Source organism: Paracoccus sanguinis, from assembly GCF_900106665.1.
Classification (GTDB): domain Bacteria; phylum Pseudomonadota; class Alphaproteobacteria; order Rhodobacterales; family Rhodobacteraceae; genus Paracoccus; species Paracoccus panacisoli.
Genome location: NZ_FNNA01000003.1, coordinates 1 through 56,346 on the forward strand (window position 1 = coordinate 1; position 56,346 = coordinate 56,346).

Below are 56,346 nucleotides of genomic sequence, written 5' to 3' on the forward strand. Positions count from 1 at the left end.
CGTCTACGGGAAGGCCCAAGACTGATGCGGCTGGTCCTCGTCACCCCACCGGCCGCACCGCCGATCACGCTGGCCGAGGTCAAGGCGCAGGCCCGGGTCACGCATGATGACGAGGACCTGCTGATCCAGCATTACATCGACGCGGCAACCGCCTGGCTCGACGGCCCGTCCGGGATCCTCGGCCGCTGCCTTGTGACCCAGACCTGGCGCGCGGAACTGGCGGCGGTCACCGGGCCGATCCGGCTGCCGTTTCCTGATACCGTGATCAGCAGCGCCGTGTTCACCGACGCAGAAGGAGGGGAGCTGATCCATGCATTCGAGCTGCAGGACAAGCGTCCGCTGCTGCGGCTGAGATCAGGCCTCGGCCGGCCTGCGGCGATTACCTTCACCGCGGGCTATGGCGCTCCCGCCGACGTGCCGGCCGCCATCCGCCAGGCCACGCTGCTGCTGGTTACGCAGTGGTACGAGCATCGGCAGGTGACGGGCACAGGCACCGCCTTGCCCTTCGCCGTCGAGGCGCTGCTGGCACCTTATCGCAGGATCCGGCTGTGAGCAGGGACCCGGGGCAGCTCGATCGGCGCGTCACATTCCAGTCCTTCGTGATGATCGAAGACGACATGGGTGGGGTCATCCAGGGATGGGAGGATCGCTTCACCATCTGGGCACATATCCACTACCTGCGCGGCTCCGAGGCAGTCATGCAGGCGAGACTCGTATCGAAGGCACCGGTCATCATCACCGTGCGGCGGTCCGCGCAGAGCGTAGGGATCACCTCGGAATGGCGCGCGGTGGTCGGCAGCGTGATCTTCGATCTCAAGGAGGATCCGCGGCCCAGCGAGGATGGCGGGTTTTTCGAGATGCTGGGCGAAGGTTAATCTCACCGAAGGTGTGTCAGGTGCGACCCCGCAACAGCCCATGCCGCTAATCGTCCGCTCAGCCTGCCGTAGCCCCAAGCATAACCGCCCTGTCGGCGGCGCGACCCGGTCGAAGCACATGGAAGGCGCCGACTTCGACATCTCCATGGCGACACGCCCCGGTGACGTTCGAGGCGGCAGCGCGGGAGGTTGGGTTCCTCGGCTTCGGCTTCTATCCGCGCTCGGGGTTTATGCACATTGATCTTGGGCCCGCACGCGAGTGGGGCGACCGGTTCCCGGTGCGACCGGTAGCATTTGCAGTGTAAATGCCGCCCGCAAGGGAAGTGCTGGCCGAAAACCGGACAATGACGGCCAGCGGTGCCGCCGGTGTGGCGACGCTGGGTGCGGCTGGCGTCGATGTGGCGCAGAACGTCCTGGCGGAAACCCAGAGCGCGATCCTGCCGCTCGCCCCTATCTCGACACCCTGGCTGGTTGTTCATCGCTGCGGCGCTCGCGGGCATTGAGGTCACGATCTACGCTCTGCTCGACGATTGGAAGCGGGGGGCGAGGATCGCCGCCGCCCCGTGGATGCGGGTGGCCCTGCGCTACGGCGGCATCGCCCCCGCGGTGCTCCTGTTCCTGCTCACGCTCCGGCGCTCCGGCGAGCGCGCTGGCCGGCTCGCCGAGCGCCTTGAAACCATGGATAAGGTCAATGACATCCAACGCCAGATGCTCGACGCGGCAGCTCGCCGTCCTCGTGATCGCAGCGATTTCGCTGACCGCCTGCGCGACGGCCACTTCTGAACCTCGCATGGCTACGCATGGCTACCGTCTGTCCGCCGCTTGTTGAGTACAGCCGAGAGGTCCAGGCGCGCGCAGCCCACGAGCTCGATGTCCTGCCGGATGGGTCGGCAGTCGCCGAAATGCTCTCCGACTACAGCGTCATGCGCGATCAGGCTCCGGCGTGCTCTCCGTTATCTGAGAAAAATAGTTATTTTGATGTCGACCCCACTAAACCTTTAGGGCCGCCCATCTGATCATAACACTCCCGGCCAGCATGCTCATGCCAATCGCGAGGAGTAATGGACCAGCGAATTCCTCCGCAACAATGCCCGATGACGAGGAAACCGACAGCAGCATCAGGCTGAATTCTCCTCCGTGGGCCAGGATTATCCCAGTTCGCCATGAGGTCTGAAGCGACTCGCCGAATATTCGGGCGACAACCAAAACGATCACCGCCTTGCCCGCAAAAATGATCGCGATCCAGCTCAGCACGACTGGCCACGCATACGGGATGATCCAAAGTGGCAATTGCGTTCCGATGCCGACAAAGAAAATCCCCACAAACAAATCGCGGAAAGGCCGGATCTCGTTCTCGACAGCATGGCGCGCGTCACCCTCACCGATGATCATCCCGGCCGCGAATGCAGCGAGTGCCGGAGAAAGGCCGGCGGTGGCCGCGACAGTCGCAGCCCCTAGTACAATGGTGAGCGCGAGAAGCTGGGCAAGTTCCGGATCGCCACGCGACGCTACCCAACGGGCCAGCAGCTGCAACGGGCCACGGGCAATGAACAGAGCTGCAACCAATGCCGTTGCACTGGCGACGACCGTTATCACGCCATACCCTTCGGCGGCTCCACTCATCGAATCGTGCAGAAGCAGGAATGCGACAGCTGCCAAGTCTTGAAACAGAAGCACCGCAATGGCCAGGCGTCCTTGGGCCGATCCCAGAGCGTTCGCGCTTGCGAGCACCTTGAGGCACATGGCCGTGGATGACATGGCAACGGCCCCGCCGATGAGGATTGCGGGGACGGGCGCGAGATCGAAGATCAGACTCGCTATCAACGACACCGTTATCGTCGTGACTGCAACCTGCACGGCTCCAAGACCGAAGACATGCTTCCTGAGCCTTACGAGCTTGTCGAACGAGAATTCCAGGCCGAGCGAGAACAGCAGCAGCACCACTCCGATCTCACCAATGCTGCTAAGGGCAGCGTTTTCGGCAATCAGGTCGAGGCCGGCGGGTCCAATGACTATACCGGCAAGAATGTAACCGACAATGCTGGGCACGCCGATCCTTGAACATATCGTCACGAGCACGAACGCGGCAAAGACCAACAAGGCCGCGCTTTCGACAAATCCGGTCACTCCATGCATGTTCTTCTCCTGATGGCATGGCGCAGGGAAGGCCAATAGCGGCTCGCGACGCTGTCAAGGTAAGGACACAAGCGGCAGATCCTCGCTCGAGCTGACCATTGCGTTCGTTATTTTTTCCCGGCGATCGTCACGCCCGTCCAGGCTGGGGGATCGGAGGCCGGGAAGGATTCAAGACTGGCTTCGAAAACTGGATCGAATTCCGCCTGTTCTTGCGACGGCAGGTCCACCGAGCCTTCCTGATCGACTGCGCGCCGGAGTCGGTGGTCCGTGCGACCCCGATCCAGGCGGGACGGTATGCGAAAGGCGTTCGGGGCGTCGGCTCCCTTGTAGAGGCGATGCCGCTCCTCTCCCCGCCAGCGGTCAGGCGCATGCCGATGAGCCACGTCCTCACGCACGAAATAGCGCCAGTCCTGCTGCTCCGCGAATTCCACGGCGCTGTCGCGATCCGGAAACTTCAGCCGAATCGGACGATAGGGATCGCCGCTTGCCGTCCATCCCATCAGCGGCTCGATCTGCGGCGGCCGGGACGGCTCGAACTCGAGGACCCAGTAGCTGGGCCGAGGCGCCGATGTCATCGCGGAACGGGCAGGACGGTAGATGATTGCCGTCGGCACGTCCCAGGATGGCAGATCGGTTCCGGGAATTTTCGGCGGGAATGGTGGACGATTATGGCCGCGCATATCAGTTCTCCCGGGTGTCGGTGGATACGAGAAGGTGACGTTCGAGATCGTCGAGTTTTTCCATTCGCCTCGAATTCAGGCGAACGGCGCGTTCGGTGTTCTGCGAAGGAAAGGCAGCAGCGTGCAGGACGTCCGACCGCATCGCTATCGTGAGATCGGCGACGGCATTCATCACGCGCTCTCCGTCCCCGTCCGAGAGCGTGCCGTCAGCAAAACCGGACTGCAAGCTCTCCAGTACCTGCTCGAAGCTGGACACGACCCCTGCACTCGCGACCACAGCCAGCTTGTGGCTGAGAACACGCAGTTCATCGATCAGCTTCGCATCGTGCCTTGCGGTTTCCACGATCTCTGCGACCTTCTCGATGCAGGCCATGTAAATGTCGCATTGCTGCTGGAGGATGATGACCCTTCCTTCCTTGCGAAGCTCGAGATCGGTCTGGCGATTGAGAAGCGCCGCGGTCAGAATGATCGTCACGACAGCGCCGAGGAAGATGAGCGTCATCTCCTGCGCGAAAGGCAGTATGTCTTCGGCAAGATACATCGAACGAAAAAAGAAAACGATGCCGATGCCCAAGGCAGCGGCCGCAGCAGCAAATGCCAAGTCAGGCAGGCGGTTCGACATCAGCACCTCGCATTTTCGGTGTCAGGTGGCATGCACGGCCTTGCATCGGCGTCCGGCGCCTCTGCGTCCCGGTGCCGCAGGAAGATTGGCGTGGGACCGCTGCCGAACGGATTGAAGCCGGTGCTCAGGCAACGGTCGAAGATCGTTTCGTCCCATCGGGTGAAATCGTGCTCCTCGCCGGCAAGTCGCCCGTCATCCACCACAGGGCACCTCACGCCTTTGCCGATGGGGGAGCGTCATCGAAGGCCGCACCGTCCGAACGATCCGCCTTGCGAAGCCGTAGCCCGAGGAGGATCATCATCACCCCGAAGACCGCGGCGTAGAAGCCGATCACCCAGCCGAGCGCGAGGAAGCTTTCGACCGGGCGCGTCAGCAGCATCCAGGTCACGACGACACCGAGAACGACCGAGAGAAGGCCGCTCAGGATCAGCCAGATTTCGCCGTTGATTTCCTTTCGCAGGCGGATCGCTGCCGCGATCTCGAGGGCACCCGAGAACACGGACCAGAATGCGATGCTGGCCCAGAGGAATGTCGCAAGCACAAGCGTCGCGACAAAAGGCGAGACAACCACGACGACGCCCGTGGCGATGCCCAGAATGCCGCTGAACATCAGCCAGCCCCAGCGTTCGCCCTTGCGGATGTTACGTATCGCGGCGACGAGGCCGAACACGCCGTCGGCAAAGGCGAACGCGCCGAAGACCAGCGTGAGCGCCAGAAGCGCTTCCGCAGGCATGACGAAGGCTAGCACTGCGATGATCAATGCGAGCACGCCGCGTAACACGAATGCCCACCAATTCCGGGACAGGCTGCACAGCATGTCCTGCATCTTGTCGGTCGGGTTTTCAGAGGCTGTGGTCATTGGTCGATCTCCTATTCAGTTCCATGTCAGGTGTCGGAGCCGGCCTCCTCGCCGGTTAGGGCGGCGGCCACGCGGCGGCGATCCTCTATCGGCTGAGGTAGACGCTGCGTGTGAGCGATTTCACGTTCGATGGGCGCGCGGGCTGATGGATCTCTGACCAACCCGGTTTCGGCAAGCCTCGCGCGTAGTGTCGCGCCCGCATTTTCTGCGATCTCGGCGACCTCTGTCTCGGTCAGGCCGAAAAGGTCTGCCGTCTCCGCGATCGTGGCGTCTTCCAGGTACATCCGATACAGGACGCGGCGCTCGACCGGAGCAAGATCTGCGATAGCCCGGTGCAGTGCCATGGCGATATCATGACGATCCACTTCGGTCTCGGGGTCTGTGCCGCCGTCGTCGGCGATGAGGTCCTCCAGCATCAGCACGTCGTCGGGCTGGTAGAACTCGAACATCGCCTGGTCCGCCTCGGTCGGATCCTCCGCCGGGGCCTCGGGTTCCGCCTCGATGGAGGCGGCATCCTCAGGCACGGCGCGGCGGGCGGCGCGGGATTCTTCCTCGATGGTCTCAAAAGCCAGCCGTTTCAGCCAGTCGCCGACGGAAAACTCCGAAGGCCGATCCTCGAAGCGGGCCAGCCCCTTGAGGATCGTCGCATCGACGATATCGCCAACGCTCAGGTAGCCAGCCGGCACGGACCCGCTACACTCGAGATAGGTCAACTCGCGCCTGACGGTGTCATAGATCGTATCGAGATGATCCTCGATCAGGTCAAAGAAGAGCTGGCGCCGGTCCGCTTCCGCCGCATCCCGCGCGGGCGGCAGCGGGGCGCCGATCCGGCGCCGGCGGGCGGGACGCTTGTATTCAGGCTCGTGCTTGAGGCGCGCCACATGCCGATCGACCTGGTGGCGCAGGTCGGCAAAGGCCTTGCGCAGGACAGGCTCGATCTCGAATCCCTCTTCCCGCGCCGCGATCACGCCCGACGGCAGTTGCAGGCGTAGGCTGACTTTGATGCGTTTCTTGCCCCTCGTCTGCGAGGCAACGACTTCGAGCCGGACCAGATCCTCGCGAAAGCGCGCAAGGTGCGGTTCAAGTTGCCGCACCTCCTCCTCGATGACCTCAGGCGCGCGCTGTTGGCCGTGCCGGTCGAGATTGCGGAATGATCTAATGACGTTCATGCCGTGGACCTTCCTGTAACTCTCCGAAGAGATGGTCCGGCGCGACCGATATCGCGCCGGGCCAGTCTTTTGCGCTGTCACTCGGCGGACTTGTCGTCCTTGGACTGCACCTCATCCCCAACGCTGGGCTTCGGAGCGTCCGCCTTGTTTTCGGGAACTGCGCTGGACTCGTCGATACCGGCCTGGGCCGGATCGTCCGGGCTGTCGTCACCGGTGTCCCTTGCGATCTTTTCGAACACGACCTTCTGTTCGTCCGCTGACCAGGCGACGCGGACCTTGTCGCCATCCTCGATCCGCCCCGAGAGCAGTTCGCGAGCCAACTCGGTCTCCAGCTCCGACCGGATCAGCCGGCGCAGCTCGCGGGCACCGAATTCGGGGCGGAAGCCGACTGCGCCGAAGTGATCCACGACGCTCACGTCGAATTCGAGTTCGACGCCCTGGGTAAGGGCGGTCCGCTTCACCCGGTCGAGCTGCAACTCGACGATCTGGCGGATCTCCGACTGATTCAGCGAATGAAAGACGATGATCTCGTCGATCCGGTTGATGAACTCTGGCCGGAAATGACCGCGCAACACCTCCATCAGTTCGGATTTCTGCTTGGCCTCGTCGAACTCACTGCTGCCGCGTTTCGTGAGGTTGCGCTGGATGATGTCCGAACCGAGGTTCGAGGTGGCGATGATGATGGTGTTGGTGAAGTCCACCACGCGGCCCTTGCCATCTGTCAGGCGGCCATCGTCGAACACCTGAAGCAGGATGTTGTAGACATCGGGATGCGCCTTTTCGATCTCGTCGAGCAGCACGACCGAGTAGGGCCGACGACGCACCTTCTCCGTCAGCTGCCCGCCTTCGTCGTATCCGACGTAGCCCGGAGGTGCGCCAACCAACCGGGCAACCGAGTGGCGCTCGCCATACTCCGACATGTCGATACGGATCAGCGCATCCTGGTCGCCGAAGATCACCTCCGCGAGCGTCTTGGCCAGTTCCGTCTTGCCAACCCCGGTCGGCCCGAGGAACAGGAAGGTCGCGGTCGGACCGGAACCTTCGCGCAGACCCGCTCGCGCCAGGCGCACCGCATCGGCCACGGCGCGGATCGCTTCTTCCTGGCCGATGACGCGCTCGTGCAGCTTCTCCTCGAGCTTGAGGAGCTTGTCCTTCTCCTCGGTGGTCAGGTCCGTGACCGGAACGCCGGTGATCTTGGAGACGATCTGCGCGACGTGATCGGCGCGCACCTCGGCGGTCGCCGAAGCCTGGTCGCGCTTCCAGATCTCCAGAAGCTCGTCCAGCTCCTTCTGCTTCTGCTCCAGCTCCTTCTTCAGTTCTGCTGCCCGGTCGAATTGCTTGCGGGCTGCGGCATAGTCCTGTTCGCGCTTGATCTGCGCGACCTCGGCTTCCAGCTCCTGGACTTCCACGGGGCGCGCCGTGGCGCTAATCTTCACCCGCGCGGCTGCCTGATCGATCAGGTCGATCGCCTTGTCGGGCATGAAGCGACCGGTGATATAGCGATCCGAAAGCTCGGCTGCCGCGATGATGGCCTCGTCGGTGATCGTCACCTTATGGTGCGCCTCCAGCGTGTCGCGCAGGCCGCGCAGGATCATGATGACCTGAGCTATTGTGGGTTCCTCGACATAAACCGGCTGGAACCGTCGCTCGAGCGCCGCGTCCTTCTCGATGTATTTCTGGTACTCGTTGAGCGTCGTCGCGCCAATCAGGTTCAGCTCGCCCCGCGCCAGCGCCGGCTTGAAGGTGTTGGCGATGTCGAGACCACCTTCGCCACCGCCCTGGCCGGCGCCGACGATGGTGTGGATCTCGTCGATGAACAGGATCAGGCTGTCCTTCTCCTCGGTGATCTCCTTGAGGATCTTCTGGACTCGCTCCTCGAACTCGCCGCGATACTTCGACCCGGCCACCATCGAGTTGATGTTGAGCTCGACCAGCCGCTTGTCGCGCAGCGCCTCGGGCACTTCGCCCGCGACGATCCGTTGGGCAAGTCCCTCGACGATGGCGGTCTTGCCCACGCCGGGCTCGCCGATCAGCACCGGGTTGTTCTTTTTCCGGCGGGCCAGCACCTCGATCGTCGTCTCGATCTCGCGGGCGCGGCCGATGACGGGATCGAGCTTGCCCTCGCGGGCGAGCTTCGTCAGGTCACGGCTGAACTGGTCGAGATCGGGGGTGTTCGACGGAGTCTCGACGCGGCCTTCCTCGGCACCCTTGCCGACCACCTTCGTCACCTGCTGACGCAGCGCCTGCGGCGTCAACCCCAGCTTGCGCAGCATCGCCGCCGCGAGGCCTTCGCCCTCTTCGGCAAGGCCGATCAGCAGGTGCTCGGGACCGACATAGGAATGGCCGAGTTCGTTCGAGGCGATGAAGGCCCGGTTCAGCGCGTCCTTCAGGCGAGGACTGACGCCGATTTCGCCTTCCGTCTTGGCGTCTCCACGCTTCGCTTCCTTCTCGATCTGGCGCCGCAGATCGTCCACATCGACCTTGAACTGTTCCAGGATCGTCTTGACGACGTCAGACGCGGTCAATGCCAGAAGCAGATGTTCGGTATCGACCTCGCTGCGCCCGAATTCCCCGGCCTTCTGTGCGGCATCCTGCAGCAGCTTGTTGCCCTGTTCGCTCAGCCGGTCGGCGATGGTGCGTCCGCCGCCGCGCCGCGATCCACGCCGCGGCGCGCCCTCGCCGAAAGTGGCGTCGACGACAGCGTCATCGCCATCACCCATGGAGCCGGGCGTGCCGCCTCGCAGCGGACTGTCACCAAAGAGGCTGCCGAAACCGCTTTCGCCGAAGAATTCGTCAAGAAGGGAACGCCGTCCGAACAGCGACTCCAGGGGCGAGGCGCTGCGCCCCGACCGGCGCGCCATTTCGCTATAATGCTGGTCGCAAAGCTCCATGTTCTGAACCCTGCCGTTCACCGAGGCGCGCACGCGCGCCGTCGCCGGGCGACCGCAAATATCGCAAGCTCCGTTTGCCATTCGTCTTCTCCGTTTTCATTATCCAGTCAGGCTTGGTCGCCGATCATCTGCGCCAGTGACAATGTCACGCAGCGACCGCTTCCGTTCGTTTCACCTTGGACCCAATAGCCACAAGATCGGGCTCGTCCACGGTCTCTCGTTGCAGGAGACCCTGCGCCGATTGCTCGGTAAGATCCAGTCTTCCTTTCCATGCCGATTTTGCTCCCTCTAGCGTGAGAGCTGCGCACGTATGCATTCGAGAAGTGCGAGAAGAACACGCCTCTCGTCGACTGATAGGTCCGGTCAAATGTCTTCCTTCAACGCGCTCGTCAGGGTTCTGGTTCTCGCAAGATTTTTTGCGTCTTTCTCGTCGGCACAACGGTCTGCGACCGCCGACTATTCGGTGGCGGCGACCGCTCGACCCAGCCCCCGCGCCATGCGGTCCACGAGTTGCCCGGCTGTCGCACTGCCGACTTCCAGCCGCGCCGTGAGGTCGCTGGTCGCGAGGCCGGGGAATCGTCCACATGGACGGCTGGCATCCACGACAGTCGCGTCTGACCGGGCTCACGGCTTTCATCGTCGATCCGCGGCTGGATGTGCTGGGCGACCGGATGGATCGTCGCGCCGATCAACGCATCGTCGGATGCAATCATCATTTGACCTCCAAGGGTCTGTTGGTCGTCGCGACGCTCCATCACACGCTGCTGGAGATTGAAATGCTGGCATGAATTATGCCTGCTTGGTATCATTGTGGCAGTAGAGCTGAACCGGGTTCATGATCGATATCTCTTGCCATGGCGCTCGATCCGTGAACGGCGTACTGTGGATCGTCATCTTCCGGCCTGAGGGGCAGAAGCCGAAGAGAATTCAGATCAGGGCAGCCTGGGAGGAGCTGGAACGATGAGCACCGACATCACGCCAGCCACCGAAAAGACGCCGACCCACGCGCCTGAAGCCGCCGCCGGCGGCCGCATCTACCGCCCGCTGACCGATATCGTCGAGACCGATCAGTGTGTCTCCATGATGGTCGAAATGCCTGGCGTGGCCGCCGATGTGGTCGAAATCACGTTTGAAAACCGCGTGCTGACGATCCGCGGCAAGGATGAGCCGATGCGGCCAGAAGATCTGGAACTTGCCTATGCTGAATATGCCGAGGGCGATTTCGAGCGTGACTTCACGCTTTCCAAGAACTTCGACCGCGACAGGATCGAAGCCGAGATGCGTGGAGGCCTCGTCACTCTGACGCTCGCCCGAGCCCCTGAAGGGCAGCCAAAAAGGATCGCCGTCAAGGGCGCCTGAAAACCGACGGAGACACCATCATGCAGATCAAGGACCTGATCCCCTGGGCGCGCAAGGACGGCGCGCCAGACGCCAAGAGCAGCGAAGACAACCCGATGGCGACGCTCCAGCGCGAAATGAACCATGTGTTCGAGAACTTCTGGAACCGGGTCGGTCAGTTCGAATGGCCCTGGGGCAGCGGCGAAGCCAAATCCGACGTGGTCGAGACCGACAACGCGATCGAAGTGTCGATCGAGCTGCCGGGCATGGAGATGAAGGACATCGAGGTGACGGTCAACGATGACATGTTGACTGTGAAGGGGGAGAAGAAGATCGAGCGCCAGGAGGAGAAGAAGGGATACTACCTCTCCGAGCGCAGCTACGGCGCGATCTACCGGACAATTCCGCTCCCCCCCGGTGTGGATGGCGAAAAGGCGCAAGCCTCCTTCAAGAACGGGGTTCTGACGATCAAGCTGCCCCAGACTCCCGAGGCGCAGGCCAAGGTCAGGAAAATCGCGGTCAAGGAGGCCTGAGCCGGGCATTGATCGTGCCAACTCTGCGGCGAAACCGCCGTAGAACCAATCACAGCCGAAAGGAACAGACTGATGAAACTCAGGAATCTTTACGCGGGAACAGCTTTGGCCCTGCTGATTGTCAGCGCCGGCCCTTCCTGGTCTCAGGATACGGCTCAGGCGGAAGCTGAAGCACAGGCGGTCAACCGGGAGCAGGTCGAAGAGAGCGTGACCGCCAAAACCGATTCACAGCTCGCCGATAAACGCACCGCCCTGATCCAGGAGGCGGTCGACGCGCTCGATGAAACGAACGCTGCGATCGCCGCGATCGAGAAGGGCGATAAAGATGCAGCGATTGCTGCGCTCGCGTTGGCCTCGGGGAAGCTCGAGACCGTCGTCGCGCGTGAACCGGATCTCGCTTTGGCGCCCGTACGGATCGATCATTTCACCTATGACGTTCTGGGCAGCGTCGAAGCCGTCCGAAAACTCGGCAAACAGATCGAGAACTTGGTCGACGATGGGAAGTTCCAGGAAGCGAGACCGCTGCTGAGCGGGTTCGCGTCCGAGGTTGTCATCCGGACAACCAGCCTTCCGCTTGCGACCTATCCCGACGCGATCCTTGCAGCGACGGCACTGCTTGATGACGGAAAGACCGACGAAGCGATGACGGTACTCAACGCCGCACTGAGCACCCAGGTGGTGACCGACACAGTGGTCGCCCTGCCTCCGCTCAGAGCCGTAGCGATGATCGAGAAGGCCAAAGCTCTGCTCAATGACGACGGTGAGGCGGCAAACGACAAGGCCGCTACTGAAGATAAAGCCGCTACTGAAGATAAAGCCGCTACTGAAGATAAAGCCGCTACTGAAGATGCCGATCTGACGGCCGCCGACTATGTTGAGGCGGCACGCCAGGAACTCAAAATCGCCGAAGCGCTCGGCTACGGCCGCGAAAGCGATTTCGAGGATCTGCATAAGGCGCTGGATGAGTTGGACCGTCAGATTGAGGCGCAGGAGGATACCGGAGGGATCTTCGAAACGATTGCGACCCGGTTCGAGGAACTTCGAGCGCGCATCTTCAACTAAAAGAGAACCTCTAATGGAGCCCCGCCGCAAACGAGACCAGCGGCGGGGCTCTTTCGCAGGAAGACTGAGGAACGATCGATAGTCTGGGCCCGGAGTCCCGGTTCTCGACACATAACAATTGGTTCCTGGCTCCATCGCAGGTAAAGAATTTCCGAATGATCCCGGTCTGCGGCGAAGCCAGGGAGAGCTTGTCTATTCGGGGGGAACTTCGAGGGGTACTGATGAAAGACCTGAAACCATCCGGGCTGACCCGTGAACAATGGTCGGCGATGACGCTCTACGAGAAGTTCGAGCAAGTTGTCATCTTCGTCCTCAGCGTCATCATTGCGGCGATCGTCGTGGCGTCGGTCTGGGCGCTGATGCGCGAAGTCGTGAACCGCTTGCTTCTGGGGGCATTCGACACGCTCGACTACGCCACTTTCCAGGTGGTGTTCGGCATGATCTTCACCGTGGTGATCGCGCTCGAGTTCAAGCGCTCCCTTCTTGTTGCGACCGAGCGCAGCTTCGGGATCCTCCAGGTCCGCACGATCGTGCTGATCGCGCTCCTCGCCATCGCGCGCAAATTCATCATCCTGGACCTCGGCGAGACGGAAGCATCCAAGATTGCCGCACTCGCGGGCGCGGCGCTTGCGCTCGGCGCTGTCCACTGGCTGGTGCGCGATCAGGACCGGCGCGAACTCGAAGGCCACGAGACGCGATGACCGCGGCCTCCGCCAGCCACCGCCTGCTCAATTTCGTGCAATCGGCGCTGCTGCTCGGGCTCATGGCCGCGATCGCCTGGGATCGCGGTGACAGCGATCGCCGGACCCGAAAATGGTCTCCTCATGGCGCTCGCGATGGGCGGGGGTCTCCCATTTGCGTCCGCGTTGCCACGCCGGCTGCTCCTCTCGGCCTATCAGGCGCAGCGGCTCACCGGTCGTGATGCCCCCAGTCTCGTCGCGGCCGTGGCCGAACTCAACCGCAGGTCCGGGCTGCAGCCGCGCGGGCGCTTTATCGCGTGCCAAGCCGGCTGCCGAACGCCTTCGGCCTGGGCAGGCCCGAGGACAGCGCCATCTGCGTCACCGACGGGCTGCTCGACCTGCTCGACGGCCGAGAACTCGCCGGGGTTCTGGCGCATGAGATCGGGCATATCGCCAACCGCGACCTGTGGATCATGAGCCTCGCAGACATGATGTCGCGCCTCGTCTCGCTGGCAAGCTGGCTCGGACAGCAGAACGGCGACCTGTCAGAAGGCAGGTCTTCCAGAGAAGGTTGTCTTTCAGGCCCATCCCCTCCGCCAGTTTCCGACGTTGACGCACCCTATGCGTCGCCTTTTTGGCGACGTGGCGGACTGGCCTCGCCTCACGTATCTCTCACCGGAGTTGACAGGAGACGACCATGACAGCTTTTCACGAGACGGGGCACGGGCGCCGCCTGGCGTATCAAGCGTTGCCTGCTGTGGCCGAGGGGCCCGGCGTGGTGTTCCTGCACGGGTTCCGGTCCGATATGGAGGGGACGAAGGCGCTCGACCTCGCCGACTGGTGCGGGGCGACGCGGCGGGGGATGCTGCGGTTCGATCTGTCGGGGCATGGGCTTTCGGCCGAGCAGGGCGCGGTCGAGGACTTCGGGATCACCGACTGGCTCGAGGATGCACGTGACATCATCGCCGCGCGGGCGCCGGGGCCGCAGGTGCTCGTGGGGTCGTCGCTCGGTGGCTGGCTGGCGCTGCGGCTCGCGCGCGAGGCGCCCGAGCTGGTGGCGGGGCTGGTGACGATCGCCGCCGCGCCGGACTTCACGACGCGGATGGAGCAGGGGTTCACCGACGCCGACCGGGAGGCGCTGCGCTCGCAGGGTGCGGTCACCCGGCCGAGCGCCTATGGGGACGATTACGTCTTCTCGCGCCGGCTGTTCGAGCAGGGGGCGGCCGAACAGCTGTTCGACCGGCCGCTGCCTTTGCCGATGCCGGCGCGGATGTTTCAGGGAACGGCGGACGAGGACGTGCCGATGGGCGAGGCGCTGCGGCTTCTCGATCATGCGGAGGGGCCGGACATCCGCCTGACGCTCGTCAGGGGAGCCGATCATCGGTTCAGCGAGCCGGGCCAGCTGGGCATGATCCGCGCGGCGGTGGCCGAACTCACCGGCGCCGAAGCGCGGTGAGAGAGAGGCAGGCGCGAGCGCGCCTGCCCCCAGCGCATCAATCAGGCGAAGCTGATCTCGAAATGCTCGCCCATGTCGGGCTTGGCGCCGGTCAGCTTGGACTTGGCGATCTGGTACATGAACCCCAGCCCGCCGTCGGTGGACCAGACCTCGGCCGCGCTCAGCGACAGGCGCAGCAGCCGGACGTCGTCGTCCTGCTTGCCGTCCTCGAACCAGCTCGAGGCGACCGCATTCCAGATCTCGTCCAGCTTCTCGCGGTCGTCCGACAGCGACAGCTCGCCCTCGATCCGGGCGTACAGCTTGCCGCCCTGGCTCGAGACGACATGGACCGCCTTCTTCGCTTCGCCGCTGACCGCCTCGGCGAGGTCGGTGCCCTCGGCGGTGATGAACCACAGCGCATCCTCGTCGGGGTCGGCGTAATGCGACATCGGCACCAGCCGCCAGTCGGGGTCGCAGCCCAGCATGCCGGCGTTCACGTCGTCCAGGCGTTTCCAGAAGGTCTCGCGGTCGCTCATCTCGGGGTTCCTTTCGGGTTGACCCCCTAGAAACGAGACCGCCCGCCGGCGGTTCCGGCGGGCGGCAGAGAGATGCCGCGGCGGCTGGCTCAGACGGCGATCTTGGAGTCGTCGTCCGGGCCGAGCGGGCGGGTGTCGCCCTTGACCTGCCCGCCGCGCTTGCGCTTGGCCTTGGGCGTCTCGGCCTTGCCGGTGTGTTCATCCATGAAGTCGAGCACCAGCGGGCGGATGTTCAGCCGCCAGCTCTTGCCGGCGAAGATGCCGTAGTGGCCGGCGCCCGGTTCGAGGTGCTGGGCCTTGCGGTCGTCGGGCACGCCGGTGCAGAGCGCCAGCGCCGCGACGCACTGGCCGGGGGCCGAGATGTCGTCGTTGGCGCCCTCGACGGTCATCACCGCCACGTCGCGGATGGCGCCGATGTCGACCGGCTTGCCCTCGACCGAGAAGCTGTTCGAGGCGATCTCGCCGCGCTTGAAGATGCGGTCCACGGTCGAGAGGTAGAACTCGGCCGTCATGTCCATCACGGCGAGGTATTCGTCGTAGAACTTGTTGTGCTTGTCGCCCTCGGACCCGGCGCCGGTGGCCTCGGCGAAGATCTTGTCCATGAAGGCCTTGCGGTGGGTGTCGGCGTTCATGGCGATGAAGGACGAGAGCTGCGCGAGGCCCGGATAGACCATCCGGCCGGCGCCGCGATACTTGAAGCCGACCTGCTGGATGGCGAGGTGCTCAAGCTCGCCCATCGTCACCCGGTTGCCGAAGTCGGTGACCTCGGTCGCGGCGGCGTCGGGGTCGATCGGGCCGCCGATCAGGGTCAGGGTGCGGGGCTGGGCGTCGGGGTTATCAGCCGCGAGGATCGCGGTCGCGGCCAGCGTCAGCGGGGCCGGCTGGCAGACCGCGATGACGTGCAGGTCGGGCCCGAGGTGGGACATGAAGTCGACGAGGTAGCGGGTGTAGTCCTCGACGTCGAACTTGCCCTCGCTCACCGGGATGTCGCGGGCATTGTGCCAGTCCGTCACCCACACGTCGCAGTCGGGCAGGAGCGACGTCACCGTCGAGCGCAGCAGCGTGGCGTAGTGCCCCGACATCGGCGCGACCAGCAGCACCTTGCGCTCGGCCGGTTCGCGGCGGGCGACGCGGAAGCGGACGAGGTCGCCGAACGGGCGCTCGATCTCGGGCTCGACATAGACGAGGTGGTCCTGGCCTTCGGACCCGGGGATCGGCGGGATCTCCCAGTCGGGCTTGATGACCATGCGGGCGAAGCTGCGTTCCGTCACCCGGCCCCAGGCCGAGAGCAGCTTGAACATCGGGGACGGGACTAGCGCGAAGATCGGGTAGGACGCAATCGCCCGGGCCGAGGCCCCCATCCATTCGTTGGTGTTCCGAAACGTCTCCATCGCGTCGTACGACACGATCCCTCGATAACCCTTGTACGCCATATGCACCGTCCCTTTCCGCAGGCCGTCATGCAAAGTCCGGTTTACGCCTTTCGTCAACCGAGTCTTAATGGGGGTAGGGTAGGGAGGACAGCACGACATGGCCACGACGCGGGACGAGGGCGCACGGGATCAGGCGGACGGCACGGGTCCGGCAGGCGGGGCCGAGGGGGGCGCGACGGCGCCGCGCCGCGCCTCGGGTGCGGCGGCCCGGCGTCCGGCGAAGGCGCCAACGTCCGCCAAAGCCGCGGGCGGGGACGAGTCGGCTGGCGCCGACGGCGCGGCCGGGAAACGCGGGCGCGCCTCGGGACCGCGCGCGGCGAAGTCGTCCGCGGACGGGGCCGGGCGGAAGGGCGCCCGGGCGGCGGCTGAGGCCGACGGCGCGGCGACGGCGCGTGGGGCAGGGACCGCTGACGCGAAGGGCGGTGGCGATACGGCCGGACGGCGCGGCAAGGGGCCGGCCAAGGCGGACGGTGCCGCGACGAAAGCCGGGGGTGAGACGAAACGCCGCACTGCAGCAAAGTCGGATGCTGCACCTGCGAAGGCGGCGACTGCGACGGCGCGAAGCGCGCGCGGCGCCGCGGCCGAATCACGGCCCTCGACTGATTCTCAGCCCCAGCGGTTGGGTGACGAGGCCGCCGCGAAGACCGCCAAGCGGGACACGGAACGGACAGAAGAACGCGCCGAGACCGCCGCCGAACCCCAGCGCGCGCCGCAGTCCGGTCCCGCCGGTTACCGCGGCGACATGGCCACCGCCGCCAGCACCCTCGCCGCCACGGCCCCTGCGGACGACGAGGCCGCGCGCAATCCGCTCGCCATCGCCGGTCTGCCCGCCCGCCTCGCCGAGAACATCGAGCGGATCGAGGCCCTGGGGCAGCGGCTGCTGGCCGCGATGGCGGCCAAGCCCATGCACAGCCCGGCCGTCGAAGGTCCGGGGCCCGAGCTTTACGGCTCGGTCGCACAGGCGTGGCTGAAGCTTGCCACCGAGCAGCCGGCGCGGCTGATCGAGCAGCAGGTCCGCTACTGGGGCGAGACGCTGCGCCATGTCGCGGCGGCGCAGGGGGCCTTTGCCCGCAACCTCGCCGCGCCCGAGACGGACACCCCGCCCGACCGGCGCTTCAAGAACCCGCTGTGGACCACCAACCCGTTCTACAGCTTCGTCATGAACCAGTATCAGATCAACGCCGAGGCGATCCGCAAGGCGGCCGCCGATCTGGACATCCCCGACGAGACCGACCGCCGCCGGATCGACTGGTTCACCCGCCAGATGATCGACATGCTGGCGCCGACCAACTTCCTCGCCACCAACCCCGACGCGCTCGAGCGGGCGATCGAGACCGAGGGCGAGAGCCTCGTGCGCGGGCTCGAGAACCTGGTGCGCGACATCGAGGAGAACCGCGGCGACCTCGTCGTGTCGCTGTCGGACCGCAGCGCCTTCCGCGTCGGCGAGAACATCGGCACCACGCCGGGCGAGGTCGTCTATCGCACCCCGATGCTCGAGCTGATCCAGTTCCGGCCGACCACCGAACAGGTGCACCGGACCCCGGTCATCGTGTTCCCGCCGTGGATCAACAAGTACTACATCATGGACCTCAAGCCGCAGAACAGCCTGCTGCGGTGGATCGTCGAGCAGGGCTATACGCTCTTCGTCGTGTCGTGGAAGAACCCCGGCACCGAGGCGGCCGAGCAATCGATGGACGACTATGTCTCGGCCTATCTCGACGTGGTCGGCAAGGTGCTCGAGCTGACGGACGAGCCGCAGCTCAATGCCGTCGGCTACTGCATCGCCGGGACGACGCTCTCGACCACGCTGGCGCTGATGCAGCAGAAGGACGATGACCGGATCAAGTCGGCCACGCTCTTCACGACGCTGACCGATTTTTCGGACCAGGGCGAGTTCACCACCTTCCTGCAGGACGATTTCGTCGGCGGGATCGAGGACGAGGTGGCGCGCACCGGCTATCTGTCGGCGCAGCTCATGCAGCGGACCTTCAGCTTCCTGCGCGCCAATGACCTGGTTTGGGGGCCGGCGATCCGCAGCTATATGCTGGGCGAGGCACCGCCGGCGTTCGACCTGCTCTACTGGAACGGCGACGGCACCAACCTGCCTGGCAAGATGGTCACGCAGTATCTGCGCAACCTGTGCCAGAAGAACGCACTCGCCGGCGAGGGGTTCGAGATCCTCGGCCACACGCTGCACCTGCGCGACGTGAAGGTGCCGATCTGCGCCGTCGCCTGCGAGGCCGACCACATCGCCCCCTGGCTGCACAGCTGGAAGGGCGTGGCGCAGATGGGCTCGGACGACCGGCGGTTCATCCTGTCCGAGTCCGGCCACATCGCCGGGATCATCAACCCGCCGACCAAGGTGAAATACGGGCACTACACCTCGGACGCCGGGTTCGGGGGCAGCGCCGACGACTGGCGCAAGGCGGCGCAGTACCACGAGGGCAGCTGGTGGAACCGCTGGGGTGATTGGCTGGCCGAGCGGTCCGGTCCGATGGTCCCGGCCCGCACACCCGCCGAGTCGCTCGGGCCGGCACCGGGAACCTACGTGCTTGAAAAGGCTTGATTGTTTGCCCGGGCCGGTGCGCCGGCCCAGGCGTTCCCCAAGCTGCGGCGCGCGCGCGTGCGGCAACCGCGGCGGGGACGGGAGAGGGGCAGAAATATTTTGCTGCACCGCAGCAAACCCTGTTGAAATGCTGCGACGCAGCATTTATCAATGAGGGCAGACGACAAACCCGCGACCACCACGCTTACGAGGATGACTTCGATGGCCAAGACCCCCGACTTCACCAAGCCGTTCCAGGACATGATGCAGAACTTCCCGGTCGACACCTCGTCGATGACCGAGGCGTTCAAGACGCAGTCGCAGCTGGGCGAGAAGATGACCCGCGTGGCGCTGCAGGCCGCCGAGCGCTCGACCGAGATCTCGGCCGCCTGGGCCAAGGACACCATCGCCCGCATGGGCGAGCTGGCGACCTCGAAAGAGCAGCCGGCCGACTATGCCAAGGCGATGTCGGACTTTGCCTCGGCCGCCGCGGAACTCGCCGCCGAGCACATGTCGGCCTATGCCGAGGTTGCCAAGCGCGTGCAGATGGACACCGTCGATCTGCTGATGAACGCCGGCAAGGAAGCCCAGGGCGACATGCAGCGCATGGCCGACACCGCGGCCCGCAACGTCAAGGACGCGACCCGCAAGGTGCAGGACGCGGCCGCTGAGGCGACCAACAAGGCCAAGGGCTGATCCAGCCCCTGTTGTACGGCTCGCCCTGACGGGCGGGCCGGCCCGGTTCACGAGGACGCGCGCCCCCGCGAGGGGCGCGTTTTTCTTTTGCAATTGCAACGCTGCGGCCGCAAACTTGCCGCAATTGCACAGGACGCGGCCCATGCCCCCCGAGAAGCCTACCGAGACCGACCAGCCCCCCCAGCCGCTGCTGATCAAGCGCTACGCGAGCCGCCGGCTCTACAACACCGAGAGCAGCGACTACATCACGCTGGACGACATCGCCCGGGTGATCCGCGAGGGGCGCGAGGTGCGGATCGTCGACCTGCGCTCGGGCGACGACCTGACCCGGCAGTACCTGCTGCAGATCATCGCCGAACACGAGGCCCGGGGCGAGAACGTCCTACCGGTCGACGTGCTGACCGACCTCGTGCGCAGCTATACCGCGCAGGCGCAGTCGGTGGTCCCGCAGTTCCTGGCCGCGAGCTTCGAGATGCTGCGCGACGGGCAGTCGAAGCTGCTCGAGCAGATGACGAGCCTGCAGCATCCGATGGCGTCGATGCCCGGCTTCGCCGAGATGCAGCGCCAGCAGCAGGCCTTCCTGCGGGCGATGATCGGCGGCTGGTCCGGCAGCAGCGGACCTGCGCCGGACGACGACGGCGAGGCGCCCCAGGGCAAGCCGGCCGCCGAGGCCGCCCGGTCCCCCGCCGCCGAGGCCGAAGAGATCCGCCGCCAGCTCGCCGCCCTGCAGGACCGCATCGCGCGGCTTTGAAGCTTGGCGCGATGGATCGCTGCGGTGGCGGCTGCTCGTCCCCGCTTGCGCCCTTTCCCACCCCAAGCTAAACCCCACCGGCACGGACGGTTGGCCGAGTGGTCGAAGGCGCACGCCTGGAAAGTGTGTAGGCGGGGAACCGTCTCGAGGGTTCGAATCCCTCACCGTCCGCCATCATCCGAATATTGACCATAGTCATCTGTGCTGAGCAGACGATCGGCATGATCCTTGGCGAAGATGAGCGTAATTTCGTCAAGGTCGACGCGACGACGTCGTGGGCGGCAGCCTGCGTCTCTATATGACCGCCACGCCGCGGATCACGGTGACGGAGCGAGGCGGTCCGCTTGCGCCATATCTGATCGCACCGACAACTTGCACGAACCCTCCCCCCGGGCGGTTTCGGCGCGAGCCGGCGCGCCCCGAGCAAAACCAAGCCGGCGATCAGGGCCTCATTGCTCGAATCCAATGTGGCGAAACCTCCCGAACGCCTTGACATCGAACCGTGAAAAGCTGCTCTAGTCTGACCGAGACACAGTTCAGGATGCGGAACAACTTAAGAAAAATCATTGCTCCCGCCTCCTAGTGCTCGACGAATGCGAGCAGCCGTCCCGTATGCGCGACGTGTGATGAAACACATAGCTTCGCTCAATTAGACCAGATCCCCATGTCCTATGCCTCTCGCACCATTGGTGCCGTGATCGATGACGTCAATCGAACCTATTTCCTGCCTGCGATCCAGCGTCCCTATGTATGGTCCACCGGCCAGATCACCGCACTGTTCGATTCGCTGCTCAAAGGTTACCCAATCTCCAGCTTCATGTTCTGGGCGGTGGATGAGGACACCAAGGCCGAGCTGCGCTGCTACAAGTTCATCGAGAACTATCAGCCCGACTTGATGAACGAGCCGACCCGCGCCGAGGGGCGGCAGGTCATCCTGGTGCTTGACGGCCAGCAGCGTCTGACCTCGCTGCTGATCGGTTTGCGGGGGACCTTTTTGGAAAAGGCCAAGGGTAAAAGGCGCAGCAATCTCGCCGCCTGGTCGTCCAAGAGCCTGTACCTCGATCTTTTCAAGGATCCCGACCCCCGAACTCTGGATGAGGATGACGGCGACGAATTTGGCGTGACCTATGGCCTCGCCTTCCACGAGCGTCGTCCAGCAAACAACCATCGCAAACATTGGTTCAAGGTTGGTTCGATCCTGGACTACCCCACCGAGGAACGGCTCGAAGCCTTGATCGCCAAGGTAAAGACCGAGTTCCACCCCGGCGTCTCGGACTGGGAAAAGACCCTTGCCGAAGACACGCTGCGCCGCCTCCATCGGGTGATCTGGCGCGACGAGGGCATCAACTTCTACACCGAATACGATCAATCCGCCGACCGCGTGCTCGACATTTTCGTGCGCGCGAACGACGGCGGCACTAAGCTGTCAAAAGCCGATCTGCTGATGTCGATGATCACCTCGAAGTGGTCCAGCGGAACGGCGCGCGAGGATATCGGCGGGCTCGTTGACAGGATCAACAAAGGCATCGGCGCCCCGAACAAGATCACCCGGGATCTCGTGCTGAAAGCCTGTCTCGTGGTCTGCGATTACGATGTGGTCTATAACGTCCGCAACTTCACCACCGAAACCATCGCTGATATCGAGCGCAACTGGAATCGCATCGGGCTAGCCATCGAAAACACGTTCCGGCTGCTCAACCGGCACGGCCTGACCGGCGATAACCTCGGGTCTTTGAACGCGGTTCTACCCCTCGTCTATTATATCTACCACACGCCGGAATTTGACTTCCGCGGCTCGACCGAGTTCGAGCGGGTGAACGCGTCGGCGATGCACTATTGGCTTCTGAACAGCCTGTTGGTCAGCGCCTTCGTGGGGCATTCGGACCAGACCATTGCCACGGCCCGCGCAACCGTTCGGGAACATCTGCGCGTTGCCCGTGACTTTCCTACGCATAAGCTTTTCGAGGCAATGGCGAAGGGGGGGCGGCTGTCGAAGGTGGATGAGCGGACTGTCGAAGAATTGCTGGAAATGCAATATGGCAAGCCACGGACATTCGTGGCGCTGTCGCTGCTCTATCAGGGTGTCGACTGGAACGGATCGACCTGGCATGTCGATCACATCATCCCACAGGCCGATGCGCAAAAGAACGTCCTGCGCGGCCGCAATCTGCCCGAGCACCGTATCGAGGAGATCGTTGCTGCCTCGAACAGTCTCGGGAACCTCCAGCTTTTGCGCAGCGACGAGAACATCGAGAAAGGTGCGCTTCCGTTTAGATCCTGGATTACCGGCAGGCGCAGAGACTTCTACGCACAGCACATGATTCCTGAGCGCCTGGAGCTTTGCGATGTTACCTCGCTTCCGGAGTTCGTCCGAGAACGAGAAAAACTGATCCGAAAACGACTTTTGCAACTGCTTGGTGGAGGAGAGGCCGTGAGCGAGGCTCCCATGCCGTATGCCCTGGAAGATCAGCGATAGGGACCGGCAATGGGTGTCATCATGATTGTCCTTGTCGTGGTCCTGATAATATGGATTCTCGGCGTTATCTTTGTCGTCGGGCCTCAGCGCAGAATGGATCGACTGCTCGCCCAGGCTGAACTGCCTCCTCGCTGTCATCACGTTCCCTATCAACGAAACGATGGCGTCGTTGCGATCGATCAAACAGAAGCCACTAATTCGGCCGAGGCAATGGTCAGCCCTCCGACCCGGGCCGAAATCAGCGTAGACATGCAAGGACGCGAAGAGCTGAAAGCCCAGTGTCTGGCGCTTCTGAAAGAAGCTGCGCATGAGCATCCGGCTGGGCACAGCAAACTCGTTGCACGCTACGTCATGCGATCACGGAACGACAATCGAATCGAGCTGATGTTTGAAAAGAGTGACAAAAGTCGCGCCAACCTCTGGCTCGCAAGCCGGTACGGTGCCGAGCTGATGGATGTCGGTATTCGCTGTCGCGCCTATCCAGCCTCGGCGATTTATCAGGATGCAGCTCCTGGCGGAAAGAAGGTCTACGGCCGCCACTCCGCCCTTAAATCGATGCGTGATCTGGCCCACGCAGATCTCATCCGGCTCACGATCGAACGTCCCGCGCAGATGGAGACTATTCTTCGAAAGCTGGATGCGGCGTGACCCGAATTGGATTTCGGTGATCTCCGTCCCTCACGGCAACACCGGATAGAACGGACGCCCCCAGTCGTCGGCAGGGTTCTCCATCATCAGGTCGGCGAAGATCGGCAGCAGGAACGCGAGGATCGCGGCGCCGTCGCGGACCTGGGCGCGGTTGATGCTGCTGTTCCAGGTCGCGCCGCCGTGGACCAGCTGGTTGCGCAGGACGTAGAGGCGATCGAACACGAAGCTCAGCACCCGGGCGGTGTCGCCGCTCTGGAACGCCTGGGCGAACGACTTCGCTGACGCCTTGAACCGTTCTTCCCAGTCGGCGAACCCCTCGATCCCGTTGTGGTGCTGCCAGAAGGGGTGGAAGACGTAGCGATTCTCGAGAAGTAGCCGGACGGGGCCCGAGAACCGCTGCCAGACCGCCTTGTAGATGCGACGGTCGCGGTCCAGCGCGGTCAGGCGCTCGAAGTAACCGAGGAAGGCCGCGCGCTCGCCCTGCGGGACCGACTGGAAGGCGCGCTCGTCGGCATAGGCGGCGTTGAAGGCGATCCAGAGGAAGATGAAGCGCGCGTCGTCGTCGCCGCCGCAGGCCTCGGCGCGGCCGATCCAGCTGATGGCGCGGTGGACGCGCAGGCCCATCGTCTGCGGAAACCCCGCCCGGATGGCCCGCTGCTTGTCCTTGAGCGCGGCGAAGGTCAGGGGGTCGGGCATCGGCGGCCTCCTTTCGGGATCGGTCACGGCATGGCGGCAAAGTCGGGGCGGCGGTATTCCTGGACGAGGTCACGCAGCGCCTGCGGCGCGACGACCTCGACCTTGTCGCCCCACTGGTAGAGGTGCCACGCCATTTCGAGCCAGCCCGCGGCGTGGAAGCGGACGATCAGGCTGCCGTCCGGCTGCGGTTCCAGAACCTGCCGCGGGTGAAAGCGGAAGCCCGCGGCGCGGTCGGCGGCCTCGGCGGCGAAGCGCCAGACGACCTCGCCGTATTGCGCGGGGTCCTGCCAGACGCCGAAGGCCTGGGCGGCGTAATCGGCGATCGAGAACCCGTCGGCGAAGGCGAAGCTCTCGTGCAGCGCCTCGGCCTCGTGGATCAGGTCGATGCGGAAGTTCCGCACCTCGTCGGCCTTGGCCGGATCGCGCGCCGCAAGATAGGTCCGGTGCCCAAGCAGCACCCCGTGCGGTTCGAGGATGCGGGGCGCGGCGTCCCCGCTGTAGCGTACGCGCAGCCGGAACGGACCGCGCAGCGCCTCGATGATCGCGTCGAGGATCTCGGGCCGCAGCCGGACCTTCGGTCCCGGCCGCGTCACCTGACCCATCGCCATCAGCACGGCCTCGGCATCCGCTTCGACCCGAGCCCGCGACGGCGCCCGTGACAGTAGCCCGTCGCGCAGGTTGTCGAGCGCCCGCGCATGGCGCAGCCGCCCTTCGGTCTGGGCCGTCCGGGCCGCGATCTCGAGCGCCTCGAGCCCGGTCTCGTAGCGCAGTTGCAGAGCGGAGAGGCCGGGGTCACGCAGTCGCCAGCGGCGCTTGCGGTCCTCTCCTTCCGTGATCTCGACGTTGCCGAAGCTTTCCTCCAGCGCGGCGGTCATGCGCTGCGCGGTGCGGTGCGAGATGGCGAACTCGGCGCGGATGTCGTCGAGGGTCACCCCGCCGCGCCGGGCGGCGGCCATCTGCGCCAGACGGATGAGATCCTGCGCCTTGGAAAATGACATGAGGTGCGCAAACCTGTCAGGAATTGACACCCGGGCAGGCTAGGTGTGTCACCGCGTCCTGTCGAGCCGATTCACGAGTGCTCGTTCTGGCGTCGGGGCACGGCAGGGCGCACTAGAGAGCATAGGAGACTGCACATGGCTGGTCGGGTGATCAGGATTGAACGGGTTGCGCCGCGCAAGGGCGTCGTCGAGGCGCCGGTCCGTACGGAAAAGGGGTATCAGTTGGCCGATCCGGCGCACGGTGCGGACAAGCACAGGGTCGCGCACGCGGTGTACGTGGAGACGCTGGAAGAGGCGGCGTCGCTCATCGCGCGCGGTTTCTCGCTGCGCATGGGGGCCAATGGAAAATCGCCGTCGCTCGTCGCACGGGACAGCCTGCGGATCGTGCGCGAGGAAGCGGCTCAGGCCGGCTGAACGTTGCACGCGCGCGGGCGACCGCGCTCCGTCAGCCGCCTGAGTTGCCTGCGCGGCGTAGGTGATCGAGCAGAAGATCCGACGCGAGCACGTCGCGTCGGATCGCAACGTTGCTAGGGAAAGGAGCACCACCATGCGGCATCTCGACGGCGACATCCTCCTTTCGGCGACCGACCTGATGCGGTTCATGGGCTGCGCCCATGCGACCACGCTCGACCTGGGACGGCTGCGCGGCCAGGGGCCCGAGCCGGGCGAGACGACCGAGGACGCGCTGCTGCTGCAGAAACAGGGCGACGCACACGAGGCGGCGCATCTGCAGATGCTCAAAACCGCCGGGACATCGGTGATCGAGATCAATCGCGGCGATCTGGCCACGGATGCGCAGGCCACCCGTGCCGCGTTGGCGCAGGGCGCCGAGGTGGTGTTTCAGGGCGCCTTCCTGTCCGGCAACTGGGGCGGCTGGTCGGATTTCCTGCAGCGCGTCGACCGTCCCTCGGATCTGGGCCCGTTCAGCTACGAGGTGGCCGACACCAAGCTGAAGCGCAGCGTGCAGCCCAAGCACGTGCTGCAGCTCGTGCTCTATTCGGACCTTCTGGCCAAGGTTCAGGGTGTGACGCCCGAGTTCGCCCACGTCGAACTCGGCAGCGGCGAGCGTGCCACGCTGCGGCTGGCGGACTTTCAGCACTACGCCCGTGCGGCGCGGGCCCGGCTCGAGGCGTTCGTGGCCGACCCCCGGCCGACCCGTCCGGTCCCGTGCGCCGATTGCGGACTCTGCCGCTGGGCGGGACACTGCGAGGGGGTCTGGCAGGCCGAGGACAGCCTCTTCAACGTCGCCAATGTCACCCGCGGGCAGGTGAAGAAACTCGAGGCCGCGGGCGTTGCCACCATGGCGGCGCTGGCGGCCTTGACGGAGCCGGTGCGCGGCATGGCCGCGGGCACGCAGGCGCGGCTGGTCACGCAAGCGCGCCTGCAACACGGCCGCAAGACCGGCGCGCCCAACTTTGAGCTGCGCGCCCCCGAGCCGGGCAAGGGCTTCGACCTGCTGCCTGAGCCGCAGCCCGGCGATCTCTTCTACGACATCGAGGGAGACCCGCATCACGAGGGTGGCCTCGAATACCTGCACGGTGTCTGGTCAGATGGCCAGTTCCGTGCCTTCTGGGCGCATGACCATGCGGCTGAGGCGGAGGCGCTCGATGCCCTGCTCGCCTTTTTCCGCGAACATCTCGAGTCGTTTCCGACGGCACGCATCTATCACTACGCGGCCTACGAGATCACCGCGCTGCGCCGCCTGACCACGAAATACGAGATCGGCGAGGCGTTCCTCGACCGGCTGCTGCGCGAACGTCGGTTCGTCGATCTGTTCGCCGTGGTGCGCGGCGGGCTGTTCGCATCTGAGCCGAACTATTCGCTCAAGTCGCTCGAGGCCTTCTACGACCTCGTCCGTGCTGGCGAGGTGACGACGGCGGGCGGCTCGGTCGTGGCCTATGAGCGCTGGCGCGAGACGCGCGATCAGCGGATTCTGGACGAAATCGAGGATTACAACCGCATCGACTGCATCTCGACCGAGGCGCTGCGCGACTGGCTGGTCGGCATCCGGCCCGCAGGGGCGTGGCCCGCGCTGGCGCCCGAGGCCGCGCTGAAGGAGGCGGAGGAGGACGCCGATGCCCAGGCCCTGCGCGACCTCTTGTCCGCGTCGGATCTGCCCGAGGAGAGGCAGGCGATGCTGTTCGACCTGGGGCTCTTTCACAAGCGCGAAGCCAAGCCTGCCCAGTGGGCGGTGTTCGACTCGGCCGCGCGGGACGACGACGAACTGATCGACGATCTGGACGCCCTCTCGGGGCTCGAGGCCATCGGGCCGGTGCGGCCGGTCAAGCGGTCGTTCACGCGCAGCTATCGCTACCCGCCGCAAGAAACCAAACTGCGCGCAGGCCAGAAGGCGACCGTCAGCGTGCCGGATGGGGCGCCCGTGTCGGTACTGATCGAGAGCCTCGACTGCCGCTGGCGGCAGATCACGGTCAAGGTCGGTCCGGGCAAGGACCACCTCCTGACCCCACGTCTGACGCTGGGCCCCGACTGGCCGCTGAACACCGATGTGATCGCGTGGGCCTTGCGCCACGTGATCGCCGATCAGTGCGGCCCGCGGACCTATCGCGCCGTCGACGATCTGCTCTCGCGGGCGGCGCCGCGTCTGACGAGCGGGCCGCTGCTGCCGGTGGCCGACCCCGTGGCCGGCACGATTGCGGCCGTGGGCGCGATGGACGAAACCGTGCTGCCCCTTCAGGGCCCGCCCGGCACGGGCAAGACCTATGTCGCGGCCCGGGCGATCCTGTCGCTCGTCCGTCAGGGCGCGCGGGTGGGCGTGACCTCGAACAGCCACGAGGCGATCCGCAATGTCCTGATGGGCTGTCTGGGCGCGCTGGAGGACGAGGACCTGCCGTTCGCGCTCGATCTCGTTCACAAGACCAGCGGCGGCGACGACGGCTATCCCGACGATTGTCCGGTCCGCCGCACCGGCAGCAATGACGAGGCCGCCGACGCCCGCCACGTCGTCGGCGCCACGGCCTGGTTCTTCACCCGCGACGAGAACGTGCAGGCCTTCGACTGGCTGTTCGTGGACGAGGCCGGACAGGTCGGGCTGGCCAACATGGCGGCGATGGGCCGGGCTGCGCGCAATATCGTGCTGATCGGTGACCCGCGCCAGTTGCCGCAGGTGATCCAGGGCGCCCACCCCGAACCCGCGAACCTGTCATGCCTCGACTGGATGCTGGGCGAGCACGCGACCGTGCCGCCGGACCGCGGCATCTTCCTGCCGGTCACGCGGCGGATGCACCCGGCCGTCTGCCGCTTCATCTCCGATCAGGTTTACGAGGGGCGTCTGGCGAGCCACCCGGATACGGGCCGGCAAGCCGTGCGCGGCACCCGCTTGCCCGAGGCCGGCGCGCACTGGGTCCCGGTGCTGCACGAAGGCAACGCGCAGATCGCAGCCGAGGAGGTCGTCGCGATCCGCTCGGCCGTAGCCGAGCTGCTGACGGGCAGCTGGACCGACACGGACGGCACCACCCGGCCGATGCAGGCCCGCGACGTCATCGTCGTGGCCCCCTACAACGCCCAGGTGAACGCCCTGCGCGACGCGCTGCCGGACGACATCCGCGTCGGTACGGTGGACAAGTTCCAGGGGCAGGAGGCGCCGGTCTGTCTTGTGTCGATGACCGCGTCCTCTGCCGAGGAAACCTCGCGCGGCATGGAGTTCCTGTTCTCGCTCAACCGGATCAACGTCGCCGTCTCACGTGCCAAGGGGCTGGCGCTCGTCTTCGGTGCGCCGCGCCTGCGCGACGCGAAGTGCGACACGGTCGAGCAGATGCGGCTGGTGAACACGCTCTGCGCGCTTCCGGCGCTGTGACGGCGGGGGCGCGGGTAGGCGGCGGCATTGGCGGCTTTTGGGGAAGGCAAACGCGGTCGGCGGTGCAGTTGCGGTGCAGTGCGCACTGGCGCGGCCCGCCGGTGGTCTGATCACACGTTTAAAACTGCAGACCTGCCGGAGGCTCAGGCTTGCCCCTCCCGACACGATATGCAGCGTCTCCCAGCCTCACTTTCGTAACGAAACGTCCGGGTGGGAGCGCGCAGTGCAGCGATTGCACCGCTTTGCCCGGGTCATCCGCGGGCGAACCGACCGCTCAAGTGAAAGCGGTCATGCTGGCACGTCAGCCACTCGTCGAAGCTGCCAATCGCCGTCGAGTGGCTTCTTCCCACCCCGCGTCCGGCTTACTCGCAAGCGTTCCACTCACCGTCCGGCGAAACGGATCGACCTCACCCTCTGGCGCCGGAAGGATGGCCACACTTCCCGCAACCTTTGACTCAACCTGACACCTCCATTTACCCCCGTTCCAAAGCTCGCCCCACTACACCTCATCCTTCCGCCTCACCCCCGCACGCGGCGGCCGGCGAGCGTCAGGATCTCGTCGGCGATCTGCGGCAGCGGCACCAGCCGATCCACCGCCCCCAGCTCATGGGCGACGCGCGGCATCCCCCAGACCACCGAGGTCGCCTCGTCCTGAGCAAGGCACGTCGCGCCCGCGCGGCGCAGGGCGAGCATCGCCTCGGCGCCGTCGCGGCCCATGCCGGTCAGCATCACCCCGATCGCCCGCTCGCCGAGCGCAGCCCCGCTCTCGAACAGGAAGTCCACCGACGGCCGGTGGCCGTTGCGCTTGTCGTCCTCGACCAGTTCGCAGACCGGGGTCCGCGGCTGTCCGAGGCGCAGATGCGTCTCGCCGCCCGGCGCAATGTAGATCGATCCCTGCTGCACCGGCAGTCCGGTCTCGGCGAGCCGCACCCGCGGCGCGATCCGCGCGTCGAGCCGCTGGGCGAAATTGGCGAGGAACGTCGGCGGCATGTGCTGGGTGATGAGGGTCGGGGGGCAGTTCGGTGGAAACTCGGCCAGGATGCGCTCCAAGGCATCTACCCCGCCGGTGGAGGACCCGATCAGCACGACGCGCCCGTTCCAGGCGAAACCACGGTCGCGGGGATCCGCCGATGGCGGAGCAGGCGCCTGGCGCGGCCGGGCGCGGATGCGGGCGCCCGCGGCGGCGACGATCAGGTCCCGCAGCCCCGCGAAATCCCCCGACTGCGGCGCCGACGGCTTGCCCACGCAGTCGACCGCGCCCAGCGACAGGGCCTGCACCGCCGCCGCGCTGCCCGATTGGGTGAGCGTCGAGACCATGATCACCGGCATCGGGCGATCGACCATCAGCCGCTCGAGGAAGGCGAGGCCGCTCTCTCCCGGCATCTCGACGTCGAGCGTCAGCACGTCGGGGCGCAGCTCGGCGATCCGCGCGGTGGCCTGGGCGGTGTCGCGGGCCTCGCCCACCACCTCGATGCGCGGATCGTCCGACAGCGCCAGCCGGATCAGCCGCCGCATCGTCATCGAGTCGTCCACGATGAGGACCTTGACCGGGCGCATCGGGTCAGGCCGGGCGGGTGAGAGGAACGGGAAGATCGTGGCGCATCGGCGGTCCCTGCGATTCGGCGTCTCTCGGACCGTCGCAGAAACTGTTGAAGAACCAGTTAAATCCACCAGCGTCCGGTGAGGGCGAGGCGGGCGAGCCCCGCCCGACGGGCGAACTCGCTGGGGCCGGCGGGATCGGTGCCGGCCGCCGCACTCCGCAGCGCCGCCCCGACCGCGGCGCCGGGAAAGAGCACCGCGTGGGCCCCGCGGGGCACGCGGCGCCGCTGCCCGCGCGCGGATGCGAAGGCCTCGCGCGCGGCCTGCGCCAGCGCCGGCAGCGCCGCCGGGTCCGGGCCGGGCAGCGCCAGCCCCAGCGCCGCCAGCGCCGGGCGGGCGCGCAACCACGCGACCAGCCCCGCTCCGCGCCCCTGGTTACGGAACACGGCGGGCTCGCCTGCGCCGAGGGCCGCGCCGGCACGCTCCATCAGCGCGCCGCCGGTGGCGTCGGCGTAGGCGATCACCGCCTCAACGTCCGGGTGCGGCAGGCGCGCTGCGTCATGCATCCGCGCCTCGGCCAGCGGGGCGAGCGTCGCCGCCTCGCGCCCCCAGCCCTCCCACAGCGCGTCGAGGAGCGCGTGCGCCGGCGGCGGCCCCTCGGCCATCGCCGCGAGCCGGTCGGCCCACCAGCGCACCCGCATTTCGGCCACCAGAGGCTCGCGCGCGGCCAAGGCGGTGCGCGCCAGCTCGTCGTTCAGCGCGTAAAGCCCGAGCAGCTGCAGCCGCGCCGGACGGGGCGCGAGCAGCGCCATGGCCAGCCGGTCCGGGTCGGCCTGTCGCAGCCCGGCGATCAGCGCCTCGGCGCCGCTCACGCCGCGCCATCGCGGATCAGCTTCCAGCGGATCGCGTCCACCAGCGCCTCGAAGCTCGCGTCCACGATGTTGGGGGAGACGCCGACGGTGGACCACGCCGCGCCGCGGCTGTCGGCGGAATCGATCGTCACCCGCGTCACCGCATCGGTCCCCGCCCCGATGATCCGCACCCGGAAGTCTGTCAGCGCCATTTCGTCGATCGACCGCTGCCACGGGCCCAGATCCTTGGCCAGCGCCCGCCAGAGCGCGTTGACCGGGCCCGCATCCTCGCCGGTCTCGCCCACCGAGTCGCTCACCGACATGACCCGCTGGTCGCCGATGCGGACCACGACCACCGCCTCGCTGACCGAGATCCGCCGACCGATGGCGTTCAGCCGCCGCTCGACGGTGACCCGGTAGCGCTCGACCTCGAACAGCGGCGGCATCTGGCCCAGCTCGGCCCGCGCCAGCAGCTCGAACGAGGCCTGGGCTGAATCGTAGGCATAGCCCTGATCCTCGCGCGCCTTGACGGCCGACAGGATGCGGGCGAGCGCCGGATCGCCCGGCTCGACCGCGATCCCTGCGCCGGCGAGGCGGGCGCGCAGGTTCGACTGCCCCGCCTGGTTCGACATCGGGATCACACGGGCGTTGCCGACGAGCGCCGGGTCGACGTGCTCATAGGTCTGCGGCGCCTTGAGGATGGCGCTGGCGTGCAGCCCCGCCTTGTGGGCAAAGGCCGAGGCGCCGACATAGGGCGCGGCGCGGTCGGGGATGCGGTTCAGGATCTCGTCGAGCCGCCGCGAGATGCGGGTCAGCGCCGCCAGCCCCTCGGGCCCGACGCCGAGCGAGAGGGTGCTACGAAAAGGCTCTTTCAACAGCAGGTTCGGGATCAGCGTGGTGAGGCTCGCGTTGCCGCAGCGCTCGCCCAGGCCGTTGAGCGTGCCCTGCACCTGCCGCGCACCCGCGGCGATGGCGGCGAGCGAGCCTGCGACGGCGTTGCCGGTGTCGTCGTGGCAATGGATGCCCAGCCGGTCGCCGGGGATGCCGGCGGCGATGACCTCGGCGGTGACGGCGCCGATCCGGTCGGGCAGGGTGCCGCCGTTGGTGTCGCAGAGCACGATCCAGCGCGCCCCGGCCTCGGCCGCGGCCCGCAGGCAGGTCAGCGCATAGCCTGGATTGGCCGCGTAGCCGTCGAAGAAATGCTCGGCGTCGAAGATCGCCTCGCGACCCTGCGCCACGACATGGGCGATCGAGTTGCCGATCGTCTCGAGGTTCTCGTCGAGCGTGATGCCGAGCGCCTCGCGGACGTGGTAATCATGGGTCTTGCCGACGAGGCAGACCGCGGGCGTCCGCGCATCCAGCACCGCCGCCAGCACGTCGTCGTTCTCCGCCGAGCGCCCGGCGCGGCGGGTCATGCCGAAGGCGGTCATCACCGCGCGGGTCCGGGGCGGGTTCGCGAAGAACTCGCTGTCGGTCGGGTTCGCCCCCGGCCAGCCGCCCTCGATGTAATCCACCCCCAGCTCGTCGAGCATGGCGGCGATCTCGGCCTTCTCCGTGGCGGTGAACTGGACGCCCTGGGTCTGCTGGCCGTCGCGCAGCGTGGTGTCGTAGAGGCTGAGGCGGTCGGTCACAGGATCGCCTCGAGCCGCGCGGCGTCGAAGTCGGCGCGGCGCTCCCAAGCGATTGCGCCCCCAGGGCCATCCTTCAGATCGACCCCGGCTGCATCGAGTTCGGCCCGCAGTCGGTCGGCCAGCGCGAAGTCGCGTTCCTGACGCGCCGCGCGGCGACGCAGTGCCACCCGCATGATGATCTGCGCCAAATGATCGTCGGTTGCGGTCCAGTCGGGCCCGCTAAGCAGACCGAGGAGGCTCGCCGATGCCACGAGAACGCCCTTTTCGACATGGCAATCGCGCGTCGGGTTTGACGTGATCTCGCGCGCGATCTCGTGCAGCCGGGCCAAGGCGCCTGCGGTGTTCAGGTCGTCCGCCAGCGCCGCGATCACCGCCGGGTCAGGGGCGCCGGGCGGGGTGTCCCCCGCCAGCCCCCGCCACTTGCGCAGCGTGGATTCAGCCTCGCGCGCCTTGTCGGCGGTCCAGTCCATCGGCTTGCGGTAATGCGTCATCAGGAAGACGAAGCGGATCACCTCGCCCGGCACGCCCTGATCCAGCAGGTCGCGGACGGTGAAGAAGTTGCCGAGGCTTTTCGACATTTTCCGCCCCTCGACCTGCAGCATCTCGTTGTGCAGCCAGATGCGGGCGAATTCGGCGTCGGGGTGGGCGCAGCAGCTCTGCGCGATCTCGTTCTCGTGGTGCGGGAACTGCAGGTCGATGCCGCCGCCGTGGATGTCGAAGCTTTCCCCCAGCAGCGCGGCAGACATGGCCGAGCACTCGATGTGCCAGCCCGGGCGGCCGCGGCCCCAGGGGCTGTCCCATCCCGGCAGGTCGTCGTCCGAGGGCTTCCAGAGCACGAAATCCATCGGGTCGCGCTTGAAGGGCGCCACCTCGACCCGGGCGCCCGCGATCATGTCGTCCACCGACCGGCCCGAGAGCGCGCCGTAGTCCGGGAACGACCGGACGTCGAAGAGCACGTGCCCCTCGGCGGCATAGGCGTGGCCGTCGGCGACGAGCTGGCCGATCATCGCGATCATCTCGGCAATGTAGTCGGTGGCGCGCGGCTCGGCCCGCTGCGTCGCCTCGCCCTGCAGCGCCGGCCGCAGCGCGCCGAGCGCGTCCATGTCGGCATGGTACCACTCGATCGTCTCGGCCGTGCGGGCGCGGATCAGCTCTTCGAGCGTGCCCGCCGCCCCTGCCTCGCGCCGGGCGAGCGCGGCGGCGTTGATCTTGTCGTCGACGTCGGTGAAGTTCCGGACGTAGCTCACGTGATCGGCGCCATAGACGTGTCGCAGCAGCCGGAACAGCACGTCGAACATGACCACCGGCCGGGCGTTGCCGAGATGCGCGCGGTCATAGACGGTCGGCCCGCAGAGATACATCCGCACGTCGTCGGCGCGGATCGGCGCCAGCGCCTCCTTGCGGCGGGTGCGGCTGTTGGTGAGCCTGATCTCGGTCATGAGGTCCCCCTGCGGCGGGGGTCGCGTCGATACCGGACGTCCCGCCTGGCTGAATGTCAGACGATCCGGCAGCAGAACAAAGTGGCGCGCGCGTCCATGGGGGCGGTGTTACCAGCGGGGCGCGGTCCGGGCAAGCGGCGCGGGGGCAGGGGAGGCTCAGCGGTCAGGGGCTGTATTGAGGCTGGGGGATGGACATGCCTCGAACACCCGCACACGGTCCCCGGCATCCGGCATCCGGCATCCGGCATCCGGCATCCGGCATCCGGCATCCGCTGGCAACTGGCAATAACAACGGGCAATCGGCCCGGGGGTTAACGGCGCCGCCTGTCTGTGGCCGGGTCGCGCTCACGCCAAGAACTAGTCTCAGACCGGATCGCCCTCACTCCGCTCCGACGGTTGTCGGTGGACCGAGCGTCCCTCCTTCATTCAAGCCACCGCGTCGAGCCCTGCGACCATTAACCGGTTCCGCCCCGCCCGCTTGGCCGACATCAGCGCCCCGTCGGCGCGCAGCAGCAGCGCGGCGGCCCGGTCGCGACCGGCCCCGCACAGGTCCGGCGTCAGCGTCGAGACGCCCGCCGAAATGGTGATCGAGAGCGTCACCCCGCCGCCCCCGGCCGAGACGGGACGCGCCGACACGGCCTGCCGCATTGCCTCGGCAAGCGCGGCGGCCTCGGCGGGGCTGGTGTCCGGCAGGGCGGCCAGGAATTCCTCGCCGCCCATCCGCGCGACGAAGCCGGAGGGCGGGACCACGCGCTCGATGCGCTCGGCCACCTCGATCAGCACCGCGTCGCCTGCCGCGTGGCCGTGGTGGTCGTTCACCTGCTTGAAGCGGTCGATGTCGATCGCAACCACCGCGCAGCCGCGCCCGTCGCGCGGGGCGGCATCGCACATTCCCGCCAGCCGCGGCAGGGCAAAACGGCGGTTCACCAGCCCCGTCAACGGATCGATCCGCGCCAGCGTCCGCTCGTGCTCGGCGGCCGCCCTGTTCTTGTCGGCCGAGCGCTTGCGCCGGATCAGGCCCGACAGCCGCAGCGCGGCCTCGTCGGCCACGGCCTCGGCGGCGAAACCCGCTGCCAGCACGTCGCCGGCGCCGAGGTCGAGCGCCACCGACATCATCTCCTGCCGGTGCGAGGGCAGGACGACCGCGAAGCTCGCGTTCCGCGAGGTCCGCCGGCAGCGCAGTTCCGAGAGCAGCCGCAGCCCGTCACCCGGCAGGCTCAGGTCCGCGCCGATCACGTAGAGATCGGGGACCAGCCCCACGGCGGCGTCGGCCAGCGCCCGGTCGGCATCCGCCACCGAGAGCCGCGCCGCCAGCCGCGGCGCAAGCGTGCGACGCCAGCCGAGCGCCGTTGCGGTGTCCCCGGCCACCAGCAGCACGGACGGCGGCGGGAGTGCCGGCAGCGCCGGCTCGAAGGCGAAGGTGGCCTGGTCCTCGGCCAGCCCCGCCAGCAGCGGACGGGGCGCTGCATCGGCCTCGTCCCGCATCAGCCCGCGGATGCGCGCGAAGAGGTTCAGATCGTCCACCGGCCCGTCGAGCACCGCCGCCGCGCCCGCCTTGAGCGCCGCGATCCGGTCGGCCTGCGGCACGATCATCAGGACCGGCAGCCCCGGCCAGCCGGCCGCGATTCGCCCGCACAGATCGACCGCGCCCATGTCCCCCGGCTCGCCGCCGATCAGCACCAGCGTCGGGCGCGCCCGGGCCAGGATCGCCAGCGCTTCGGCCCCCGTGCGCGCGGTGAGCGGGTCATAGCAGGCCGCGGCCAGCCTGACCTTGAGCGTGATTCGATGTGTCGCCGTGCCGTCAACGACGAGGATCTGACCCGACATCCGTGGCCCTCTGGGGTTTCATGACGACCACACTCCCTTAGAAAGATTAACAAATGGTTTGCGCCCGCGCCGCTCACGCGCTCGTGCTTGCGCCGCGGCTCGCACCATCGCTAGATCTGCCGCCATGATCCCCCGCGCGACCCTCGACCAGCTGACCCAGGACCTGCTCGCGCATCTCGCGACCTCACCCGACCTGGTCGGGGCGCTGTCCGCCGAGACGGGCCTTGCGCCGGGCGACCTGCGGCGGCTCGCGGCGCGCACGCCCGAGGATCTCGCGGCGGCGCTGCTCGACTTCATCTGTGGGGACGACTTGCGGCTCATCGGCTTTGCCGAGGCGAGCGGCTGGCCGGCGGCGCGCGTCGCCTATGCCCGCGCGGCGCTCGAGGCGGGGGCAGTCGGCTGATCTTTACCCGGCCTTAACCCCTGCGCGGCTATGGTTCGGCCGAGCGGAAGGGTGAGCAATGCACGGGCTGGTTAATCGGGCGATCGAGGAATTCACGCGCAGCACCTATGGCGACGGGATGTGGGCGGGTGCGGCGGCCGCGGCGGGGGTCGATCCCCGCGGCTTCGTCGTCATGCGCGTCTATGGTGACGCCACCACGCGCACGCTGATCGCCGAACTCGCCCGGCGACTGTCCCGCAGCGAGGGTGACCTGGCCGAGGACATCGGCGCCTGGGTCGCGCGCATCCCGACGATTCGCCGCCTCCTTCGCTTTGCGGCACCGGATTTCGCCGGGTTCATGACGGTCCTGCCCGAGATGGGCGACCGGATCACCATGGTGGTCAGGGGGTTCGAGCTGCCCCGCATCCGGGTCCGGGCCGCCGCGCACGGCTGGTGCGTGGCGATCGAGGGGGACGGGGTGTGGCCGCATGTCCTGAGCGGCATCCTCCATGCCATGGCCGACGATTACGGGGTGCTGGCGGTGATCTCGGTGCGGCCCGAGGGGCTGTCGGTCTCGGTGCCGCTCACCGATTTCAGCGAGGGGCGGCCGTTCTCGCTCAGCGATCCGATGGTGGGGCTGGGATGAGTGGCGGGGTTGACACGGTAAGCATGACCGCCCTGCGGCTGATGCCGATGCACCTGCATCTCGACGCCAATCGCCGCATCCTCTCGGCGGGGACCACGCTGCGCCACCTGATCGGCGAGGCCGCAGATTTCGACGCCGCCTTCGAACCCGCCGGGCCCGAGGGGCTCGCCGGGGCCGGGGCCACGGGACGGGTGTTCCTGCGGCTGCTCGGGGATGACGGGATCATGCTTAGGGGGCAGGCGGTCCCGGACGGGCAGGGGGGGACGCTGCTAAACCTCGGCTTCGGCATCGGCGTGGTCGAGGCGATCCGCCGCTTCGGTCTCACCGACCGCGACTTCGCCCCGTCCGAGCTGGTCATGGAGGTGCTGTTCCTCACCGAAGCCAACAACGTCATGACCGACGAGCTGACCCGCGCCAACCTGCGGCTGGAAGAGGCGCGCAGCAAGGCCGAGGCCGAGGCCTTCACCGACCCGCTCACCGGGCTCTCGAACCGTCGCGGGCTCGAGCTGGCGTTCGAGGCGCTGCGCCGTGCTGCGGTGGCGGACCCCGAGCGGCAGTTCGCGGTGCTGGTGCTCGACCTCGATCGCTTCAAGGCGCTGAACGACAGCATGGGCCACGCCGCGGGCGATGCGATGCTGCGCGCCGTCGCGCAGCGGCTTCGCGTCGTGACGCGCGACGAGGACACCATCGCGCGCACCGGCGGCGACGAGTTCGTGCTGCTGATCCCCGGCCTCGCCGACGCGCGCCAGCTCGAGGCGTTGGGGGCGCGGATCTGCGCGGCGATCACCCGTCCGGTGCCGATCGGCGGCACCGTCCAGTCCCTGTCCGCGAGCGTCGGGGCGGTGCTGTCGCGTGACTGCCCCACCCTCGACTGGACCGCACTCGAGGCCGCGGCGGACGAGGCGCTCTACGCCGCCAAGCGGGACGGGCGCGGCTGCCTGCGGGTGTCGCGGTGACGGCCGGCACGGCAAAGGGCGCTGCCACCGCAGCGCCCTTTCGAAGTGTCGAACCTCTGCGGGAACCGGCCGGACCCGCCGCGCCGGCGTTACTTCAGCGCCTTGTCGGTAATGACGCTCGTCCACGCCCCCTCGGGCTTCTTCGAGATCACCGGGTCAGAGCCGCCGGAGAGCAGCGTCTCGACCGTCCGCTCGGCGTCGGCGGGGTCGAGCGCCCCGTTCGAGCCGGCGGTCAGCTTGGCGACCTCCTGCATCATGCGGACCTGATGAGCCTCGGTCTGCGCGCCGGTCTCGTCGTTGTCGAGCACGATCTGCGCGGCTTCCTCGGGGTGCTCTTCGGCGTATTTCCAGCCCTTCATGCTGGCCCGGACGAAGCGGACCAGCTTGTCCTCCATCGCCGGGTCCTTGAGCTTGTCCTCGAGCGTGTAGAGCCCGTCCTCGAGCGTGGCCACGCCCTGATCCTCGTACTTGAAGGTCACGAGATCCTCGGGCTTCAGCCCCGCATCCAGCACCTGGCCGTATTCGTTGTAGGTCATGGTCGAGATGCAGGCCGCCTGCTTCTGCAGCAGCGGGTCGACGTTGAAGCCCTGCTTGAGCACCGTCACGCCTTCGGGGCCGCCGTCGGTCTTGAGCCCGAGGTGGTTCATCCACGACAGGAACGGGAACTCGTTGCCGAAGAACCAGACGCCCAGCGTCTTGCCCTTGAAGTCGGTCTTGGGGTCGGTGATGCCGCTTTCCTTGAGGCAGGTCAGCATCATCCCCGACGCCTTGAACGGCTGGGCGATGTTGACGATCGGCAGCCCCTTCTCGCGCGCGGCCAGCGCGGCCGGCATCCACTCGACCGTCACGTCGGCCCCGCCGCCGGCCAGCACCTGCGTCGGCGCGATGTCGGGACCGCCGGGGCGGATGGTCACGTCGAGGTTCTCGTCGCCGTAGAATCCCTTGTCCTTGGCCACGTAGTAGCCGGCGAACTGGGCCTGCGTCACCCATTTGAGCTGCAGCGTCAGCGGATCGGCGGCCCACGCCCCGCCGGCGAGCAGTGCGAAGGCGGCGGCAGTCGTCATCAGTCTGGTCATCGCATCCTCTCCTGTTGGCGCGGGGTCGTTGCCCCGCAAGCTTCCGTCCACGCGGTCACTGGCGCTGCGAGGGGTGCCAGAAGGTCACCCGGCGCTCGATCAGCGCAACGAGTCCATAGAACAGCGACCCGGCGATGGCCGCCATCAGAATCTCGGCCCACACGAGCGCGAGGTCCATCTGCCCCACGGCCGTCGAGATGCGGAACCCCATCCCGCGGGTCGGGCTGCCGAAGAACTCGGCAACGATGGCGCCGATCAGGGCAAGCGTCGTGGTGATCTTCAACCCGTTGAAGAGGAACGGCATCGCTGCCGGCAGCCGCAGCTTGACGAGGGATTGCCAGTAGCCCGCGCTCCAGGTCGCCATCTGGTCGCGTTGCAGCGCGTCGGTGGCGGCGAGCCCCGCGACCATGTTCACGAGGATCGGGAAGAACACCATGACCACGACCACGGCGGCCTTGGACTGCCAGTCGAAGCCGAACCACATGACGAGGATCGGCGCGATGCCGACGATGGGCAGGGCGGCGACGAAATTGCCGATCGGCAAGAGCCCGCGTTGCAGGAACGGCGAGCGGTCGATGGCGATGGCGGTGCCGACCGCGGCGGCGGCGCCGATCAGCCAGCCGGTCAGCGCCCCCTTGATCAGCGTCTGCCACAAATCGCCCAGGATCATCGGCAGCGCCGAGACGAAGCGGGCGCCGATCACCGAGGGCGCGGGCAGGATGACCGAGGGGACGGCGAAGACCGTCACCGCCGCCTCCCACAGGGTGAGGAGCGTCAGGCCGAAGATCGCCGCCACCGCGAACCGGCGCAGGCGCGCCCAGGCGGGCGCGACCTCCAGCGTGGCGAGGCGCGTGTTGGCGCCCCACAGACCCACCCAGACCAGCAGCAGACCCGCCGCACGACTCGCGGTACCAAGTCCGGGGCTCGCCCACAGCACGGCGATGCCCGCGAGCGCCACGCCAAGCGGCACCCACGCTGCCAGGCCGCGCGCCGCGCCGGCCCCCGCCGCCTCGCTGCGCGCACTCATCGCGCCAGCCCCATGCGGGTCAGCGTCAGGCGCTCGACCAGCCCGATCAGCATCACCAGCCCGGCCGCCAGGATCGCCGCGGCAAACAGCGCCGCCCAGATCTGGATCGTCTGGCCGTAGTAGCTCCCCGACAAGAGCCGCGCCCCGAGGCCCTGCGAGGCACCCGCGGGCAGCTCCCCCACGATGGTCCCGACCAGCGCCGCCGCCACCGCCACCTTGAGCGAGGCGAAGAGATAGGGCAGCGAGGCCGGCAGCCGCAGATGCCGCAGCACCTGACCCGCACTCGCATTCCACGACCGCATCAGGTCAAGCTGCATCGCGTCGGGCGCCCTCAGCCCCTTCACCATCCCCACCAGCACCGGAAAGAACGACAGCCACGCCGCGATGAAGGCCTTGGGCAAGAGCCCCGTCACCCCGGCGCTGGCGAACACCACGATCACCATCGGCGCGATGGCGAGGATCGGCACGGTCTGCGAGGCGACCGCCCACGGCATGATCGACATGTCCATCGCCCGGTTGTGGACGATGCCCACCGCCAGCAGCACCCCGGCCGCCGCGCCGATGGCAAAGCCCGCGAGCGTCGCCGACAGCGTGATCCAGCCGTGCCAGACGAGACTGCGGCGCGAGGTGATCTTCTGCCCGGCGACCCCCTCCCAGAGCCCGGCGGCGACCTGGTGGGGGGCGGGCAGGACCGGGCGCTCGAGGCTGAGGGTCTCGCGCACCAGCGCCGAGGTCGAGACCGTCTCGCCGCTGCGGGCCGCCTGGTCGCGCACCCAGGGCGCGTTCATCAGCACGGCGGCGGCGTACCAGACCACCGTGATCACGGCGAGGACCGTCAGCACCGGCAGCAGGCGCCTCATGCGGGCGCCCCCAGGTCCGGCGCGGACATCCCGGGCCACGCCATCTCCCACACCGGCAACCCGTCGGCATCGACGCTCTCGCCGGCGACGGCCAGCCCCTCGCGCTCATAGAACCGGCGCGCGGCGGTGTTCGGCTGCCAGACGTTGAGCACGAACCCGCCCGGCGCCTCGGCCTTGATCCGGTCGAGCATCTGCCGCCCGACGCCGCGCCCCTGCGCCGCGGGGGCGAGGTAGAGCGAGGCGAGAAACGCCGTCGCCGGGTCGAGCGAGGCGTAGCCCACCACCGTGCCGCCCTGCTCGGCGACCAGCACCCGCCGCCGCTCGAGCAGATCGGGCGAGAACATCGCCGCGATCTCCTCGGCCGGGCGGGCGCGGGGCAGCCAGTCGGTCGCGTCGATATAGGCGTTGATGATCGCCGCGCAGGCCGGCAGGTCGGCGGGCCGTGCGGCCCGGATCACCGCGTCAGTCATAGCTGTGCCCCGCGCGCAGCCCCTCGCGGACGCGGTGGGCGATGTCGATGAAGGCGGCGCTGTCGCGGATGTCGAGCGGGCGCTCGCGGGGCAGGGGGCTTTCGATCACGTCCGCGATCCGCCCCGGCCGCGGGCTCATCACCACGATCCGGGTCGAGAGATAGACCGCCTCGGGGATCGAGTGGGTGACGAAGCCGATCGTCTTGCCGGTCTTGGCCCACAGCGCCAGCAGCGCCTCGTTCAGCCGGTCGCGTACGATCTCGTCAAGCGCCCCGAACGGCTCGTCCATCAGCAGGATGTCGGCGTCGAAGGACAGCGCGCGGGCGATCGAGGCGCGCTGCTGCATCCCGCCCGAGAGCTGCCAGGGGTATTTGCCGCCAAACCCCTTGAGGTCCACGAGGTCGAGAACCCGCGCCACCCGCTCGGCCCGGTCGGCGCGGGGAAACCCCATGATCTCGAGCGGCAGGGAAATGTTGCCGGCGATGCTGCGCCAGGGATAGAGGCCAGGCGCCTGGAACACATAGCCATAGGCCCGCGCGCGCCTTGCCGCGTCCGGGGTCATGCCGTTCACGGTCAGGGTGCCGCCGGTCGGCGTCTCGAGCCCGGCGATGCAGCGCAGGAAGGTGGTCTTGCCGCAGCCCGAGGGGCCGATGAAGCTGACGAAATCGCCCGCGGCGATGTCGAGCGACACGTCCTTGAGCGCGTGGACCGGGCCGTCCGCGGTGGGAAAGGTCAGGCTGACGTCGCGGGCCTGGATGACGGGGGTGCTCATACCGACCTCATCAGCCCGCCGTCCACGCGGAGGTTCTGCCCGGTGATGTAGGCCGCCCCCTCCGACGCGAGGAACGCGACGGTCGCCGCGATCTCCCCGGCGGTGCCGTAGCGGCCGAGTGGCACCATCTCGCGGCGTTCCTCGGTCGCGGGCAGGCTGTCGATCCAGCCGGGCAGGACGTTGTTCATGCGGATGTTCTGGCCCGCGTGCTGGTCGGCGAAGAGCTTGGCGAAGCTGGCGAGCCCCGCCCGGAACACCGCCGAGGTCGGAAAGGTCGCCGCCGGTTCAAACGCCCAGGCGGAGGAGATGTTGATGATCGCGCCCCCGTCCTGCGCGGCCATCAGCGGCACCACAGCCCGCGTGGCGCGGACGACGTTGAGGAAATAGACCTCCATCCCCTCGTGCCACTGGTCGTCGGTCAGCTCGAGCACCGGCGCCCTTGGCCCGTGCCCGGCCGAGTTGACCAGCACGTCGACCCGGCCCCAACGCGCCTGAGCTTCGTCGACCAGCCGGGCGATGTCGTCGGTCGAGCGGTTCGAGCCGGTGACGCCGAAGCCGCCGAGGTCGCGCGCCAGCGCCTCGCCCTTGCCCGAGGAGGAGAGCACGCCGACGGCGAACCCGTCCGTGGCCAGCCGCCTGGCGCAGGCCGCGCCCATGCCCGAGCCGCCGGCGGTAACGAGGGCGACCCGCATCACACCCCCGTCGCGGGGATGCCCGCGCGCTCGACCGGTCGCGGCGCGCTCAGCGCCTTCCACTCGGACAGCGCGCGGTTGACGGCGCCCTTGGGCTCGCGGGCGACGAACTCGCCCCAGCCTTCGCGCCCGTCAAGCTTGCCCTCGGTCACCGCCACCCGCCCGCGGGTCAGCGTGAAGCGGGGCAGGCCGGTGACCTCGTGGCCCTCGAACACGTTGTAATCGATGGCCGATTGCTGCGATTTGGCCGAGATGGTCTTCTTCGCCTTCGAGTCCAGCACGACCAAATCGGCGTCCGCGCCCACCAGCACCGCGCCCTTCCTCGGATACATCCCCATGATCTTGGCGATGTTGGTCGAGGTCACCGCGACGAACTCGTTCGGCGTCAGCCGCCCGGTCGCCACCCCGTGCGTCCAGAGCATCGGCAGACGATCCTCGAGCCCGCCGGTGCCGTTCGGGATCTTGGTGAAGTCGCCCACGCCGAAGCGCTTCTGCTCGGTGGTGAAGGCGCAGTGGTCGGTCGCCACCGCGGACAGCGAGCCCGACATCAGCCCCGACCAGAGCGACTCCTGATGGCGCTTGTCGCGGAAGGGGGGCGACATGACGCGGCGGGCGGCATGGTCCCAGTCGGGGTTGAGGTATTCGCTCTCGTCCAGCGTCAGGTGCTGGATCAGCGGCTCGCCCCAGACGCGGCGGCCGAGGGCGCGGGCGCGGCGGATTGCCTCGTGGCTGTCCTCGCAGCTGACGTGGACGACGTAGAGCGGCACCCGCGCCATGTCGGCGATCATGATGGCGCGGTTGGTCGCCTCGCCCTCGACCGCGGGCGGGCGGGAATAGGCGTGCGCCTCGGGGCCGGTGTTGCCCTCGGCCAGCAGCCGCGCGCACATCTCGGCCACCACGTCGCCGTTCTCGGCGTGGACCATGGCGATCCCGCCGAGCTCGCCCACCCGGCGGAACGACGCGAACAGCTCGTCGTCGTTCACCATCAGCGCGCCCTTGTAGGCCATGAAGTGCTTGAAGCTGGTGATCCCGCGATCCACCACCTCGGCCATCTCGGCGTGGATGCCCTCATTCCAGCCGGTGATCGCCATGTGGAAGGAATAGTCGCAATGCGCCCGCGCGGTCTTGTTGTCCCAGACCTTGAGCGCGTCCATCAGGCTCTGCTCGGGCGAGGGGAGGGCGAAGTCGATGACCATCGTCGTGCCACCCGCCAGCGCCGCCCGGGTGCCGCTGTCGAAGTCATCGGCCGAATAAGTGCCCATGAACGGCATCTCGAGATGCGTGTGCGGGTCGATCCCGCCCGGCATGACGTAGCAGCCGGTGGCATCGAGCACCGTGTCGCCCGAGAGGTTGGGTCCGATCTCGGCGATGCGGCCCCCCTCGATCCGCACATCCGCGCCATAGGTGAGGTCTGCGGTGACGACGGTGCCGCCCTTGATGACCGTGCTGCCCAAATCCGTTTCTCCTTGACGCAAATATCCTCCGGGGGTGCGGGGTGGAAAACCCACGCTCCGGCGGCTCAGTCCGCGCTGCCCGCCACCTCGAGCACCGCGTTCAACAACACATCCGCCCCGGCCGACGCCCATTCGGGCGTGATCTCCTCGGCCTCGTTGTGCGAGAGCCCGTCCACGCAGGGGCACATGATCATCACCGTGGGGGCGACGCGGTTGATCCAGCAGGCGTCGTGGCCGGCGCCCGACACGATATCCATGTGCGAATAGCCCAGCCGTTCGGCCGCGCCGCGGACCACCTCGACCAGCTTCGGGTCGAAGGTGACGGGGTCGAAATGGCCGACCGGCTCAATCGAGATTCCGAGCCCCAGATCACCGGCGATGGTCGCCGCCTCTTCCTCCAGCCGCGCCCGCATGGCGTTGAGCTTGCCGAGGTCGGGCGAGCGGAAATCGACCGTGAACACCGCCTTGCCCGGGATCACGTTGCGCGAGTTCGGCCAGACGTTCGCCTGCCCCACCGCGCCCACCGCGGCAGGCTGGTGGTCCATAGCGATGCGGTGCACCGCCTCGATGATCCGCGCCATGCCCAGCCCCGCGTTCACCCGCATCGCCATGGGGGTCGAGCCGGTATGCGCGTCCTTGCCGGTCAGCGTCACCTCGAGCCACCAGAGCCCCTGGCCGTGGGTCACCACGCCGATCTCGCGGCCCTCGGCCTCGAGGATCGGGCCCTGCTCGATGTGATATTCGAACATAGCGTGGATCGGCCGCCCGCCGACCGGCTCATCCCCCCGCCAGCCGATCCGGTCGAGCTCGTCGCCGAAGCGCTTGCCCGCAGCGTCCACGCGGCTGTTGGCGTAATCCTCGGTGTGGATGCCCGCGAACACGCCCGAGGCGAGCATGGCGGGCGCAAACCGCGCGCCCTCTTCGTTGGTCCAGTTCACTACCACGATGGGGCGGCGCGGGGTCACGCCCATGTCGCGGATGGTCCGCACGACCTCGAGCCCCGCGAGCACGCCCAGCACCCCGTCGAAGCGCCCGCCGGTCGGCTGGGTGTCGAGGTGGCTGCCGATCATCACCGGGTCGGCGTCGGGGTCCGCGCCCTCGAGCCGCATGAACATGTTGCCCATCCGGTCGAGCGCCATGGTCATCCCCGCCGCCTCGCACCACGACTGGAAGAGCCGCCGCCCCTCGGCATCGGCATCGGTCAGGGTCTGGCGGTTGTTGCCGCCGGCGACGCCGGGCCCGATCTCGGCCATCTCCATCAGCGAATCCCACAGGCGTTCGCCGTTCACCCGGGTGTTGGCGGCCGAAACCGGCCCGCTGTCGCTGGTCATGCTCATGTCTCCCTGTCGCGGCCCGCCGCCCGTCTGTCGGGGCGGTCGGGACAAATGCCGGCCGGCTACTTCAGCTCGACCTCGATGAAGGCCATCGGCGCGGTTCCGGCGTTGATGACGTTGTGCTCGGTCCCCTCGGGGCGGGTATAGGCCTGCCCCGCCGGGATCACGCTGTCGCGGACCTCGCCGCCCGGCAGTTCCAGCCGCAGGTGGCACTCGGTCAGCGTGGTGATGACGTATTCGTAGGGGTGGACGTGCCAGCCCGTCTCGTCGCCGGGCTGGAAGTCGAAGCGGGTCACGCGCACCCGCTCGTTCTCCATCAGCGGGGTGCCGACCGCCGCGCTCATGCCGCGGCCTTCAGGACCTGGCCGAGGGTGCCGATCAGCTCGTCGATCTGCGCCTCCGAGATGATGAGCGGCGGCGACAGCGCGATGATGTCGCCGGTCACGCGGATCAGGATGCCGGCCTCGTAGGCCTTGAGGAAGGCATCGAAGGCGCGCTTGCCCGGCTGGCCGTCGATGGGCGCCAGCTCGACTGCGCCGATCAGCCCCATGTTGCGGATGTCGACGACATGGGGGTGGTCGGCGAGCCCGTGCAGGGCATTCTCCCAATAGGCCTCGAGGTCGGCGGCGCGGGTCAGCAGCCCGTCCTCGGCATAGGTGTCGAGGGTGGCGATGCCCGCCGCGCTGGCGATCGGGTTGCCCGAGTAGGTGTAGCCGTGGAACAGCTCGATGACGTGCTCGGGACCCTGCATAAAGGCGTCGTGGATCGCGGCCGAGGTCAGCACCGCGCCCATCGGGATCACCCCGTTGGTCAGGCCCTTGGCGCAGGTGATCATGTCCGGCACGACCCCGAAATGCTGGGCCGCGAAGGGCGAGCCGAGCCGGCCGAACCCGGTGATCACCTCGTCGAAGATCAGCAGGATGCCGTGCTTGCGGGTGATTTCGCGCAGTTTCTCGAGATAGCCCTTCGGCGGCATTAGCACCCCGGTCGAGCCCGCCATCGGCTCGACGATGACGGCGGCGATGGTCTCGGCCCCGTGCAGCGCCACGATGCGCTCAAGGTCGTCGGCCAGATGCGCGCCATGCGCGGGCTGGCCGCGGGTCATGCGGTTCTCGGGCAGGTGGGTGTGGGGCAGGTGGTCGACGCCGGCCAGCAGCGAGCCGAAGAAGCGGCGGTTGTTGACGATGCCGCCGACCGAGATGCCGCCGAAGCCCACGCCGTGATAACCACGCTCACGCCCGATCAGCCGGGTGCGCTGCCCCTCGCCGCGGGCGCGGTGATAGGCGAGCGCGATCTTCAGTGCCGTGTCGACCGCCTCGGAGCCCGAGTTGCAGTAGAAGACGTGGTCGATCCCGTCCGGTGCGATGTCCACGATCCGGTTCGCCAGCTCGAAGGCCGCCGGGTGGCCCATCTGGAACGCCGGCGCATAGTCGAGCGTGCCGGCCATCTCGCTGATCGCCTTGGTGATCTGCGGCCGCCCGTGGCCGGCGTTACAGCACCAGAGCCCGGCCGTGCCGTCGAGCACCTGCCGCCCGTCCGCGGTCGTGTAGTGCATGTCCTGTGCCGCGACGAGCATCCGCGGCTGCGACTTGAACTGCCGGTTGGCCGTGAACGGCATCCAGAAGGCGCTGAGGTCGTTCGGGGCGGGCTTGTGGTCAAGTGCCATGGCGGACCCTTGCTGGCTGGAGGTTTCACGCGGGAATTGACCAGTTGGTCAGGATCACGCTAGCACGGGACAAGACCCAGTCAAGCCGCCGCGGGTGGGGGCGATGCCGCAGCCCGGCCGCACCCCGACCCGGACGCCGGCCCCGTCTCTGGGACGATAGCGGGACGCGACCAACGGAAGAGCCTGCGCCATGCCGCACGACCAGCCCCTCAGCCGCATCCAGACCCGCAACCGCCGCGTGATCCTGGACGCCGCGCTCGAGGAGTTCGCGGCCGCGGGCTTCGCCGGCGTGACGCTCGACCGGATCGCGGCGGCGGCGGGGCTTTCGAAGCCGAACCTGCTCTATTACTTTGCCTCGAAAGAGGCGATCTACACGGCGCTTCTGGACGATCTGCTCGATCTCTGGCTGGCGCCGCTGCGCGACCTCGACCCAGGGGGCGACCCGCAGGCCGAGATCCTGACCTATGTGCGCAAGAAGCTGGCGCTGTCGCAAAGCCATCCGCGCGAAAGCCGGCTCTTTGCCAACGAGGTGCTGCAGGGTGCGCCGCGGCTCGGGCCGGTGATCGCGGGGCCGCTGGCGCAGCTCGTCGCCGACCGGGCGGCGCTGATCCGCGGCTGGGCCGAGGCCGGACGCATCGCCCCGGTCGATCCCCATCACCTGATCTTCTCGGTCTGGGCGCTGACCCAGCATTACGCGGATTTCGAGGCGCAGGTGCGTGCGGTCCTCGGCCCCGCGCATGATCCCTACGCCGAGGCGGGGCCGTTCCTCGAGACGCTTTACCGGCGGTTGCTGGCGGTCTGACCGGCGTGCCCGCAAGGCGGGCAGGGTGGAAACGGGCCGGGCGCGGGCGGGCGTGTGGCCCGGACGCCGGGACTTGCGCGCGCAGGCGAATGGCACTCTTGTCTTGTCACCAGACGCGGGTCAGAACGCGCCGGCTTTAGACCAGAGGCGAATCGATGCCCGAGCCCCGCGACCCGGCCGCCCCGCAGCGCGCAGCGTCCCGTCAGCCGACCCCCCCGCAGCCCCCCGAACCCGAGGCCCCCGCCGCCGCGGCGGCGACGCCGCCCGAGGGCGTGGCGTCCGAGGCCGGGGCCGCGCTGCGGACACCCGAGCATCCGGGCAGCCACGTCGATGCCAAGGCCACGCCGGCGCTGGTGCTGTCGTGCCTCGGCGTCGTCTTCGGCGACATCGGGACATCCCCGCTCTATGCGCTGCGCGAATCGCTTGTCCATGCCCACGAGCATCACATGGCCGAGACCGCGGTGATCGGCATCGTCTCGATGCTGTTCTGGACCGTGGTGCTGATCGTGACGCTGAAATACGTCACCCTCATCCTGCGCGCCGACAACAACGGCGAGGGGGGCACGCTGTCGCTGGTCGCCAAGGCGCAGGGCGCGCTCGGGCGGCGGGCCTGGTGGCTCTATCTCATCGGCATCGTCGGCGTGTCGCTGTTCTTCGGGGATGCGATCATCACGCCGGCCATGTCGGTCATGTCGGCGGTCGAGGGGATGGACCTCGTCGTGCCGGGCTTCGGCGACTGGGTGGTACCGGTGACGCTCTTCATCGTCATCGTGCTGTTCTGGGTCCAGCGCTCCGGGACCGAGGCGGTCTCGCGCCTGTTCGGCCCGGTGATGCTGGTCTGGTTCGGGACGATGGCGACGCTCGGGGCGCTGCATCTCTTCGACGACGCGCGCATCCTGCAGGCGCTGAACCCGCTGCGCGCGGCGGGGTTCATCGCCACCAATGGCTTCGGCGCGCTGCCGGTGATGGGATCGGTGTTCCTCGCCGTGACCGGGGCCGAGGCGCTTTACGCCGACATGGGCCATTTCGGCCGCAGCCCTGTGCGCGTCTCGTGGCTGGCCATCGTGTTCCCGGCGCTGACGATCAGCTATTTCGGGCAGGGCGCGATGGTGCTCGCGCACCCCGAGACCGCCTCCAACCCGTTCTTCCTGATGGCGCCCGGCTGGTTCACCCTGCCGCTGGTGCTGCTGGCGACCGGGGCCACGGTGATCGCCAGCCAGGCGGTGATCTCGGGCGCCTTCTCGGTCAGCCAGCAGGCGGTGCAGCTGGGTCTGCTGCCGCGGCTCGAGATCCAGCACACCTCGGACACCCAGGCCGGGCAGATCTACATGCCCAAGGTGAACACGCTCTTGATGATCGGGGTCTGCGCGCTGGTACTGGCGTTCGGGTCGTCCTCGGCGCTGGCGAGCGCCTACGGGATCGCGGTGACGGGCGACATGGTGATCACCTCGATCCTCGCCATCATCGTCTTCCGCTTCGCCTGGGGCTGGCGCTGGCCGGTGGTGCTGGGGATCATGCTGCCGATCCTCGCCATCGAGCTGGTGTTCTTCTACGCCAACATCCTCAAGGTGCCGGACGGCGGCTACATCCCGCTGATGTTCGCGGCCGTGGTCATCACCTTCATGGTGGTGTGGATGAAGGGCACGCAGCTGATCCAGCAGAAGCTGTCGGCCGAGTCGGTGCAGATCGACTTCCTGGCCAAGAAGCTGTCGGACAGCCCGCCGGTGATCGTGCCCGGCACGGCGGTGTTCCTGACCGCCGACCCGGCGCTGGCGCCGCCCGCGCTCATGCACAACCTCAAGCACAACCGGGTGCTGCACGAGCGCAACTTCATCGTGAAGGTCGAGACCGCGCCCCGCCCCGTGGTGGCCGAGGCCGACCGCTTGCGGATCGAGCAGATCGCGCCGCGGTTCTGGCGCGTCTGGCTGCGCTTCGGTTACATGGAGCAGCCGAACGTCCCCCGCGCGCTCGCCATCGCCCGCGAGCACGGGCACCGCTTCGACATCATGTCCACCTCGTATTTCCTGAACCGGCGCTCGCTGCGGGTGGGCAAGGCGCACATGATGCCGCTCTGGGCCTCGCGGCTCTATGCCGGGATGTATCGCTCGGCGTCTGAGCCCACGAACTTCTACCGCCTGCCCTCGAACCGGGTGGTGGAGCTGGGGCAGCAGATCAACATCTGAGGCTGCGCCGCGGGCAGGGCAGGGACGTCCTTGCGGGGGGCGTGCCTGCTGCGCTTCTCGGCGTGTCCTGTATTAGTACGCTTGGCAGCCCTCGTCAGCGAGCTTGACGGGTCAGAGATTGGCGACGAGACCCCGCGCCCCCGCCGACGGCTGGGATCAGAAACCGCGCCAGCCCAGAACCGGCCGCGTGACCCGCGCCGCTGCCGTATGTCCGAACGTCCGGCGGCCGACACTCTCAGACAGACCGCCCCACGTGTGCGGCTAAGCAAGGTTTTAGGGCGCCCCACCCGAAGCCCCACCGCAAGCGCCCGCACAAAAAGAAAGCGGCCCCCGCGCAGGGGGCCGCCTCCAGACGTCTCGGCCGTGGCGCCCGGCCTACATCCCCAGCGCGTGGGGCAGCCACAGCGACAGCGCGGGCACATAGGTCACCAGCACCAGGAACAGCAGCATCGTGACCAGCCACGGCCAGACCGCCACGGTCAGCTCGGTGATGCCCATCTTGGTGATCCCGCTCGCGACGTAGAGGTTGAGGCCCACCGGCGGGTGGCACATCCCGACCTCCATGTTGACGACGATCATGATACCGAAATGCACCGGGTCGATCCCCAGCCGCACCGCGACCGGGAACAGGATCGGCGCCATGATCAGCACGATCGACGACGGCTCCATGAAGTTGCCGGCCGCGAGCAGCAGGATGTTGACCACGATCAGGAACATCCACCACGAGAGCCCCGCGTTCACCATCCACTCGCCCAGCGCCTGCGGGATGCCTTCCGAGGTCATCAGGAAGCTGAACAGCACCGCGTTGGTGATGATGTAGAGCAGCATGGCGCTCATGTTCGCGGAGGCCAGCAGGACGCGCGGCACGTCGCGCAGGCTCATGTCCTTGTAGACGAAGACCGCGATGACGAAGGCATAGACCGCCGACATGGCCGCGGCCTCGGTGGGCGTGAAGATGCCGGCGTAGATCCCGCCGATCACGATGACGATGAGGAAAAGCCCCCACATCGCCTTGCGGAACGCATCCCACCGCTGGCGGAAGCTGGCCTTGGGCAGCCGCGGATAGCCGAAGCGGCGCGCCCGGTTCCAGGTGGTGAAGGCCAGGAACCCCGCCAGCATCAGACCGGGGATGACGCCCGCCATGAACAGCTCGCCCACCGAGGCGCTGTCGACCGGCTGGCCGTCCGGCCCGACCGCCTGCATCCCCGAGGTGGCGACCGAATACATCACCATCACGATCGACGGCGGGACCAGAATGCCGAGCGCGCCCGAAGTGGTGATGACGCCCGCGCCGAACTGCTTGGGGAACCCCTGCGCCACCATCGCCGGCAGGATCACCGAGCCGATGGCCACCACCGTCGCGGGCGACGAGCCCGACACGGCCGCAAACAGCGCACAGGCGATCACGCCCGCAAGCCCCAAGCCCCCGTGCCAGTGCCCGACCATCGAGGTGGCGAAGTTGATCATCCGCCGCGCCACGCCGCCGTGGGTCAGGAAGTTGCCGGCGAGGATGAAGAACGGGATCGCCATGATCTCGAACTTCTCGATCCCGGTGAAGAGCTTCAGCGCCACGGTGTCGAGCGGCACCGTGGTCATGGTGAAGAGGAACGTCAGCACCGTGAGGCCGAGCGCGATCGAGATCGGCATGCCCGTCAGCATCAGCGCGACGAGGATGCCAAAGATGATGAGTGCGCTCATGGCTCAGCGGTCCTTCCGGTCTTCGGTGAGATCGCGGGGGGTCAGGGGGCTGTCGATCATCGCCTCGCCCACCGGGTCGACGCCGTCGGCGAGGTTCGCCGGGTCGTCGTCGATCCCGTCCACGTGGCCGTGATCGTGATGCGGCAGCTCGCCCGTGTGCCAGAAGGACCAGGCCACCTGCAGGAAGCGGAAGCACATCAGCGACGAGCCGAGCGGGATCGCCAGATAGACGATCCACTGCGGAATCCCGAGGTCGGGCGAGAACGAGGACGCCAGCCGGACGTGATAGACGAACTTCGCCCCCATCGCCGCGATGATGCCGGTGAAGAGCGCCCCGGCCAGCAGCCCGAACAGGATGAAGAAGCCGCGCGCCCGCGGCTTGAGCCGGTTGATGAGCACGTCGATGCCGACATGGATGCCGGTTCTGACGCCGTAGGCGGCGCCGAACTTGGCCATCCAGACGAACATGATGATCGTCAGCTCCTGCGCCCAGATCAGGTTCACCGACTTGATGGTCATGAACGTCGAGCGCGCGAACGCGGCCAGCCCGTCCATCTCGTGGCCCCGCGCCCAGCGCATCGTGCTGGCCGCCAGATCGAGCGAGTAGCGCTGTGCGACCGACACGAAGATCAGCAGCGTGGCTGCGGCGATCAGCGTGGCGATCAGGATTTCCTCGAGCCTGTCGAGCACCTTCATGCCCGCGTCCCCCCTGATGTGCCTTGTTGTGGTTGGTGGCAGACGGGCCGGACCGCGATGGTCCGGCCCGCCCGCAGGTCAATCCGCCGCGCGGGCGGGGATCACTGGGCCGTGGCCGCCTCGATCGACTTGATCAGGTCGGCGCCGATGCGGCCCGCCATCTCCTCGCGGACCGGCAGCAGCGCAGCGCGCCAGGCTTCCTTCTCCTCGGGCGTCAGCTCGTGGAACTCGGTCTTGCCCGCCGCCTTCATCGCCTCGAGCGCCTTGTCGTTCTCTTCCTTGGCGATGCCGTTGCCGTAAGCGGTCGCCTCGGCCACCGCCTTGTCCAGCTGGCCGCGGATATCCTCGGGCAGACCGTCCCAGAACGCCTTGTTCACGATCAGCGCATAGCCCAGATAGCCGTGGTTCGAGATCGTGGCGTGCTTCTGCACCTCGTGCATCTTCTGGGTGAACATGTTCGAGGGCGGGTTCTCGGTCCCGTCCACGACGCCGGTCTGCAGCGCCTGATAGACTTCCGAGAAGGCCATCACCTGCGGCACCGCACCCAACGCGTTCATCTCGGCCTCGAGCACCTTCGAGGACTGGATGCGCATCTTCAGCCCCAGGAAATCGTCGGGCGTGTGCAGCGGGCTGTTGGCCGACATGATCTTGAAGCCGTTGTCCCAGTAGGCGAGGCCCTTGATCCCCTTGTCCTCGAGCTTGGCGAGCATCCCCTTGCCCACCTCGCCGTCGGTCACCTTGCGCAGCTGGTCGTAGCCGTCAAAGATGTAGGGCAGGTCGAACGCCTCGAAATCCGGGATGCCGAGCGGGCCGAACTTGGCAAGGCTCGGCGCGAGCATCTGGACCGAGCCGAGCTGCAGCGCCTCGAGCTCTTCCTTGTCCTTGTAGAGCTGGCTGTTCGGGTAGACCTCAACCTTGACCTTGCCCTCGGTGTACTGCTCGGCGAGTTCCTTGAACTTCTGCGCGGCCTTGCCCTTGGGGGTGTCGGGGGCGACGACGTGGCTGAACTTGATGGTGATGTCCTGCGCCACGGCAGGCACGGCCAGCGCCGCGGCAACGATCGCGGCAAAGCCGGTCTTGATGAGCATGTTCATGGTGTCGGACTCTCTCCCTGAGGTTCTGGCAGCCCGGCGGGCTGGGTCTCTGACGGCGCACCTTAGGCGCGGTCACCCGATCTGAAAAGGGCGTGAGCGGCCGCTGCGACACTGTTGACAGGTCGCGCGACCGGGCCGCGGGGGCAGGGGACGACGACGCCGCCCGGCCTCAGACCAGCGCGGTGATCTTCCGCTTGCGCCAGACGAAGGTGTAATAGGCCCCCTGCGCGACCATCAGCGCCGCGAAGCTCGCCACATAGGCCCACCAGATCCCCTCGAGCCCCATCGACCGCGACAGCAGGACCGCCAGCGGCAGCTCGACGAAGGCCACGCAGCCCATGGCGATCAGCATCGGCGGGATCACCGTCCCCGAGGCGCGCATGATCCCCGAGAAGATCGTGCCTGCCCCGAACATCAGCGCCGACCAGCTGACGATGTGCAGCAGGTGCTGGGCCAGCTCAACGACCTCGGGATCGGCGATGAAGGCCTGCACGAGCAGGCGCGAGAACAGGTAGACGAGCGCCACCAGCCCGCCGGTCAGCACGAGGTTCATCACCATCGCCGTGCGCAGCACCACGGCCAGCCGGTCGGGCCGCCCCGCGCCGATCGCCTGCGCGCCGAAGATCGAGGCGGCGATGGCGATCGAGAGCGCCGGGAACTGGGCGTAGTTCTGGACCTGGCTGACGGCGCCATAGGCCGCGGTCGCGTCCGAGCCGAAGCGGTTGATCAGCCCGACGATCACCAGCCCGGCGAGCGAGCCGACGACGAGCTGCGCGCCGGTCGGCAGCCCGATCCGCAGCACGGTCCGCAGAAGGCCCCAGTCCGGCCACAGCGCCCGCAGCAGCCCCGCCCCGGGGGCGAGCGGATGCGCGCGAGCCCGAAGCCACAGCCCCAGCACCACCAGCGCCGCGCTCTGCGCCACCCCGACCGAGAGCGCCGCGGCCGCCACCCCGAAGCCCATCTCGGCCACCATGACGATGGTCAGCCCTGCGGCGACCCCGGTCGCCACCGCCTGCACGACCAGCGGGCGGACCGAATCGCCGGTCCCGCGCAGCAGCGCGCCGGCGGCGATGAACAGAAACAGGATCGGCATGGTCGCAAAGGCGGTCCGCGCATAGGAAATCGCCGGCGCCATGACGTCCGCGGGCGTGCCCATCCGCGCCAGCATCCACGGCGCCAGCGCGATCCCGGTCGTCCCGATCACCAGCCCGATCGCCAGCGTCGCGCCCAGCGCGGTGCCGCCGATCCGGCGCACGAGGTCGATCTTCTGCGCCCCCCAGGCCTGCCCGATCAGCACGCTCGCCCCGGCCGTGACCCCGATCACGAACGCGATGAAGAAGAACGCGAGCGGCATGAACGTCGCCACCGCCGCCAGCGCCCCTGTGCCGAGCATCTGGCCCACGACGATGCTGTTGATCGTCATCCCCAGCGATTGCAGGATGTTCTGCCCGATCAGCGGCAGGAGAAAGACGAGAAAGCTCCGCCACAGCGGGCCTTCCTGGATCGAGGGGCGTCTTGGGCTCATGGGGTATCCGGGGGCGGTGCGCCGGACCCTGCCGGCGCCGCAGCTTGGCCTAAGCCCGCCGCGCCTGCGACGCAAGGCCGCGGGGCCGGTGCCGGCGGAGAGGCGCGCGGTCGCCCGTCACCCCCGGCCGTCACTTGCGCGCGTAGACGTCGTCGTAGCGGATGATGTCGTCCTCGCCGAGATAGACGCCGGTCTGCACCTCGATCAGGATCATCGGCACCTTGCCGGGGTTCTCCATCCGGTGCACCGCGCCGAGGGGGACGTAGATCGACTGGTTCTCGGTCACCAGCGTCACCTTGTCGTCCACGGTGACGCGGGCGGTGCCGCTGACTACGATCCAGTGCTCGGCGCGATGGACGTGGCTCTGCAGCGAGAGCGCCGCGCCGGGGTGGACGACGATCCGCTTGACCTGGAAGCGGTCGCCCATCACCAGCGTCTCGAACCACCCCCAGGGGCGGTGGTCGCGCAGGAACGACTCGGCCTGCCGGACCCCGCGCCCCTTGAGCGCCGTGACCGCCTGCCGGACGTCCTGCGCGCGGTTCATGTCCGCGACCAGCACCGCGTCGCCGGTGGCGATCACCATCGTGTCGCGGAGCCCGATCCCCACCACCTGCATGTCCTCGTCGTCCGAGCGCAGCAGCACGTCGTCGCAGTCGATCGCCGTCGAGCGGGCGTCGGTGACCACCCCCCGCCAGGCCGGCGCGTCGATCTGCGCCTCGCGCCAGACGGCATCCCAGCCGCCGAGGTCGGACCAGTGCTCGGAAAAGCGGACGACCGACAGCGCGTCGGATTTCTCCATCACCGCGTAGTCGACCGAGAGGTCGGGCAGGCTGTTCCACGGCTCGGGCGCAAG

52 protein-coding genes, 1 tRNA gene and 1 pseudogene (1 of these 54 only partly in view) are annotated in these 56,346 nt (G+C 67.6%); 24 read left to right on the top strand and 30 right to left on the bottom strand.

All coding sequences use genetic code 11. The annotated features are described in order from the left end of the window. Positions 1-24: 24 nt before the first annotated feature. The 4 genes and pseudogenes from BLW17_RS11270 to BLW17_RS18625 all read left to right on the top strand — a co-directional run bounded on the left by BLW17_RS11270 (position 25) and on the right by BLW17_RS18625 (position 1,658). Positions 25-552 (top strand): head-tail connector protein, encoded by a 528-nt coding sequence (locus tag BLW17_RS11270; RefSeq protein ID WP_036731755.1) that lies wholly within the window; start codon positions 25-27, stop codon positions 550-552. After that, positions 549-875, top strand: coding sequence for a phage head closure protein (locus tag BLW17_RS11275; protein ID WP_036731757.1), 327 nt, complete (start codon positions 549-551; stop codon positions 873-875). Before BLW17_RS11270 ends, BLW17_RS11275 begins: the two co-directional genes overlap by 4 nt. Before the next feature lie 43 nt (positions 876-918). Continuing rightward, positions 919-1,424, top strand: a pseudogene (locus BLW17_RS18895) (YcbK family protein); the annotation flags it as partial. Positions 1,425-1,442: 18 nt separating this feature from the next. After that, positions 1,443-1,658: a hypothetical protein gene (locus BLW17_RS18625; protein ID WP_052176245.1), complete on the top strand. Its 216-nt coding sequence runs from the start codon at positions 1,443-1,445 to the stop codon at positions 1,656-1,658. A gap of 207 nt (positions 1,659-1,865) precedes the next feature. Here BLW17_RS18625 and BLW17_RS11290 read toward each other — a convergent pair whose 3' ends face one another. The 6 genes from BLW17_RS11290 to BLW17_RS11320 form a co-directional block, all read right to left on the bottom strand. Next, entirely contained in the window at positions 1,866-3,011 is a 1,146-nt protein-coding gene (locus BLW17_RS11290) for a cation:proton antiporter (protein WP_036731759.1), read from the bottom strand. Positions 3,012-3,118: 107 nt separating this feature from the next. Then, on the bottom strand, positions 3,119-3,691 hold the full coding sequence (locus BLW17_RS11295; protein WP_074826664.1) for an NADH dehydrogenase ubiquinone Fe-S protein 4: 573 nt from the start codon (positions 3,689-3,691) through the stop codon (positions 3,119-3,121). A gap of 1 nt (position 3,692) precedes the next feature. Next, positions 3,693-4,313: a hypothetical protein gene (locus BLW17_RS11300; protein ID WP_036731761.1), complete on the bottom strand. Its 621-nt coding sequence runs from the start codon at positions 4,311-4,313 to the stop codon at positions 3,693-3,695. A gap of 211 nt (positions 4,314-4,524) precedes the next feature. After that, positions 4,525-5,172 (bottom strand): HdeD family acid-resistance protein, encoded by a 648-nt coding sequence (locus BLW17_RS11310; protein WP_036731764.1) that lies wholly within the window; start codon positions 5,170-5,172, stop codon positions 4,525-4,527. Positions 5,173-5,198: 26 nt separating this feature from the next. After that, positions 5,199-6,341, bottom strand: a complete 1,143-nt coding sequence (locus BLW17_RS11315; RefSeq protein WP_036731767.1) for a sigma-70 family RNA polymerase sigma factor — start codon at positions 6,339-6,341, stop codon at positions 5,199-5,201. A gap of 77 nt (positions 6,342-6,418) precedes the next feature. After that, entirely contained in the window at positions 6,419-9,313 is a 2,895-nt protein-coding gene (locus BLW17_RS11320; RefSeq protein WP_036731770.1) for an ATP-dependent Clp protease ATP-binding subunit, read from the bottom strand. Positions 9,314-9,816: 503 nt separating this feature from the next. Between BLW17_RS11320 and BLW17_RS18155 the strand changes: the two genes are divergently transcribed. From BLW17_RS18155 to BLW17_RS11355, 7 genes are all read left to right on the top strand, one after another. Further along, complete coding sequence (locus BLW17_RS18155) at positions 9,817-10,020, top strand: hypothetical protein (RefSeq protein WP_036731773.1); 204 nt, start codon at positions 9,817-9,819, stop codon at positions 10,018-10,020. Between the two features lie 172 nt (positions 10,021-10,192). Next, on the top strand, positions 10,193-10,591 hold the full coding sequence (locus BLW17_RS11330; RefSeq protein ID WP_036731776.1) for an Hsp20/alpha crystallin family protein: 399 nt from the start codon (positions 10,193-10,195) through the stop codon (positions 10,589-10,591). Positions 10,592-10,611: 20 nt separating this feature from the next. Beyond that, positions 10,612-11,103, top strand: a complete 492-nt coding sequence (locus tag BLW17_RS11335; protein ID WP_036731779.1) for an Hsp20/alpha crystallin family protein — start codon at positions 10,612-10,614, stop codon at positions 11,101-11,103. Positions 11,104-11,175: 72 nt separating this feature from the next. After that, positions 11,176-12,165 carry a YfdX family protein gene (locus tag BLW17_RS11340; RefSeq protein WP_036731781.1) on the top strand — a complete coding sequence of 330 codons (990 nt, stop codon included), beginning with the start codon at positions 11,176-11,178 and terminating at the stop codon, positions 12,163-12,165. Positions 12,166-12,386: 221 nt separating this feature from the next. Beyond that, positions 12,387-12,866, top strand: coding sequence for a phosphate-starvation-inducible PsiE family protein (locus tag BLW17_RS11345; RefSeq protein WP_036731784.1), 480 nt, complete (start codon positions 12,387-12,389; stop codon positions 12,864-12,866). A 296-nt stretch (positions 12,867-13,162) separates the two neighbouring features. After that, the gene (locus tag BLW17_RS18340) at positions 13,163-13,546 is read left to right on the top strand and encodes a M48 family metalloprotease (RefSeq protein ID WP_197055252.1); all 384 of its coding nucleotides are present in this window, start codon (positions 13,163-13,165) and stop codon (positions 13,544-13,546) included. Continuing rightward, a complete protein-coding gene (locus BLW17_RS11355) occupies positions 13,543-14,301 on the top strand; it encodes an alpha/beta hydrolase (protein WP_036731788.1) in 759 nt (252 codons plus the stop codon). Before BLW17_RS18340 ends, BLW17_RS11355 begins: the two co-directional genes overlap by 4 nt. Positions 14,302-14,342: 41 nt before the next feature. Here BLW17_RS11355 and BLW17_RS11360 read toward each other — a convergent pair whose 3' ends face one another. After that, complete coding sequence (locus BLW17_RS11360; RefSeq protein ID WP_036731790.1) at positions 14,343-14,816, bottom strand: pyridoxamine 5'-phosphate oxidase family protein; 474 nt, start codon at positions 14,814-14,816, stop codon at positions 14,343-14,345. An 89-nt stretch (positions 14,817-14,905) separates the two neighbouring features. After that, on the bottom strand, positions 14,906-16,249 hold the full coding sequence (phaZ, locus tag BLW17_RS11365; RefSeq protein ID WP_036731794.1) for a polyhydroxyalkanoate depolymerase: 1,344 nt from the start codon (positions 16,247-16,249) through the stop codon (positions 14,906-14,908). A gap of 742 nt (positions 16,250-16,991) precedes the next feature. Here phaZ and phaC point away from each other — a divergent pair. From phaC to BLW17_RS18630, 6 genes are all read left to right on the top strand, one after another. Continuing rightward, entirely contained in the window at positions 16,992-18,815 is a 1,824-nt protein-coding gene (phaC, locus tag BLW17_RS11370) for a class I poly(R)-hydroxyalkanoic acid synthase (RefSeq protein WP_074826740.1), read from the top strand. A gap of 201 nt (positions 18,816-19,016) precedes the next feature. Continuing rightward, entirely contained in the window at positions 19,017-19,490 is a 474-nt protein-coding gene (locus BLW17_RS11375) for a hypothetical protein (RefSeq protein ID WP_036708509.1), read from the top strand. Between the two features lie 142 nt (positions 19,491-19,632). Beyond that, the gene (phaR, locus tag BLW17_RS11380; protein ID WP_052176238.1) at positions 19,633-20,241 is read left to right on the top strand and encodes a polyhydroxyalkanoate synthesis repressor PhaR; all 609 of its coding nucleotides are present in this window, start codon (positions 19,633-19,635) and stop codon (positions 20,239-20,241) included. Between the two features lie 84 nt (positions 20,242-20,325). Continuing rightward, a tRNA-Ser gene (locus tag BLW17_RS11385) sits at positions 20,326-20,415 on the top strand. 490 nt (positions 20,416-20,905) lie between these two features. Further along, complete coding sequence (locus BLW17_RS11390) at positions 20,906-22,717, top strand: DUF262 domain-containing protein (protein WP_052176240.1); 1,812 nt, start codon at positions 20,906-20,908, stop codon at positions 22,715-22,717. A 9-nt stretch (positions 22,718-22,726) separates the two neighbouring features. Further along, the gene (locus BLW17_RS18630) at positions 22,727-23,365 is read left to right on the top strand and encodes a hypothetical protein (RefSeq protein ID WP_231572730.1); all 639 of its coding nucleotides are present in this window, start codon (positions 22,727-22,729) and stop codon (positions 23,363-23,365) included. A gap of 30 nt (positions 23,366-23,395) precedes the next feature. On the opposite strand, the gene BLW17_RS11400 is transcribed toward BLW17_RS18630, so the two are convergent. Together BLW17_RS11400 and BLW17_RS11405 are read right to left on the bottom strand one after the other, a co-directional pair. Next, positions 23,396-24,061 carry a HEPN domain-containing protein gene (locus BLW17_RS11400; protein ID WP_036731797.1) on the bottom strand — a complete coding sequence of 222 codons (666 nt, stop codon included), beginning with the start codon at positions 24,059-24,061 and terminating at the stop codon, positions 23,396-23,398. A gap of 23 nt (positions 24,062-24,084) precedes the next feature. Beyond that, positions 24,085-25,059 (bottom strand): helix-turn-helix transcriptional regulator, encoded by a 975-nt coding sequence (locus tag BLW17_RS11405; protein WP_036731800.1) that lies wholly within the window; start codon positions 25,057-25,059, stop codon positions 24,085-24,087. Between the two features lie 135 nt (positions 25,060-25,194). On the opposite strand from BLW17_RS11405, the gene BLW17_RS11410 reads away from it, so the two are divergent. Next, positions 25,195-25,473: a hypothetical protein gene (locus BLW17_RS11410; protein WP_036731802.1), complete on the top strand. Its 279-nt coding sequence runs from the start codon at positions 25,195-25,197 to the stop codon at positions 25,471-25,473. 133 nt (positions 25,474-25,606) lie between these two features. Continuing rightward, positions 25,607-28,873, top strand: a complete 3,267-nt coding sequence (locus tag BLW17_RS11415) for a TM0106 family RecB-like putative nuclease (protein WP_036731804.1) — start codon at positions 25,607-25,609, stop codon at positions 28,871-28,873. A 519-nt stretch (positions 28,874-29,392) separates the two neighbouring features. Here the strand turns inward: BLW17_RS11415 and BLW17_RS11420 are convergent. From BLW17_RS11420 to BLW17_RS11440, 5 genes are all read right to left on the bottom strand, one after another. Beyond that, complete coding sequence (locus BLW17_RS11420; protein ID WP_036731807.1) at positions 29,393-30,430, bottom strand: protein-glutamate methylesterase/protein-glutamine glutaminase; 1,038 nt, start codon at positions 30,428-30,430, stop codon at positions 29,393-29,395. A gap of 104 nt (positions 30,431-30,534) precedes the next feature. Further along, positions 30,535-31,284, bottom strand: coding sequence for a squalene/phytoene synthase family protein (locus BLW17_RS11425; protein ID WP_036731810.1), 750 nt, complete (start codon positions 31,282-31,284; stop codon positions 30,535-30,537). Further along, on the bottom strand, positions 31,281-32,894 hold the full coding sequence (cimA, locus tag BLW17_RS11430) for a citramalate synthase (protein ID WP_036731812.1): 1,614 nt from the start codon (positions 32,892-32,894) through the stop codon (positions 31,281-31,283). Before cimA ends, BLW17_RS11425 begins: the two co-directional genes overlap by 4 nt. Beyond that, the gene (gene cysS / locus BLW17_RS11435; protein ID WP_036731815.1) at positions 32,891-34,333 is read right to left on the bottom strand and encodes a cysteine--tRNA ligase; all 1,443 of its coding nucleotides are present in this window, start codon (positions 34,331-34,333) and stop codon (positions 32,891-32,893) included. The genes cimA and cysS overlap by 4 nt, the downstream gene beginning before the upstream one ends. Positions 34,334-34,759: 426 nt before the next feature. Then, a complete protein-coding gene (locus tag BLW17_RS11440) occupies positions 34,760-36,160 on the bottom strand; it encodes a diguanylate cyclase domain-containing protein (protein WP_036731818.1) in 1,401 nt (466 codons plus the stop codon). 124 nt (positions 36,161-36,284) lie between these two features. On the opposite strand from BLW17_RS11440, the gene BLW17_RS11445 reads away from it, so the two are divergent. From BLW17_RS11445 to BLW17_RS18825, 3 genes are read left to right on the top strand one after another with little or no spacing between them, the layout of a single operon-like run. Next, entirely contained in the window at positions 36,285-36,563 is a 279-nt protein-coding gene (locus tag BLW17_RS11445) for a DUF3572 family protein (protein ID WP_036731821.1), read from the top strand. 58 nt (positions 36,564-36,621) lie between these two features. Next, positions 36,622-37,188, top strand: a complete 567-nt coding sequence (locus BLW17_RS11450) for a heme NO-binding domain-containing protein (RefSeq protein ID WP_036700283.1) — start codon at positions 36,622-36,624, stop codon at positions 37,186-37,188. Between the two features lie 23 nt (positions 37,189-37,211). Further along, complete coding sequence (locus tag BLW17_RS18825) at positions 37,212-38,144, top strand: GGDEF domain-containing protein (protein ID WP_036707237.1); 933 nt, start codon at positions 37,212-37,214, stop codon at positions 38,142-38,144. Positions 38,145-38,233: 89 nt separating this feature from the next. Here BLW17_RS18825 and BLW17_RS11460 read toward each other — a convergent pair whose 3' ends face one another. The 10 genes from BLW17_RS11460 to aptA form a co-directional block, all read right to left on the bottom strand. Next, a complete protein-coding gene (locus BLW17_RS11460) occupies positions 38,234-39,220 on the bottom strand; it encodes an ABC transporter substrate-binding protein (RefSeq protein ID WP_036707234.1) in 987 nt (328 codons plus the stop codon). A gap of 55 nt (positions 39,221-39,275) precedes the next feature. Further along, positions 39,276-40,247, bottom strand: coding sequence for an ABC transporter permease (locus BLW17_RS11465; RefSeq protein WP_081969075.1), 972 nt, complete (start codon positions 40,245-40,247; stop codon positions 39,276-39,278). Further along, entirely contained in the window at positions 40,244-41,107 is an 864-nt protein-coding gene (locus BLW17_RS11470) for an ABC transporter permease (RefSeq protein WP_036700290.1), read from the bottom strand. The genes BLW17_RS11465 and BLW17_RS11470 overlap by 4 nt, the downstream gene beginning before the upstream one ends. Further along, entirely contained in the window at positions 41,104-41,577 is a 474-nt protein-coding gene (locus BLW17_RS11475) for a GNAT family N-acetyltransferase (protein ID WP_052176242.1), read from the bottom strand. Before BLW17_RS11475 ends, BLW17_RS11470 begins: the two co-directional genes overlap by 4 nt. After that, positions 41,570-42,349: an ABC transporter ATP-binding protein gene (locus tag BLW17_RS11480; protein ID WP_036700293.1), complete on the bottom strand. Its 780-nt coding sequence runs from the start codon at positions 42,347-42,349 to the stop codon at positions 41,570-41,572. Before BLW17_RS11480 ends, BLW17_RS11475 begins: the two co-directional genes overlap by 8 nt. Then, entirely contained in the window at positions 42,346-43,041 is a 696-nt protein-coding gene (locus tag BLW17_RS11485) for an SDR family oxidoreductase (RefSeq protein WP_036731824.1), read from the bottom strand. The genes BLW17_RS11480 and BLW17_RS11485 overlap by 4 nt, the downstream gene beginning before the upstream one ends. After that, complete coding sequence (gene hydA, locus BLW17_RS11490; RefSeq protein ID WP_036731827.1) at positions 43,041-44,495, bottom strand: dihydropyrimidinase; 1,455 nt, start codon at positions 44,493-44,495, stop codon at positions 43,041-43,043. The genes BLW17_RS11485 and hydA overlap by 1 nt, the downstream gene beginning before the upstream one ends. Before the next feature lie 65 nt (positions 44,496-44,560). Further along, positions 44,561-45,826: a Zn-dependent hydrolase gene (locus BLW17_RS11495; protein WP_036731854.1), complete on the bottom strand. Its 1,266-nt coding sequence runs from the start codon at positions 45,824-45,826 to the stop codon at positions 44,561-44,563. A 65-nt stretch (positions 45,827-45,891) separates the two neighbouring features. After that, positions 45,892-46,173, bottom strand: a complete 282-nt coding sequence (locus tag BLW17_RS11500) for a cupin domain-containing protein (RefSeq protein ID WP_036731830.1) — start codon at positions 46,171-46,173, stop codon at positions 45,892-45,894. Beyond that, a complete protein-coding gene (aptA, locus tag BLW17_RS11505; RefSeq protein ID WP_036731833.1) occupies positions 46,170-47,495 on the bottom strand; it encodes an omega-aminotransferase AptA in 1,326 nt (441 codons plus the stop codon). The genes BLW17_RS11500 and aptA overlap by 4 nt, the downstream gene beginning before the upstream one ends. Positions 47,496-47,685: 190 nt before the next feature. On the opposite strand from aptA, the gene BLW17_RS11510 reads away from it, so the two are divergent. Both BLW17_RS11510 and BLW17_RS11515 read left to right on the top strand, forming a co-directional pair. Further along, the gene (locus BLW17_RS11510; RefSeq protein WP_074826669.1) at positions 47,686-48,297 is read left to right on the top strand and encodes a TetR family transcriptional regulator C-terminal domain-containing protein; all 612 of its coding nucleotides are present in this window, start codon (positions 47,686-47,688) and stop codon (positions 48,295-48,297) included. A 155-nt stretch (positions 48,298-48,452) separates the two neighbouring features. Further along, positions 48,453-50,480: a potassium transporter Kup gene (locus BLW17_RS11515; protein WP_083388367.1), complete on the top strand. Its 2,028-nt coding sequence runs from the start codon at positions 48,453-48,455 to the stop codon at positions 50,478-50,480. 375 nt (positions 50,481-50,855) lie between these two features. On the opposite strand, the gene BLW17_RS11520 is transcribed toward BLW17_RS11515, so the two are convergent. The 5 genes from BLW17_RS11520 to BLW17_RS11540 all read right to left on the bottom strand — a co-directional run. Beyond that, positions 50,856-52,178, bottom strand: a complete 1,323-nt coding sequence (locus BLW17_RS11520; protein ID WP_036733561.1) for a TRAP transporter large permease — start codon at positions 52,176-52,178, stop codon at positions 50,856-50,858. A 3-nt stretch (positions 52,179-52,181) separates the two neighbouring features. Next, a complete protein-coding gene (locus BLW17_RS11525) occupies positions 52,182-52,874 on the bottom strand; it encodes a TRAP transporter small permease (protein ID WP_036733563.1) in 693 nt (230 codons plus the stop codon). 101 nt (positions 52,875-52,975) lie between these two features. Continuing rightward, the gene (locus BLW17_RS11530; protein ID WP_231572779.1) at positions 52,976-53,968 is read right to left on the bottom strand and encodes a TRAP transporter substrate-binding protein; all 993 of its coding nucleotides are present in this window, start codon (positions 53,966-53,968) and stop codon (positions 52,976-52,978) included. A gap of 169 nt (positions 53,969-54,137) precedes the next feature. After that, positions 54,138-55,493 (bottom strand): MATE family efflux transporter, encoded by a 1,356-nt coding sequence (locus BLW17_RS11535; RefSeq protein WP_036707214.1) that lies wholly within the window; start codon positions 55,491-55,493, stop codon positions 54,138-54,140. A 130-nt stretch (positions 55,494-55,623) separates the two neighbouring features. Beyond that, positions 55,624-56,346, bottom strand: partial view of a mannose-1-phosphate guanylyltransferase/mannose-6-phosphate isomerase gene (locus tag BLW17_RS11540; RefSeq protein WP_036733566.1) — the 3' portion only. It continues 708 nt past the right edge of the window; only the last 723 of its 1,431 coding nucleotides appear in the window; the start codon falls outside the window, past its right edge; it ends in the stop codon at positions 55,624-55,626.

Excerpts from the sequence above, each read along its gene's own strand:
- BLW17_RS11520 (WP_036733561.1), bottom strand. The coding sequence starts at position 52,178 with ATGAGCGCACTCATCATCTTTGGCATCCTCGTCGCGCTGATGCTGACG.
- BLW17_RS11315 (WP_036731767.1), bottom strand. The coding sequence starts at position 6,341 with ATGAACGTCATTAGATCATTCCGCAATCTCGACCGGCACGGCCAACAG.
- phaZ (WP_036731794.1), bottom strand. The coding sequence starts at position 16,249 with ATGGCGTACAAGGGTTATCGAGGGATCGTGTCGTACGACGCGATGGAG.
- BLW17_RS11465 (WP_081969075.1), bottom strand. The coding sequence starts at position 40,247 with ATGAGTGCGCGCAGCGAGGCGGCGGGGGCCGGCGCGGCGCGCGGCCTG.
- BLW17_RS11470 (WP_036700290.1), bottom strand. The coding sequence starts at position 41,107 with ATGAGGCGCCTGCTGCCGGTGCTGACGGTCCTCGCCGTGATCACGGTG.
- BLW17_RS11340 (WP_036731781.1), top strand. The coding sequence starts at position 11,176 with ATGAAACTCAGGAATCTTTACGCGGGAACAGCTTTGGCCCTGCTGATT.
- BLW17_RS11360 (WP_036731790.1), bottom strand. The coding sequence starts at position 14,816 with ATGAGCGACCGCGAGACCTTCTGGAAACGCCTGGACGACGTGAACGCC.
- BLW17_RS11460 (WP_036707234.1), bottom strand. The coding sequence starts at position 39,220 with ATGACCAGACTGATGACGACTGCCGCCGCCTTCGCACTGCTCGCCGGC.
- BLW17_RS11375 (WP_036708509.1), top strand. The coding sequence starts at position 19,017 with ATGGCCAAGACCCCCGACTTCACCAAGCCGTTCCAGGACATGATGCAG.
- BLW17_RS11530 (WP_231572779.1), bottom strand. The coding sequence starts at position 53,968 with ATGAACATGCTCATCAAGACCGGCTTTGCCGCGATCGTTGCCGCGGCG.
- BLW17_RS11270 (WP_036731755.1), top strand. The coding sequence starts at position 25 with ATGCGGCTGGTCCTCGTCACCCCACCGGCCGCACCGCCGATCACGCTG.
- BLW17_RS11330 (WP_036731776.1), top strand. The coding sequence starts at position 10,193 with ATGAGCACCGACATCACGCCAGCCACCGAAAAGACGCCGACCCACGCG.
- BLW17_RS11410 (WP_036731802.1), top strand. The coding sequence starts at position 25,195 with ATGGCTGGTCGGGTGATCAGGATTGAACGGGTTGCGCCGCGCAAGGGC.
- BLW17_RS11535 (WP_036707214.1), bottom strand. The coding sequence starts at position 55,493 with ATGAGCCCAAGACGCCCCTCGATCCAGGAAGGCCCGCTGTGGCGGAGC.
- cysS (WP_036731815.1), bottom strand. The coding sequence starts at position 34,333 with ATGACCGAGATCAGGCTCACCAACAGCCGCACCCGCCGCAAGGAGGCG.
- aptA (WP_036731833.1), bottom strand. The coding sequence starts at position 47,495 with ATGGCACTTGACCACAAGCCCGCCCCGAACGACCTCAGCGCCTTCTGG.
- BLW17_RS11445 (WP_036731821.1), top strand. The coding sequence starts at position 36,285 with ATGATCCCCCGCGCGACCCTCGACCAGCTGACCCAGGACCTGCTCGCG.
- BLW17_RS11525 (WP_036733563.1), bottom strand. The coding sequence starts at position 52,874 with ATGAAGGTGCTCGACAGGCTCGAGGAAATCCTGATCGCCACGCTGATC.
- BLW17_RS11500 (WP_036731830.1), bottom strand. The coding sequence starts at position 46,173 with ATGAGCGCGGCGGTCGGCACCCCGCTGATGGAGAACGAGCGGGTGCGC.
- BLW17_RS11485 (WP_036731824.1), bottom strand. The coding sequence starts at position 43,041 with ATGCGGGTCGCCCTCGTTACCGCCGGCGGCTCGGGCATGGGCGCGGCC.
- BLW17_RS11475 (WP_052176242.1), bottom strand. The coding sequence starts at position 41,577 with ATGACTGACGCGGTGATCCGGGCCGCACGGCCCGCCGACCTGCCGGCC.
- BLW17_RS11450 (WP_036700283.1), top strand. The coding sequence starts at position 36,622 with ATGCACGGGCTGGTTAATCGGGCGATCGAGGAATTCACGCGCAGCACC.
- BLW17_RS11290 (WP_036731759.1), bottom strand. The coding sequence starts at position 3,011 with ATGCATGGAGTGACCGGATTTGTCGAAAGCGCGGCCTTGTTGGTCTTT.
- BLW17_RS18625 (WP_052176245.1), top strand. The coding sequence starts at position 1,443 with ATGCGGGTGGCCCTGCGCTACGGCGGCATCGCCCCCGCGGTGCTCCTG.
- BLW17_RS11320 (WP_036731770.1), bottom strand. The coding sequence starts at position 9,313 with ATGGCAAACGGAGCTTGCGATATTTGCGGTCGCCCGGCGACGGCGCGC.
- BLW17_RS11300 (WP_036731761.1), bottom strand. The coding sequence starts at position 4,313 with ATGTCGAACCGCCTGCCTGACTTGGCATTTGCTGCTGCGGCCGCTGCC.
- BLW17_RS18630 (WP_231572730.1), top strand. The coding sequence starts at position 22,727 with ATGGGTGTCATCATGATTGTCCTTGTCGTGGTCCTGATAATATGGATT.
- BLW17_RS11345 (WP_036731784.1), top strand. The coding sequence starts at position 12,387 with ATGAAAGACCTGAAACCATCCGGGCTGACCCGTGAACAATGGTCGGCG.
- BLW17_RS11355 (WP_036731788.1), top strand. The coding sequence starts at position 13,543 with ATGACAGCTTTTCACGAGACGGGGCACGGGCGCCGCCTGGCGTATCAA.
- BLW17_RS11400 (WP_036731797.1), bottom strand. The coding sequence starts at position 24,061 with ATGCCCGACCCCCTGACCTTCGCCGCGCTCAAGGACAAGCAGCGGGCC.
- BLW17_RS11335 (WP_036731779.1), top strand. The coding sequence starts at position 10,612 with ATGCAGATCAAGGACCTGATCCCCTGGGCGCGCAAGGACGGCGCGCCA.
- BLW17_RS11295 (WP_074826664.1), bottom strand. The coding sequence starts at position 3,691 with ATGCGCGGCCATAATCGTCCACCATTCCCGCCGAAAATTCCCGGAACC.
- BLW17_RS11495 (WP_036731854.1), bottom strand. The coding sequence starts at position 45,826 with ATGACCAGCGACAGCGGGCCGGTTTCGGCCGCCAACACCCGGGTGAAC.
- BLW17_RS11405 (WP_036731800.1), bottom strand. The coding sequence starts at position 25,059 with ATGTCATTTTCCAAGGCGCAGGATCTCATCCGTCTGGCGCAGATGGCC.
- BLW17_RS11515 (WP_083388367.1), top strand. The coding sequence starts at position 48,453 with ATGCCCGAGCCCCGCGACCCGGCCGCCCCGCAGCGCGCAGCGTCCCGT.
- BLW17_RS11480 (WP_036700293.1), bottom strand. The coding sequence starts at position 42,349 with ATGAGCACCCCCGTCATCCAGGCCCGCGACGTCAGCCTGACCTTTCCC.
- BLW17_RS18825 (WP_036707237.1), top strand. The coding sequence starts at position 37,212 with ATGACCGCCCTGCGGCTGATGCCGATGCACCTGCATCTCGACGCCAAT.
- BLW17_RS11310 (WP_036731764.1), bottom strand. The coding sequence starts at position 5,172 with ATGACCACAGCCTCTGAAAACCCGACCGACAAGATGCAGGACATGCTG.
- BLW17_RS11420 (WP_036731807.1), bottom strand. The coding sequence starts at position 30,430 with ATGCGCCCGGTCAAGGTCCTCATCGTGGACGACTCGATGACGATGCGG.
- BLW17_RS11390 (WP_052176240.1), top strand. The coding sequence starts at position 20,906 with ATGTCCTATGCCTCTCGCACCATTGGTGCCGTGATCGATGACGTCAAT.
- BLW17_RS11415 (WP_036731804.1), top strand. The coding sequence starts at position 25,607 with ATGCGGCATCTCGACGGCGACATCCTCCTTTCGGCGACCGACCTGATG.
- BLW17_RS18155 (WP_036731773.1), top strand. The coding sequence starts at position 9,817 with ATGGACGGCTGGCATCCACGACAGTCGCGTCTGACCGGGCTCACGGCT.
- phaR (WP_052176238.1), top strand. The coding sequence starts at position 19,633 with ATGCCCCCCGAGAAGCCTACCGAGACCGACCAGCCCCCCCAGCCGCTG.
- BLW17_RS11440 (WP_036731818.1), bottom strand. The coding sequence starts at position 36,160 with ATGTCGGGTCAGATCCTCGTCGTTGACGGCACGGCGACACATCGAATC.
- phaC (WP_074826740.1), top strand. The coding sequence starts at position 16,992 with ATGGCCACCGCCGCCAGCACCCTCGCCGCCACGGCCCCTGCGGACGAC.
- BLW17_RS11510 (WP_074826669.1), top strand. The coding sequence starts at position 47,686 with ATGCCGCACGACCAGCCCCTCAGCCGCATCCAGACCCGCAACCGCCGC.